The organism is Massilia sp. Bi118 (genome assembly GCF_918697865.1).
In the GTDB taxonomy this organism is placed as follows: domain Bacteria; phylum Pseudomonadota; class Gammaproteobacteria; order Burkholderiales; family Burkholderiaceae_D; genus Telluria.
In genome coordinates this window covers 1-56,484 of sequence record NZ_CAKKMV010000009.1, presented here as the reverse complement: position 1 = coordinate 56,484, position 56,484 = coordinate 1, and the positions used below count along the sequence as shown (strand labels likewise).

The following is a 56,484-nucleotide window of genomic DNA, read 5'->3' as shown; positions in this document are numbered from 1 at the left end:
GTGATGACCTCGATGACCGCCAGCGCCGAGCGCGAATGGGTGCGCGGCCTCGCCAACGTCGAGTTCCTCGAAAAGCCGCTCAGCCCGCGCCAGCTGGTGGCGCGCCTGGCCAGCCATTTCGCTGCCTTATCCACCCAGCAGGAGACCCCCGATGCAAGCGCAAGCTGATGCCCTGAACAGTCTGGATATGGCGCGTTATGCGCGCTGGCTGCGCCGCATCACCGGCGCCGAGCACGAGCTGGCGCTGTGCCAGCCGTCCGGCGCGGCGGTATGGGAAAGCGCGCCGGAACGCGGCCTCGGCGCCTGGGTAGCAGCGCTGTGCGCCGAGGGCTTCGACTGGCCCTGCATCGGCGACGGCCTGCAGCGCCACGACACCGGCAGCGACACCCTGCTCTACATGGCGGTCAAGAGCCGCGGCGTCGTTATCGCTTACCTGGCGGTGCGGGTGCCCTTCGCAGACCAGGTGCCGGCCGGCTGGGACGTGCTGGCCGAGACCTTCGAGGACATCGCCGCCGGCATCGCCGACGATCTCGCCTCGAAAGTGGAACTCGACAGCATGGCGCTGGAGCTGTCCGAGCGCTATGAAGAGCTGCACCTGGTGTACGCGATCGACAAGCAGGTGCAGCAGCTCGACCCGGGCGCCGACCTGTTCCAGAAGCTGCTGCAAAGCTGGGCCGAGCACATGGACGCCGACGTCGCCGCCTTCGTCAAGCCGGGCGAGGACCTGTGCGTGCACGCGACCAATTTGTCGGCGCCGATCCACAACCTGGACCTGGTGCTGGTCGAGATGCGCGGCGACCTGTACCGCTTCACGCATTCGGCGCGCGCCCCGCTGGTCATCAACGACAGGAACGACCCGCGCCGCGCCTACATCTTCACTGACCTGCCCTTCAAGCTGCTGTGCTGCCCGGTGATCCACGACCGCAGCGTGGTCGCGATCCTGGTGCTGGTGAACCACCTGGCCAAGCCCGATTTCTCGAACAGCGACCGCAAGCTGGGCGAACTGCTGGCGAACCAGTTATCGAGCCTGTCGCGCATGTACGGCATGCTGACCGAGACCCGCAAGTTCAACGAGCAGATGGCGAACGCCCTGATCGAGGCGGTCGAAGCCAAGGACCCCTACACCCGTGGTCACTCCGAGCGCGTGCATTACATCTCGATGGAGATCGGGCGCGCCATGAACCTCGGGGCGCGCGATTCGGAAGACCTGTTCTGGGGCTCGCTGCTGCACGACGTCGGCAAGATCGGCATCCCGGACGCGGTGCTGTGCAAACCGGGCCGCCTGACCCAGGACGAATACACCTTCATCATGGTGCACCCGGAGCGCAGCTACGAAATCCTGCGCCACATCGACCGCCTGAAGGGCGCGGTGCCGGGCGCGCGCCATCACCAGGAAAAGTTCGACGGCACCGGCTATCCGCACGGGCTGAAGGGCGCCGACATCCCGCTCAACGCACGCATCATCGCGGTGGCCGACACCTACGACTCGATCACCAGCTCGCGCGCCTATCGCGCCGGCCGCAGCCACGAGGTGGCGATGGCCGAGATCGCGCGCGTGGCCGGCGTCCAGCTCGATCCCGCCATCGTGCGCGTGTTCGAGGAAGTCTGCGCCCTCGAACCGGAGTGGATCGCGCGCTTCAACATCCAGCGCACCCCGGTAGCGGCATGACCGACAGCGTCACCCGCAGCCGCATCGGCTCGATGACCTACCTGGCGCCGGCGATGGCGCTGGTGGCGAGCGACGCCATTGCCGCGGTCGAGGCGGCGGTGGCGGAATGCATCGCGCACCACCAGGTCACCATCGTGCTCGACCTGGGCAAGGTGCCGCTCTTGTCCGGCCGCGCGCTGGAACTGATGACGCGCACCGCGGCCAGGCTGGCGGCGCTGGGCGGCTGGCTCAAGCTGGCCTATCCGAGCCCGCTGCTGATGGACGTGCTGAACGTGACCGGCGTGTCCGAGCAGGTGGCGCTGTACGACGCGGCGCCCAACGCCCAGCCGGCCCCACCGCGGCCCGCGCGCAGCGGCGGCCAGCCCAAGCTGGGCGACATCCTGGTCGAGCGGGGCCTGCTGAATGCCTCGCAGGTGGCCGAAGCGGCGCGCCTGCAGGAGCAGACCGGCAAGCGCATGGGCTTCATCATGGTGGAAAAGAAGTGGCTGTCGGAAGCCGCGCTGTTCCAGGCCCTGGCCGAGCAGCTCGACCTGCCCTTCGTGAGCCTGCGCACCGGCCTGTACGACCCGGCCGCGGTGTCGCTGCTGGAACGCGAAGTGGCGCGGCGCCTGAACGTGATTCCGCTGTTCCTGGTCGAGAACACGCTGACGGTCGCCACCGGCGAGCCGCAGGCCGTGCACAGCATCGACGAGATCCGCGCCCGCACCGGCTGCCGCGTGCGGGTGGCGATGGCGCCCCCGGCCGACATCAACCGCATGCGCGACGACGCCTACGGCGGCGCGCTGCCGGACTTCGTGCACAGCGAGGCCGACGACCTGGAACTGGTCGAGAACCGCATCCCGGACGACTACACGCAGATCGACGAAATGGCCGGCGCCAGCCCGGTGATCAACATGGTCAACGCGGTGATCCAGCGTGCGATCCACGACAACGCCAGCGACATCCACATCGAAATCTCGCGCAACAAGGCGCGCATCCGCCTGCGCATCGACGGCGTCCTGTACGAGGTCATGTCGCCGCGCGTGGAGCTGCATCCGTCGATCGTCTCGCGTTTGAAGGTGATGGCGCACCTCGACATCGCCGAACGCCGCCTGCCGCAGGACGGCCGCATCCAGGTGATGACCCAGGGCCGCACGGTCGACCTGCGCTTTTCCTCGCTGCCCGGCATCTACGGCGAAAAGGTGGTGCTGCGGGTGCTCGACAAGAACCAGTCGATCCTCGACGTCGACAAGCTCGGGATGAGCGACAACACGGTCGATTCCTTCAAGCGCCTGCTGGGCCGCAGCCATGGCCTGATCCTGGTGACCGGGCCGACCGGCAGCGGCAAGACCACCAGCCTGTACGCCGCGATCAACTACCTCAAGAGCATCGAGAAGAACATCGTCACGATCGAGGACCCGGTCGAGTACCAGCTGGACATCATCAACCAGAACCAGGTCAACGACGCCATCGGCCTGTCCTTCCCGAAGATCCTCAAGCACGTGCTGCGGCAGGACCCGGACATCATCATGATCGGCGAGATCCGCGACCGCCAGACCGCGGAAATTGCGGTGCAGGCCGCGCTCACCGGGCACCTGGTGCTGACGACCCTGCACACCAACGACACCCTGGGCGCGGTGGCGCGCCTGGTCGAGATGGGAGTCGAGCCCTACCTGCTGTCGTCGGCGCTGATCGGCGTGGTGGCGCAGCGCCTGGTGCGCCGCGTCTGCCCGTCCTGCAAGACCAGCTACCTGGTGCCGCCGCAGACCGCCGGCGCCTACGGCTGGCGCGGCGAGGGCAACCTGAAGCTGCTGCGCGGACGCGGCTGCCAGTCCTGCTACGACTCCGGCTACAAGGGCCGCCTGGGCATCTACGAGCTGCTCGAAGTCGGCGCCGACCTGCAGCGCATGATCGTGGCGGACGCCGGCAAGGACGACATGGCGCGCCACGTGGCTGGCATCGGCCACCGCGACCTGTACACCGACGGTATGGAGCGCGCCTTTGCCGGCGAGACCACGCCCGAGGAAATCGCGCGGGTCGTGCACTCGCTCTAGGATAGCAAGGGAAGCAGATGGCACTCGAATGGGATGATGTACCCGCGGCCGCGCCGGCCCCGAAAAAGCCGGGTGCGCGCACCGTTTCCTGGCTCACGCCGTCCGAAGGCAAGGTCGGCAGCGCCGACCGCATGCTGTTCACCGAGCGCCTGGCGCTGCTGTTAGAGACCGGCGTGGCCCTGCACGACGCCCTGCAGGTGCTGGAAGAACAGGCGGCCAAGCCGCGCTTGAGACGCATCATCGGCGAGATCGCGGCCGACATCGTCGGCGGCCAGCGCTTTTCCGAAGCCCTGTCCAAACACCCCGACCTGTTCCCGCCCACCTACATCAACCTGATCGGCGCCAGCGAGGCCGGCGGCTTCCTGCCGCAAGTGCTGGAGCAGCTGGTCGAGCTCGACGAAAAGCAGGAAAAGCTGCGCAGCACCATCGTCTCGGCGCTGTCCTATCCGGGCTTCCTGGTCGTGTTCTCGGTCCTGGTGGTGATCTTCATCCTGGTGGTGGTGTTCCCGAAATTCTCGGTGATGTTCGGCTCGATCTACGAGGAACTGCCCTTCACTACCAAATTCCTGATCGGCGCCAGCGAGCTGCTGGTCGGGCATGGCCTGGCGCTCAGCTGCGGCGTGCTGGCGCTGCTGGTGACGGCGGTCGCCGCGCTGCGCCGGCCCGACATGCGCGAACGCCTCGACCGCCTCAAGTTGCGCGTGCCGGGTGTGCGCGACATCTTCATCAAGATCTACCTGACCCGCCTGATGCGGGTGATGGGCATTTCGCTGGAGCGCGGCGTGACGATCCTAGCGACGCTGGACGCCTGCCGCAACGTGATTCCGAACGCCGAGTTCCGCCGCTTCATCGGGCAGCTGGAAATCCAGGTTACCGAAGGCAAGGGCATCGCCGCCGGTTTCAAAGACAGCACGTTGATCCCGACCAGCGTGCGGCAGATGATCGCCACCGGCGAGGAAACCGGCACGCTGGGACGGGTGATGGGGCGGGTCGCCGACTTTTACGAGCGTGACCTGACGCGCCAGTTGAACCAGCTGGCGAAGATGGCGGAACCGGTGATGCTGCTGGTGATGGGCGTACTGGTCGGAACTATTGTCACTTCGATCATCCTGCCTATTTTCAAAATGTCACGGGCTGTGCATTAAAAAAGACAAGTTGTAAAACTTAATGCGGCTGGGCAATTAAAGTAGTAGACGTTCATGTTACTCTTCGTTGCACTAGGTTAAGCATTTGCGCCTCTGGCGCTGAATCCATTTCATTACAAAAATCATGACGACCACCACCTTCCGCCGTCGCGCCGCCAAGGGCTTCACACTTATCGAACTTCTGATCGTCGTGATCATCATTGCGATCCTGGCGGCGATTGCGATTCCGCAGTTTTCGAATACCTCGGGCGATGCGCAGGAGTCGGCGGCCATTGCTAACTTGACGACCATGCGTTCTGCGGTCGAGTTGTACCGCATCCAGCATAACAATACTTATCCGAGCACTTTCGGCACCGGCACCGCACCGGCATGCACCGGCACTGCCGGCAAAGGCACTGCCGGCCAGGCAGCAACCTTCACGGAACAAATGACCCAGTTTACTGACGCCACCGGTCACGTTTGCAGCATTGCATCGCCTGGTTACAGCTATGGTCCGTACATGCGTGCAATCCCGGTCGAGCCGATCACGAATGCCGCCGACGTAACCATTGCGACTAGCGACACCGACCAAGCGGCTGACGATGCCACTACTAAAGGCTGGCGTTTCGTCAACGTGAACGGCAAGACCCAAATCAATACCACCAGGCTGGCCCGCGACGGCAAAACCAAGCTGTCGGATAAATAAAGCAACCTTCACCACCGTGCCACCTCGCCCTGCCCTTCGGCATGCCGGTGTCACGCTGGTAGAACTGCTGGCCGTCATCGCCATCATCGCCCTGGTGGCGGCCATCGCAATACCCCAGGCGACCTCGGTGTCGCCCGCCGTCGCCGACGCGGCCGCCGTCGAAATCGCCCACGCCATCCGCTTCGCCCAGCGCGAAGCGGCGCGCACCGGCAAGTACCACGTGGCCGAGATCGATCCGGTCAAGCAAACGGTCCGCGTCTACCGCCTCGCCGGCACGACGACCGTTGACGAAGATATCAATAACCCCGTCATGCACCCTGTCGACAAAGTCCCCTATCGCATCACGCTGGCCGGCAACGCCGCCACGCGCGCGGTCGTCGCCAGCTCGGTGTTCATCTACGGTAGCGACACCACCACCGACGTCACTTTCGGCGCCGACGGTAGCCCGGTCGACGTCAATTTCGTCAAGGGCAAGGTCAGCACGTCCGCGCTCAGCGCCGACGGCGTGGTGCGCCTGCAGCTTGGCGCCGTGCAGCGCACTGTCACGGTCGACAAGACGACCGGCAGGGTCACGCTGTGAAACGCGCCGCCGATCCCGCGACCGGGTTTGCCTATATCGAGGTGCTGGTCGCCGTCCTGCTGCTGGCGCTGTGCGCCCTGCCGGCAGCCAACGCCATCCAGAACGGACTGGCGGCGGCCAGTGCCGCACCGACCCGCGCGAAGGCATTGCGCTGCATGCGCGACAAGATGGAAGCGGTACTGGCCGAACCGTATGACAAGCTGCTGGCGGCGCAGAACGGCAACCAGAAGACCAGCTATTCCGAGAACGCGGACGGCGGCTGCGTCGAGCGCCGGGTCTATATCGACGTCTACAAACAGGACGGCTTTGGCGTGACTGCCAGCGCGACCGCACTGCTGCGCGTGGACGTGGTGTCGCCCGACACCAGCTATTCCTTCACCTCGCTGGTGGCGCCATGAAGCGTCAATCCGGCTTCAGCCTGATCGAACTGCTACTGGCGCTGGCCCTCACGGCGGCGATCATGGTGCCGCTGGTCGGGCTGGTGAGCACAACGGCGGCCGCCTCCAGCCACACCGGTCCGCGTTTCGAGCTGGAACGCCAGGCCGACTTCGCGGTGCAGCGCATTGCCGCCCAGTTGCGTGGCGGCGCGCCGACCACCAATTACACCGTCAGCGGCGGCAAGCTGATCGAGACGAACGGCACGGTGACGAGCACCCTGGCCGACTCGGTGACGGCCTTCAGCCAGACCATGCCGGTCAACGCCGTCGGCCAGCAGCTAGTGCAGGTCAGCCTGACCCTGACGCGCGGCGGCGCCAGCGCCACCGCCGTGGCCACGGTCCGCGCCGGAGGGCCGCGCTGATGATCCGGCGAACGGATGGTTTCCTGCTGCTGCCGGTGGCGCTGACCCTGGTGGCCGTTGGCGCCATGGCCTATGCGATGACGCGCGATGCCGGCATGAACGTCACCAATGTCGACGCCGAATACGACATCGAGGTCGCGCGTTACCTGGCCGAGTCGGCCGTCAACCTGGCGCGCTGGAACAACAACAAGACGAACTGCGACAGCCACGCCGCCACCTTCAACCCGACCTCGCTGTACCGCTACAACCTGGCCAAGGGCAGCGTCGGCACCACGGCGGCCGACCTGGTCGGCACCATGACCTTGAACGGCATTTCCGTCGTCGGCAACAACAGCAACAACGACAAGAACAGCATCACGGTCGACGTCAGCAGCGCCACCACCGCGACACCGGCAGGATCGCAGCGGATCGTGCGCACCGTGTACCGCTACAACCTCACCAACTTGCGGACGACCACGATCAGCGGCAACGGCGCCGGCGCCAATACCACCATCTCGACCACCAACACGACGCCGCAAGGCACGATGGCGTACATGGAGTTGACCGATAACGGTCTCGGCGACCAATCCTATGGCCTGCTGCGCTTCAACCTGACTGCCTTGCCGCGCAACGCGCTGGTCAGGGATGCCACTCTCAGACTCAAGCGCATCAGCGGCGAATTTACTCCGCTATCTACCCGCCAGCTCGACATCCAGCGTATTACCAGCGCCTGGGATCCAGAGACGGCGGTCTGGTCTCTGCCCTGGTCCAAACCTGGCGGCGATGTTGCGACCGTATCCATCGACAGCAGCCTGATTGGTCTCGACGGCTATTACTACTTCCCGCGCCTCGATGCCCTGGTTGCCGGTTGGATGGATGGAACCTTGCCGAACAACGGCGTACTGCTCAAACCGACCAACCTGAACAAGTCGCGCTTCGCCGCATTCACAAGCGGCGACTCCGACGGCCCCCAGCTGACCGTCAACTACTACGAGCGTTGCAACTGAAACGAGTGACGATCATGAAGATACCAGCAGCGACAATGATGAACGAACTGTCCAGCGCATGGTCATGCACGGCCTTCCGCGCGCCCGGCCTGCGCGAATACGCCGAGCCGGTGATCACCGAGGAGACGCGCCGCGGCGTGGCCCTGCTCAGCTTCGTGGCCCTGCTCTACCTGGGCCTGGCCACGACCATGTGCGCCGCCTTCAAGCTGGGCAGCTCCTACACCTACACCTATTCGCTGCTGTGCGCGCTCGCGCTGCACATCGGCCTGTCGAGCGGGAAGGTGAGCCACCTGCGCGAACTGTATCTGCTGGCGATGCTGCTGCTGGTCGCCTGCGGCTCCTCGCTGGTGCTGCTGGCGCAGCAGTCCGGCCAGCTGCACGCGATCCTGCTGCTGAGCGTGGCGGTGCTGATCATGCTGGTGCCGGTGGTGCCGTGGGGGCTGCGCGAAGCGGTGCTGACCATTGGCGCGATCTACCTGATGTTCACCGCCTCGACCTGGCTGAGCCGCGTGCGCTTTGCCACGCTCGACCTGTGGGTGCTGCAATGCCTGATGCTGATCGCGGCGCTGATCTCGCTGGCGCTGGTGGCGCGTGCGCTGGGCGTGCGCAAGCACGACCTGGCGCTGCGCTTCCGCCTCGAGCAGGCGCAGCGCGACCTGACCGAAATGCTCAACCGCGATCATCTCACCGGCGCCTGGAACCGCCGCCACATCGAGCGCGACTTCGAGCGCGCCGTCGCCCGCCATCACGCGGCCGGCGTGCAAAGCTATTTCGGCCTGTTCGATATCGACCGCTTCAAGGCCATCAACGACACCTTCGGCCACAGCCGCGGCGACGCCGTCCTGCGCGCGGTGCAAGCCGCCTTCTCTCACCTGTCGGGCGCCGACGAATACCTGGCCCGCCTCGGCGGCGACGAGTTCGCCCTGCTGATGTGCGGACCGGAGGTGCCGGCGCGGATCGGCGCGGCGCTGGCCTCGGTGACGGCCAAGATGGACAGCCCGCTGCCCGGCGCCGCGGCGCCGACCGTCAGCCTGGGCCTGATCGCCCTCCCGGTGCGCGATTGCCCGTCCTTCGACCAGGCCTACCGGCTGGCCGACGAACTGCTGTACCAGGCCAAGCGCGCGGGCGGCGACACGATCCTGTGCGGCCAGCCGAAGGGGGAATCCGCATGATGGCGAGTTTGCGCAGCCTGTTCGGGAAAGCGGCGGCGGGCAAGTCCGGTGCGCCGATCGGCGTCGACTTCGCGGCCCAGCGCCTGAACATGCTGCAGATCGAAGAAGACGGCGCGCAAGCCGGCGCGGCGCCGCTGGTGCGCGCCGCGGTCTCCCTGCCCTACCCGCTCGAACGCGCCCAGTTGCTGGCCGACCCGCGCGCCCTGAAAAACCTGGTGCGCGAGGCGCTGGCCGGCGGCGACTTTACAGGACGGCGCGTGGTGGCCGCGCTGCCGCCGTCCGAGGTGCGCATCCTGCCGCTGACGGTGCACGTCGCGGCCGGGCAGAGCGAACAGCAGGCGGTGGCGAAGGTCGTGCGCGACCAGCTCGGCGCCGCCGCGCTCGAATCGGTGGTCGACTATTACCAGGTGCGCAGCGCCGACGCATCCAGTTCGGAACGCCAGGTGCTGGCGGCCGTGGCTTCGAACACGCACGTCCACGCCTACCTCGATGCCCTGCGCGGCGCCGGCCTGGAGCCGGTGGCCCTGGATATCGGACCGGCCGCCATCGCGCGCCTGCTGGCGGCGATGCAGGAAGACTACGAGCAGTCGGTCCTGCTGGTCAACTTCGGCGCCAGCAAGAGCTTCCTCACCGTGATCTGGGGCCGCCGCCTGATGCTCGACCGCGAGGTCGACTTCGGCGAGGCCCAGCTGGTCGACAAGCTGGCGCGGGCGCTCGGCCTGAGCCCCGAGGTGGCGCTGACGCTGCTGCGCGAGCATGGCGTCGGCAGCGCCGAGCGCGTGCCGCAACCGGGCGCCGGGCCGCAGACCGACATCGGCCGCACGATCCGCGAAATCCTCTACCAGGAATTCGCCGCGCTGGCGGAAGAACTGGTGCGCACCCAGGTGTACGTCGCCTCGCGCACGCGCGGCAGCGCCCTGAGCCGGGTCTACCTGAACGGCAGCGTGGCGCGCTATCCGCACATCCGGCCACGCATGGAGGAGCTGGTGCGGCTGCCGGTCGAGATCCTCGACCCGTTCCGCGCCTTCCGCACGGCGCCCTCTTTCACACCAACCTTTACAGTCGCGCAGGGCATTGCATTGGCAGCCGGGCTGGCCCTGCGCGGGAGAAGCCATGGCTGATATCGACATGATCCCGCGCAGTTACCGCGATGCGCAGCGGGTACGGCGTACGCTGGCGGCCTACGGCGCCGCGCTGGCGGTGCTGGCCGTCGCCGGCGGCGGCGCCAGCATGCTGCTGCGCTGGCGCGTGGCCATGGAAACCCCGCAGCTCGACCGCATGCGCAGCGATTCGGCGCTGGCCGGGACGCTGCGCACCCAGTTGATCGGCGCGCAGCAGCGCAAGGATGCCCTGGCCGGCGACGTCGACGCGCTGGCGCTGCTGCGCGGCGCCGGCGACACGGCCAGCCTGGCGCGTGTGCTCGACGGCACCCTCAACGACAAGGTCTGGATCGAACAGCTGCGCTTCGTCCGCACGCGGGAAGCGCTGCGCGAACCGCTGCCCTCGCCCCTGCCGCCGGGGACCGTGCGCAGTAACCAGGCGCAGGGGCAGCCGCAGACCTGGCAGCTCGCCAGCCATTTCGAACTGTCCGGCCAGGCGCTCGACCATCGCGCGATGACCGACTTCCTGGGTGCGCTGGCGGCGCACCCGGGGCTGGGCCAGGTGCGCTTCCTGAACAGCAGCGAGGCGCCGGCTGAAGAAGGCGGCGCGGTGGCCTTCGGCGCCGCCGCGACACTGGTGAAACGCAAGGAGACGCCATGAAGCAGGACTGGCTCCGTAAGGCCGGCGCCATGCCGGCGCGCCAATTGCACCTGCTGGGCGGCGGTGTGCTCTTGATTGTCGCCGCCGCACTGTGGTTCTACGCGCTGCGCGCCCCGCTGGCGACCCTGCGCTCGGTGCGCGCCGAACAGGCGACCCTGGAAACGGCGGCCGGCGATCCGCGCCTGCTGGCCGCGCAGCTGGCCGCCCTCGACACCGACACGCGCGCACTCGTGCAGCGCGCCGGCGGCGTTCCCGGACGCAGCGCCACGCAGCAGACGGTGAGCGTGCTCGGCGAGATCGGCGCCCTGGCCCAGGCCCACGGCCTGCGCCTGCACAGTGCACAGCCGGCACCGGAACAGCAGGTCCTGTCCTTCACCGAAGCCGGCTTCGACATCGATGCCAGCGGCAGCTATGCGAATCTGCTGGCGTGGATGCAGGCCATCGAAAAATCGCCGGCCGGTCTGTCGATCGCCAGCTTCGACATGCATGCTGCGCAGGCGCCCGGCCAGGTCGACATGAAAATCCGCATCGCCGCATTCCGGCCGCAGGAGAAGAAGCCATGAAGTACCTGATCCTCGCCGCCCTGGCGATACTGGCCGCCGCGCCGGCGCAGGCCGGGCGCGATCCGTTTGCCCGCCCCGCCCTGCCCGCACGCATCCCCACGGACGCGCAAGCCCAGGCGCCGGCCGAACCGGCTGTGCGGCCGCAGCTGCGCGCGATCATGGTGGCGCCAGGCCAGTCGCTGGCCAACATCAGCGGCCACATCCTGGCGGAAGGCGAATGGTTCGGCGACTACCGGGTCGTCAAGATACGCGAACGCAGCGTCACGCTGGCCACCAGGGGTGGCGCGAAAAGCGAACTGGCGCTGGAGCGGATGGAATACAAATGAAGAAGACGAGCATGAAACGACTATTCCTGGCGACGGCTGCGGCCTGCGCCTTCGGCAGCGCGCACGCCGCCACCGGCCAGGCGCCGCTCAGCCCACCGGCCACGCCCGGCGCCAACGGCGCGCCCGCTGCCGCCACCGGCGGCGCCAGCTCCTTCGTGTTCCGCGACACCCCGATCGCCGAGCTGTTCGAAATGATCTCGCGGCACGAGCGCATCAACATCGTGCTCGGCAAGGGCGTGGGTGGCAACGTCGCCGTCAGCCTGTACGACATGACGCCGCACCAGGCCATCTACGCGATCGCCGAAGCCGGCGGCTACCAGGTGATCGCGCGCGACAAGGGCTACATGATCGTCACGCCGACCCAGGGGGCGCTTGAAGGTCCGGCGCCGGCGCAGATGGAAGTGAAAGCGCTGAAGGTGCTGTACTCGGAGCCGCAGCTGGTGGCCGACATCCTCGCCAAGCACGTCGGCCGCGGCGGCAAGGTGACGGTGATGCCGGGGCGTCGCATGGTGGTGGTCGAGGATACGCCGGAAGGCATGAAGCGCATCGTGGCGCTGCTGCGCGAGATCGACTCGCAGCCGCAGCAGATCATGATCGAAGCGAAGATCCTCGAGATCACGCTGGACGACACCGAGACCTTCGGCATCGACTGGAGCAAGATCCTGAGCGCCGACGGCACCAACCGCATCGGCATCGGCGGCCTGACGAATCCGACCAATCCCGGGCTGTTCTTCAACTACGTGAACAAGAACGTCGAGGTCTACCTGAATGCCCTCAGCAACAAGGGCCGCGTGCGCACCCTGGCCACGCCCAAGCTGCTGACGCTGGAAAATCAGGAAGCCTCGACCAATATCGGCGACAAGCTCGGCTACCGCCTGACCACGACCATCAACAACGTCACCAGCGAATCGATCCAGTTTCTGGAAACCGGCGTGATCCTGCGCGTGATCCCGACCGTCGACGCCGACGGCAGGATCACCCTGCGCGTGCGCCCGGAAGTGAGTTCGGGCTCGGTGCTGGGCGGGATCCCGTCCAAGAAGACGACCGAAGTCAGCACCCAGCTGGTGGCCGAGAACGGCCAGTCGATCCTGATCGCGGGCCTGATCAAGGCCAGCGCCGGCAAGCGCCGCAACGGCGTGCCCCTGCTCGGCGACATCCCGGGCGTGGGCAACCTGTTCGCCAACAAGGAAGAGATCAACAGCTCGACCGAGACCATCGTCCTGATCACGCCGCGCATCGTGAGCACCCATCCGGACGAGGCGGATGCGCGGACGATCGAGCGGATCGAGCAAACGGGTAGGGAAATCGAGAAGGAAATGGAAGCGCCGCAGAAGCTGCGCTAGAAACACGCGGTTCCCACGCTTACCACGTCGTTCCCGCGAAAGCGGGAACCCATACTGAGCCACTAGTCACGCGGCGTATGGGTCCCCGCTTTCGCGAGGACGACGTTAATGAAAATCAGGCCGCCACACCCGCCTCATGCGCCTGCTGGTCCGCATGGTACGAAGAACGCACCATCGCACCCACGGCGGCGTGCACGAAGCCCATCTCATAGGCCTTCTCTTCGAACATCTTGAAGGTGTCCGGATGCACGTAGCGGCGCACCGGCAGGTGCGAGTTCGACGGCGCCAGGTACTGGCCGATGGTCAGCATATCGATGTCGTGGGCGCGCATGTCGCGCATGACTTCGAGGATCTCCTCGTCGGTCTCGCCCAGGCCCACCATCAGGCCGGATTTCGTCACGGCGCTTGGATACTTGGCCTTGAACTGCTTCAGCAGCTCGAGCGAGTGCTGGTAGTCGGCGCCCGGGCGCGCTTCCTTGTACAGGCGCGGCACGGTTTCCAGGTTGTGGTTCATGACGTCCGGCAGGCCATCGGCGAAGATGTTCAGGGCCTTTTCCAGGCGGCCGCGGAAGTCCGGCACCAGCACTTCGATCTTGGTGTTCGGGGACAGGGCGCGGGTCTTGGTGATGCACTCGACGAAGTGGCCGGCGCCGCCGTCGCGCAGGTCGTCGCGGTCGACCGAGGTGATCACCACGTAGGACAGGCGCAGGTCGGCGATGGTCTTGGCCAGGTTGCCCGGCTCGTTGACGTCCAGCGGATCCGGACGGCCGTGGCCGACGTCGCAGAACGGGCAGCGGCGGGTGCACTTGTCGCCCATGATCATGAAGGTGGCGGTGCCCTTGCCGAAGCATTCGCCGATGTTCGGGCAGCTGGCTTCTTCGCAGACGGTGACGAGGTTATTCGCGCGCAGGATGTCCTTGATCTCGTAGAAGCGCGAGGAGGCGGTGGCGGCCTTCACGCGGATCCAGTCCGGCTTTTTCAGGCGCTCGTGCTGCTCGATCGGCACGATCTTGATCGGGATGCGCGAGGTCTTGTCCGCGCCCTTCTGCTTGGCGCTGGCGTTGTAGGCAGCTTCTGCGGCGTTGCCGGTATCGATTTCGGAAGTCATGTGCTCTTTACCCCGCTAGGGTCTCGGTTGGTTTGTTCGTTGCGGACAGATGGCTGGCCAGGGCCTGCGCCAATGCCTGCTGGACGTCGGCCAGCGGCGCTTCCACACCCATGCTGCGCATGTCCACCGTGGCCAGCCCGGAATAGCCGCACGGGTTGATCCAGGTGAAGGGGGACAGGTCCATCGCCACGTTCAGCGATACGCCGTGGTAGGTGCAGCCGTTGCCGCGCACTTTCAGGCCGAGGGCGGCGATCTTGGCGCCGCGGCAACGGCCTTCGGCAATGTAGATGCCGGGCGCGCCTTCGACGCGTTCACCCGCCAGATTATACGCCGCCAGCACATCGATGACCGCCTGCTCGATCTTGTTCACGAACTGGCGCGCATACAGTTTGCCGCCCGGTTTGTTGCGGCGCAGGTCCATCAGCAGGTAGATCACGACCTGGCCGGGGCCGTGGTAGGTCACTTCGCCGCCTCGGTCGGTCTGCACCACGGGGATGGCGTGCGCATTCAGGACGTGGCCGGGGTCGGCGCCGAGGCCGAGCGTGTACACCGGCGGATGCTCGACGATCCAGAGTTCGTCGGGGGTGTCGGGCGTGCGCGCGTCCGTGAAGGCACGCATGGCGGCGAAGACGGTGTCGTAATCGGCGCGGCCGAGCTCACGAATCAGCGGGCTGGTGGTGAGCGGGCCGGCAGGGCGGGTCGCTTGCATGGAAACTGTGGGGACAGGAATGGGATGCCTCGACATTATAAGCCAGGCTCATTTCCTGCGCCCGCAGGGCCGCTATTACTGTCGATTACTGTTGCTTAGAGGACGATTTTGACCATCGGATGGGAGGACAGCTCGGTATACAGCTTGTCCAGCATCTCGCGGCTGGTGGCGACGACGACCACGGTCAGGCCGGTATAGTTGCCCTTGCCCGAGGGGCGCGCTTCCATCTTGCCCATATGGAAAGACGGGTCGTGCGCGAGCACCACGTCGTGAATGGTCGAAGCGAAATCATCGTGCGTCGGCCCCATCACCTTGATCGGGAACTCGCTGGGGTATTCGATGAGGGATTCTTTCGGGTCCATGGCCACTCCTGTAAAACCCGCATTGTAGCTAAAGTCCTGTGATCGCGCGTATCACCGCGTGGGCAGCGCCGATGGCGCCGGCTGCCCACGCTTCAGGTCCAGGCGCTTATTTGCTGTCGTGGTCGCGCTTGCGTTCCTCGACGCGCGGGTTGGACGCGCGTGGCGGCGCGCTGGCCTGGACCGGCGGCGGCGCAGGACGCGCCACCGGGGCCGGGGCGGGCGCCGCTGCCGGGGCGGGCGGCGGCGGCGCCATGCGTTGCGGCGCTTCGCGGACACGCTCGCTGTCGCCGCGCTGCGGACGCTCGAAGCGCGCTTCGGGCATCGGACGCGGCGCCGGCTGGGGCGCCACCATCACAGGCGCCTGCTGGACCGGTGCGGCCGGCGCCATCGACACCGGGGCCGGCGCCGGGCGGTGCTCTTGGCGGTCCCCCTCGTCACGACGTTCGCGGCGCGGTACGTCGTTGGCGCGGCCATCGCGGCCATCGCGCCGGTCGCGGTTGCCCTCGTTCCAGCCGCCGCGTTCCTGGCGCTGCCAGCCGCCCTGGTTGGTCGGCGTCTGGATCACCGGGCTGTTGGTGGTCAGCGGCTGCGGCGTGCCCGAGACGTGCGGGGTCGGGCTCACCACCGGCTGGGCCGCCGGCGGGATGTGCGGCGTCGGGCTGACCACAGGCTGGGCCTGGACCTGCACCGCCGGCGGCACCGTGCCCGGCGCCTGCTGCACGACGCCCGGCTGCGGATGCGGACGCACAAAACCATCGCGCTCGACGCGGGCGGTTTCGATCCGGTCCGGCACGCCGTTGCCGTTGCGGTCCGCACGGTTGCCGTCGATCCGGTCCGGACGCCCATCGCCATTACGGTCGGCACGATTGCCGTCGAAGCGGTCCGGGCGGCCATCGCCGTTGCGGTCGATGCGCGGCAGCTGCGGACGGTCCGGGCGGCCGTCGCCATTGCGGTCGGCCACGTTGGCGCGGTGCGGACGCTCGGGCGGCGCCGGCGGCGCGCTGGCGGTCGGGATGTCCATGTTCTTGCCGTTATGCGACATGGCCGGCGGCACGGTGGCGATCGGCGCCTTCGGCACGTTGACCCGGCCGCCGGGGCCGAAGCGGTCCTGCGGCACCACGGTCAGTCCGTGCGGACGGTAATCGCGCGGACGGCGCGGGTCGGGCCGCACGTGGTGGTTCAGCCAGCGCAGGCGGTCTTCGGACACGTGGTAGGACGGCACGTAGCGGTCGTGCGGCGTCAGCGGGTACCAGCCGAAGCCCGGACGGCGGCTGCGGTCGCGGAAGGTGATGTTCCAGTCGACGCCGCCGACCCAGCCGACCAGCGCCGGCGCCCAAACGAGTCGTTCGGCGCGGCCGCCGGGCGCCCAGGCCCAGTGGCGGTTGACGTAGACCCAGCGTCCGTAGTGGAAGGGCGCATAGCCCCAGGGCGCGTTGTCGACCCAGGTCCAGCCCCAGGGATCGATCCAGGTCCAGCTGCCGTCGCGGTAGGGCACCCAGTCGGCGGCCACGGCCGGGGTCCACAACGGGCCGTACTCGCTGTCGGACTGCCAGCGGCCGTAGCGGTCGAGGTCTTCGTAGCCGGTCATCTCCGAAGTCACGTAGCGGCTTGACGCGGCGTTGTCCTCGGCGCGGTCGCGCGAAAAGGACCAGCTGTCGAAGGCATCCTGCACGGCGCTGGCGGTGCGCATGTCGTCGTCCGTGACTTCGGCGCGCTTGCCGGCGCGGACCGTCAGCTGGGAGCCGCCGGATTCGATCAGGGCCACGCCGTCGAACACGCTGATGGCGCTGGTGTCGCGCACGCGCTCGGCGTCGATGCGCACCCGGCCCGGCTGCTGCAGGCGCACGCGCGCCTGCGGGGTGACCAGTTCGAAACCGCGCAGCACGTCCGCATTCAGCACGCGTACGCTGGCGCTACCGTAGTGCAGGCGCAGGCGGATGCTGTCGTCGTCCAGTTCGATGACTTCGAGCGAGGAATCGCCGTCCACGCGGATCGAGGTCGAGCCGACCCGCAGCTCGGTGCGGGCGCCGGGCGCCGTGGTGACCAGGTTGCCGGAGGTGACCGGCCAGTTGACCTGGGCCGGGTTCATCTCGGCGCCGACATCGCCGCCGATGCTGACCGCGCCCTGGGTCAGGGCAATGCGGCCGACGCGGCCCGGCGGTTCATCCGCGGCCACGGCCAGTGCGGAGAAGGTGGTAAAGGCCAGCACTACGGCCGTCTTCAGGATCGAATTGGACATCGCGGTCTCCAGCGTGGATGGTTTTATTAGGGTTATACCCGCATACAACGCGCCGGGAAACGGACGAGAGGACCCGAGTTACAAATCGTTGCGAAACAGTTATTGACGATACAAAACTCAGCCGTGGCCGCGCTTCACCAAAAAGAGCAGGCAGCCCATCACCATCAGCACCGCGCCGAAAAAGCGGTTCTGCATCTTGACCGCATGCGCGTCGCGGAAGAAGCGCTGCATGGACGAGGCCAGGAAGGCGTAGCCGTGCATCACGGTGGTGTCGATGGTCACCATGGTCACGCCCAGGATCGCCAGCTGCAGCAGCATCGAGCCGTCCTTCGAGATGAACTGGGGCAGCACCGCGACCATGAAGATGATGCCTTTCGGGTTGGTCGCATTGGTGAGGAAGCCGGTCAGCACGCGCTGGCCGAAGGAGGGGTGGGCCGCCAGGCCGGCCGCCGAGACCTCGGTCGGGTGCGCCTTCGAGCGCCACTGGCCGATGCCCAGCCAGATCAGGTAGAGCGCGCCGGCGATCTTGACGGCGGTGAACACGGAATCCGACGCCAGCACCAGCGAGCCGACGCCGGCGCCGGCGATGACCAGCACCAGGATCAGGCCCAGCTGCAGTCCCAGGACGGTGGCGCTGGCCTTTTTCAGTCCGTAGGCCAGGCCGTGCGACATCGACAGCACAGCGCCCGAACCGGGAGAAATGGCGATCAGGACGCCGGCGATAACGAAAGCGATCCAGGTGGAGAGCTGCATGCTGGGATGGGAAAGGAATAGGGGGATGAAACGGCAACGGCGAAACGGGCATGGCGCGCAGCAACCGGCATGATGCCGGGCTGCGGCCCGCCGCGAGGGTACGGCTTACTTCTTCTTCGGGTTGACGGCGCCCTTCAGGGTCGCGCCGGCAGCGAAGCGCGGGGTCTTCGATGCTGCGATCTTGATGACTTCGCCAGTTGCCGGGTTGCGGCCTTTGCGGGCAGCGCGCTTGGTGACCGAGAAAGTGCCGAAGCCGGTGATACCGACCGTATCGCCCTTTTTCAGGCGCTCGGTGATGATGTCGATGATGGTGTTCACTGCTTCGTTGGCAGCGGCACCCGACATTTCGGTACGCTTCGCAAATTCCGCGATCAGTTCGCCTTTTTTCATAAATCCTCCGGGTTGAAAGAGCCGGAAGATTAGCATAATTAATTGCCCAGTGTAATGTCCAAACAAGGCGTACCTTGGCCGTACGCCCTGTGTTGGCGGGCTTCCTGCGTTTTTGGCAGGTTCAGGCGGGGGCGAGCGGTGCCTCCTGCACAGCCAGACGGGTGCGCAGGGCGGCGTTGATCAGGGTCTGGTAGCCGGTGCCGGTACTTTCGGCGCGCGAACGGAACGCGTCCAGCACCTCGTCGTCGAGGTAGATCGTGATGCGGGTCTTGCGCTTCGGCGGACGGGCGCGGCGGCGCGGCGCGATCGGCAGGTCGAGGGCTGCGAAATTGGCGAGGTTCGTGGTCATGGCATCTCCTTCGTCGGCAAGGCTGCTGTACCGCAGCCAATGTTGTCACTATACGTAGGGTGCCGCGGCTGTTCTGCCGGAAAGCGACGAGATGCAGATTTCCGGGGATGAAATGCAAAAATCGCGTCTGAACCGTGTGAAGAAGTCGTGAAGCGTCGGGTAAGATGTGGCCATCTTGATATTGGAGGTGGAACAATGGCTGCAGGCAGTTTGCTGGCGTTAATCGACGACATCGCGAGCGTGCTCGACGACGTTGCCCTGATGAGCAAGGTGGCAGCCAAGAAGACGGCCGGGGTGCTGGGCGACGACCTGGCCCTGAACGCCCAGCAGGTGACCGGCGTGAACGCCGACCGCGAGCTGCCGGTGGTGTGGGCGGTCGGGGTGGGCTCGCTGAAGAACAAGGCGATCCTGGTGCCGGCCGCGCTGGCGATCTCCGCTTTCATCCCGCAGGCGATCACGCCGCTGCTGATGGTGGGCGGCGCCTACCTCTGCTTCGAGGGCTTCGAGAAGCTGGCCCACAAATTCCTGCACAGCGCCGCCGAGGATGCCTCCCACGAGGAAGAACTCGCGACCGCGCTGGCGTCGAATGCCGACATGTGCGAAGTCGAAAAGGACAAGATCAAGGGCGCGATCCGCACCGACTTCATCCTGTCGGCGGAAATCATCGTGATCGCGCTGGGCGTGGTCAACGAGCAGGGCGCCTCCTTCGGCGCCCAGGTGGCGGCCCTGATCGCGGTGTCGATCGCGATGACGGTCGGGGTCTACGGCATCGTCGCCGGCATCGTCAAGATCGACGACCTCGGTCTTTATTTGAGCCGCAAGAGCGGCAGCGCCACGCGCGCCATCGGCAACATGCTGCTGAAAGGCGCGCCGATGCTGATGAAATCGCTGTCGGTGATCGGCACCGTCGCCATGTTCATGGTCGGCGGCGGCATCATCGGCCATGCCTTCGAACCGCTGCACCACCTGGCGGAAGGCGCGGCCCACGCCGTGGCCGGGACGCCGGTGATCGGCGGCCTGCTGGCGGCGGTGACGCCAACCTTGATCGATGCGGTGGCCGGGGTGGTGGTCGGCGCCGTGGTGCTGCTGGTGGTGACTGTTATCCAGCGCCTGCGCGGCAAGCACTGAGGTCATTCCCGCGAAAGCGGGAATAGTGCCCCCGGCACTATTCCCTCCATACGTCGCGTGCTCAGTAATTCAGCATGGGTTCCCGCCTTCGCGGGAACGACGTACTTGGTTACTTACAGTTTCCTGACGTGCGCCGAGTGTTGCGTAATTACATCTAAGCAATTGGGCGAATTGACAAGGATAAACACGCGGAACAGTATCGTTTTCATCCCAACAAGAAGGAACAAGAGATGAAACAACGATTTGCACCGGAAAAGACCGTACTCGCCTTATCGATTGCCTCGCTGTTCGCCGCCGCCCCCGTGCAGGCCCAGGAAACCGGAGATACCGCCAGCGCCAGCAACCCGGCCACCGTGGTCGTTACCGGCACCCGGGTTGCCAACCGCACTGCCCTGGACACCGCCTCGCCGGTCGACATCATCTCCGCCGACACCCTCAAGACCAGCGGCTCCACGGAACTGAACCAGGCGCTGTCGGTGGCCCTGCCTTCCCTGAACTTCCCGCGTCCCTCGCTGACCGATGGTACCGACACCATCCGCCCGGCCACCCTGCGCGGCATGGCGCCGGACCAGTCGCTGGTGCTGGTCAACTCGAAGCGCCGCCATGCGTCCTCGCTGGTCAACCTGAACGGCAGCATCGGCCGCGGTTCGGCCTCGGTCGACCTGAACACCATCCCATCCGCCATGGTGAAGACCATCGAGGTGCTGCGTGACGGCGCCGCCGCCCAGTACGGCTCGGATGCGATTTCCGGCGTGGTCAACGTCCGCCTGCGCACCGACCGCAGCGGCGGCGAGGGCACCGTCGTCTACGGCGTGCACAAGACCGAATACGATCTGCTGAACGACGCCGCCCCGGCCGGCGCCACCTGGACCGCGCCCAACTCGCGCAAGCGCACCGACGGCCAGACCACCACCGTCAGCGCCTGGAAGGGTTTACCGTGGGGCGAAAGCGGCTACATCACCCTGGCCGCCGAGTACAAGAACCAGGAGCACACCGAGCGCGCCGGCTACGACATGCGCCAGCTGTATGCGAAAGTCGGCACCGCCTTCGACCCGCGCGAGCTGACCATCAACCGCTTCGACGCCTGGTACGGCGAGCCGGAAGTCAAGCAGTCGACCCTGTTCGTCAACGCCGGCAATAACCTGAGCGGCGACGTCAAGATCTACGGCTGGGCAAGCTACCAGAACCGCGACGCCCGTTCGGCCGGCTACTTCCGCACCCCGCAGGATGCGCGCAACATCCAGTCGATCTATCCGGACGGCTTCCTGCCGATCATCGCGCCGACCGTCAACGACTACAGCGCCGCCGGCGGCGTGACCTGGACCCTCGGCGCCTGGGACATGGACGCGTCCATCGTCTACGGCAAGAACGAGATGGATTACGAAATCCAGAACACCCTGAACCGTTCGATTGGCCCATCCAGCAAGACCGTGTTCGACGCCGGCGGCTTCGGCTACGACCAGACGGTGCTGAACCTGACCGGCGTGCGCAAGATCGATACCGCCGGCCTGGCCTCGCCGCTGAACGTGGCGGTCGGCATCGAGGCGCGCCGCGAAGGCTACCAGCTGAACGCCGGCGAACCGGATTCCTACCGCTACGGCGGCGTGGTGCTGGCCAACGGCACCCCGGCCGCACCGGGCGCCCAGGTGTTCCCGGGCTTCCGTCCGGCCAACGCGACCGACGCCCACCGCAATGCGATCGGCGCCTTCGTCGACCTGGAAGCGAACGTCACCGACCAGCTGCTGCTGTCGGCTGCCGTGCGCGGCGAGCATTACTCGGACTTCGGCAGCAACCTCTCCGGCAAGCTGTCGGCGCGCTTCGATTTCAATAAAACCTTCGCCCTGCGCGGCGCGCTGCAGAACGGCTTCCGCGCGCCTTCGCTGCAACAGCAGAACTTCACCTCGACCTCGACCAACTTCATCAATGGCGTGCCGTTCGAGATCACCACCTTCAAGCCGACCGACCCGGTGGCGGTGGCGCTCGGCGCCCAGCCGCTGAAGGCCGAGAAGTCGACCAACGTCTCGCTGGGCGCTGTGATGCGCTTCGACCCGCTGACCGTGACCGTGGATGCCTACCGCATCGAGGTGACCGACCGCATCATCCTGTCCGAGAACCTGACCTCGGCCGCGGTGCGCGACTACATCGTCTCGCGCGGCTTCACCGGCGTGGGCGGCGGCCGCTTCTTCATCAACGGCGTCGGCACCACGACCAAGGGCGTCGACATCGTCGCCAACTACCCGCTGAACCTCGGTTCGAACGGCCGCTTCGACTTCACCCTGGCCGGCAACTTCAACAAGACCGAAGTCACCAAGGTGCCGACCACGGCGCAGCTGGCGGCGCTGAACCCGGCGCCGATCCTGTTCGACCGCCTGAACGTGCTGACGCTGGAGAAGGGCCAGCCGAAGAGCAAGATCACGGCGAGCGCGAACTGGAAGCTGGCGCAATGGGGTGCGACCCTGCGCGCAACCCGCTACGGCGAGGTGCTGTCGCCGGGCACGACGGCCGCCTTCGACTTCAACCTGGGCGCGAAGACCATCGTCGACCTGGAAGGCCGCTATGCGCTGACGAAGCAGGTGAACCTGGCCGTGGGTGTGGATAACGTGTTCGACCAGTATTCGGAGACCTTGCCTCCGTCGCTGAACACGACCAGCAATACGCCGTTTGCCAACTACACGCCGTTTGGTACGGGTGGGCGGTATATCTACGCTCGGGCGAACTACAGCTTCTGAACTAATCGTTAGCTGCAAAACCGTCGTTCCCGCGCAGGCGGGAACCCAAGTTTGTTTGCTGTACGCTAGCTCAACTTGGATTCCCGCCTGCGCGGGAATGACGGCTTAGGCGCGCCGACTCAGCATCGCCCCAATCGCCAACCCCACCCCAAACACCCCATACACCACCGCCAGCGCCGGCCGCGACAAATGCTTTTCATAGCCCGGCTTCAGCCGGTCCGGCGTAAGCTGGTAGTCGACGAAGCAGGCCACTGCCGCCGCCGCCGTCCCCACGCCCAGCGTGAGCGCGCTATTCCTGCGGTCGAACAGATCGCCGCATACGCGCTCGACCAGCACCGACCAGAACATCGCGCTGCCATGGTGAATCAGGTAACCGGGCAGGGTATATCGCGCCGAGGCTTCATAATGGGAAGCCGCCTTGTCACCGTACAGCCAATGGCTGACGGCATTGGTCGGCGCATAGGGGCTGCCCGCTTCGCGTTGGCCGAGCGCAGCCAGGGCCGCGGTCGACAACAGGCTGGACGTGGCGCCGCCGACCAGGCCGCGCTGCATTGCTGTTTTCCATGGTTCCATATCGTCCTCTTGATCAGAAAGGAAGTGCATGCGGATCTTGCTGACGGGCGCAAGCGGATTTATCGGGCAGCACCTGCTGCAGGCGCTGCTGGCGGAAGGCCATGAGCTCGTCTGCGCGGTGCGCCGCCCAAGGCAGAGCACCGACCCGCGCCTGTCCTTCATCCAGGCCGACTTCACCAACGATACCGACAAATCCGTCTGGCTGGCGCGCCTGTCCGGCATCGAGGCCGTGATCAACACGGTCGGCATCTTCCGCGAAAGTGGCCGGCAGACCTTCGACAAGCTGCACGTGCAGACCCCGCGCGCACTGTTCGCGGCCTGCGCCGAATCGCACGAGGTGCACATGGTCGTGCAGCTCTCGGCGCTGGGCGCCGACGACCAGGCCGACACGGCTTACCACCTGTCGAAGAAAGCGGCCGACGACTACCTGGCTTCGCTGCCGCTGCGCGCTGCCATCGTCCAGCCCTCGCTGGTGTACGGCAGCGACGGTAGCAGCGCGCGCATGTTCAAGGCGCTGGCCTCCATGCCGTTCGCACTGCGCTTCGGCGACGCACCCCAGCTGGTGCAGCCCATCCACATCGACGACGTGGCCGCCGCCATCGTCGCCCTGCTGCAGCGGCGCCTGTACCTCGACCAGGACGGCGCCGCATCGACCGGCACGGCGCAACGCATTCCGCTGGTGGGCCCGGACGCGCTGTCCTTCACCGATTACCTGGCGGCCCTGCGCCATGCGATGGGCATGAAGCGCCTGCGCGTGCTGCGCCTGCCGGGCGCCGTCGCGCGCGGCCTGGCGCGTCTTGGCCGCTGGCTGCCGGGCGGTCTGCTCGATCCGGAGGCACTGCGCATGCTCGATCGCGGCAACACCGGCGACCCCGGTCCGGCCTTGCGTCTGCTGGGACGGCCGGCGCGGGCGATCGCCTCCTTCGTCACCGATCCGCGCGCCGAGCGTGCGCGTGCAAAGCTGGACTGGCTGCTGCCTGTCCTGCGCCTCAGTATCGCGCTGGTGTGGATCGCCACCGCCATCGTCTCCGCCTTCGTGTATCCGGTGGCCGGCAGTTACGAGATGCTGGCGCGCACTGGCATTCCGGCCGAGCTGCAGCCCTTGATGCTGTACGGCGCCGCCGCCTTCGACATGCTGATGGGCCTGGGCATCCTGTTCCTCGAGCGCCGGCGCTGGCTATGGCTGGCGCAACTGGGGCTGATCGGTTTTTATACGGTGACGATCGCGTGGAAGCTGCCCGAATTCCTGGTTCATCCCTACGGGCCGCTCACCAAGAACCTGCCGATGCTGGCCTCCATCTGGCTTCTGTACCAACTGGAAGATGAGGAGACGTAATGGACTACATCGTCGTGAAATGGCTGCACATCCTGTCCGCGACCTTTTTGTTCGGCACCGGCATCGGCTCCGCCTGGTACATGCTGTTCGCGAACGTCAGCCGCGATGTGCGCGCGATCGCCGTGGTCAGCAAGTACGTCGTGATCGCCGACTGGCTGTTCACGGCCACCACCGCGATCGCCCAGCCGGCGACCGGCTTCTACATGATGCACCTGGCCGGCTATCCGCTGCATAGCAAATGGATCATGTGGTCGCTCACGCTCTACGTGCTGGCCGGCGCCTGCTGGCTGCCGGTCGTGTGGCTGCAGATCCGCCTGCGCGACATCGCGGCGGAGGCAGCGCGCAGCGGCGCCGAAACGCTGCCGCCGCTGTACTGGAAATACTTCAGGACCTGGGTTGCGCTGGGCATCCCGGCTTTCATCGCCTTCGTCTTCATTTTCTGGTTCATGGTCAGCAAGCCGGTCTAGAATGCGGGGTCTCCCTTTCCAAGGATTGCCATGTCCCGCTTCAAGCTCGGTCTCGCCCTCGTTCTCGCATCCGGCAGCGCGTTTGCCACTCCGCCAGCCTGGGTCGCGCGCAGCGACGCCTACACCCAGCCCGTCCTGAAGGACACCGGCAAGTACCACCCCGAGGATTCGACCCAGCTGGGCGACGAGAGCTTCGACACCATGGTCGCCGACTTCAAGCCGCGCGACTACGAGCGCGAACTGGCCGACACCGAAAAACGCCTGCAGGCGCTGCGCCGCCAGCGCACGCTCGAGAAGGATCCGAAGGTGCGCCAGGACCTCGACATCCTGATCGACTCGCGCGAAAAGCAGGTCACCAGCATGAAGCTGGAGCGCCAGTACCTGCTCGACTACACCAATGTCGGTGAGCTGGTCTACGGCGGCCTGCGCGCCCTGCTCGACCCGCGCAACAAGCCGGAGCGCCAGAAGCTGGCCCTGGTGCGCCTGAAGCGCTACGCCGGCAAGGAAGCGGGTTATGCGCCGATCGCCAGCCTGGTGCGCGCGCGCACCGAAGAGCGCCTGGCGAATCAGGCGCTGATCGGCCCCTACATCGAAGAGGTCCAGGAAGGCCTGAACAACAACGCCACCTACCTGGACGGCATCGAAGACCTATTCAAGAAAGCCAAGCTGAGCGGCTGGGAAGCCGACATGGCGGCCCTGCGCCAGCAGGTCAAGGACTACGACGCCTTCGTCCGGAACCGCATCCTGCCGCGCGCGCGCAAGGAAGTGCGCCTGCCGGAAGCGATCTACGTGAACCGCCTGAAGAACGTCGGCGTCGACATCGCGCCCGAGCAGATGATCGAACGCGCCAGCTTCGATTTCCAGGAGGTGCGCGACCAGATGCAGGTGGTGGCCAACACCATTGCGGCCCAGCGCGGATTCAAGTCGAGCGACTACCGCGAGGTGATGCGCGAGCTGAAGAAGACATCCATCCCGTCCGACCAGCTGCTGCCCTTTTACCGCGATCGCCTGAAGGATATCGAAGCCATCATCCGCCAGCACGAGCTGGTGACCCTGCCTGCGCGCGAAGCCAACATCCGCACCGCGACCCCGGCCGAAGCGGCGCGCTCGCCGGCGCCCTTCATGAACCCGCCGCGCATGATCGGCAACACCGGCGAGTACGGCGAATTCGTGATCCCGCTGGCCAACCCGAACGCGAAGTCGAAGGAAAAGATGAACGACTTCGACTTCGCCGCGATGTCCTGGACCCTGGCCGCGCACGAGGCGCGTCCTGGCCACGAGCTGCAGTTCGCATCCATGGTGGAGCAGGGCATGTCGGTGGCGCGCGCCCGCTTCGCCTTCAACAGCACCAACGTCGAAGGCTGGGGCCTGTATTCGGAAGCGCTGGTGCTGCCCTACATGCCGCCGGAGGGACAATTGGTGTCGCTGCATGCGCGCCTGCTGCGCATGGCGCGCGCCATGCTCGACCCGCAGATCAACCTGGGCCGCATGACGCCGGAAGCGGCGAAAAGCTTCCTCATGAAAGAGGTGGTGCTATCCGAACCCTTCGCGCAATCGGAAGTGGACCGCTATTCCTACCGCAGCCCCGGCCAGGCCACCGCCTACTACTACGGCTACGTGAAACTGCGCGCTCTGAAGACCCTGGCCGAGATCGAGCTGGGCGAGCGCTTTCATTTGAAAGCTTTCAACGACTTCGTCATCGCCCAGGGCATCCTGCCGCCGAAGCTGATGCGCGAGGCGGTGCTCAGCGATTTCATCCCGTCACAGAAGCGCTAGCCTATCTCGCGCCGCGGCTCCGGGTTTTTTCGGTAAGCTTGTCTCCAACCCTTTCATTATCTACAGGACGGAGATAATCATGCGCAAGATGATCATGATGGCCATTGCCGGCTTTCTGCTGAAAAAAGTGCAAGCGAAGTTCATGAAACAGACCTACCACGGTAATCCGGTGCGCCGCGTCTGACCCAAGCCACCCCAAGGCACAAGCCCGTTCCTGCTGCAGGGCGGGCTTTTTTAACGGAGGGCAACGATGCGGGCTTACCAGATTCTCCCCGGCGATGGCATCGACGGGCTGCGGTGCGTGGATTTCCCCGAGCGTGAACTGGGCATCGGCGAGGTGCGCGTGCGCGTGCACGCGGTGTCGCTGAACTACCGCGACCTGATGGTGGCAAGCGGCAACTACCTGGTCACCGTCGACGATCCGATCATTCCCTGCTCGGACGGCGCCGGCGAAGTACTGGCGGTGGGCGCGGGCGTGAGCCGGGTGCAGGTGGGCGACCGCGTGGCCGCCTCCTTTTTCCCTTACTGGCAGGACGGGCCGACGGGCCCGGACAAGATCCGCCACGCGCTGGGCGGCGACATCGACGGCATGCTGGCCGAGGAAGTCGTGCTGCCGGAAGATGCGCTGGTGAAGATCCCGCCGGGGATGAGCTTCGTCGACGCCTCCACCATGCCCTGCGCCGGCGTGACCGCCTGGAACGCGATCTTCGAATCGAGCAACGGCATCCGTCCCGGCGATACCGTGCTGCTGCTGGGTACCGGCGGCGTCTCGGTGCTCGGCATGCAGCTGGCCATCGCCGCGGGCCTGAAGACCGTCATCACCTCGTCCAGCGACGAGAAGCTGCAGCGCGCCCGGGAGCTGGGCGCGCACCAGACGATCAACTACCGCAGCTTCCCGGAATGGCAGGAGGAAGTGCTGCGCCTGACCCACGGCGTGGGCGCGCACGTGGTGCTGGAAGTGGGCGGGCAGGGCACGGTGAACCGCTCGGTGGCATCGAGCGCGATGGGCGGCAGCGTCGCCATCATCGGCGGCGTCAGCGGCTTCGGCGGCGAGGTCAATCCCGCCACCCTGCTGGCCGGCGCCAAGCGCATGGTCGGCATTTTCGTCGGCAGCCGGACCATGCTGGAGAAGCTGATGCGCTTTGCCGACACCAGCGGCCTGCAGCCCGTGGTCGACCGCGTATTTACTTTCGACCAGGCGAAGGAAGCGTACCGCCACATGGAGTCGGGCTCGCACTTCGGCAAGGTAGTGATTGCCGTCACGTAGGGTGGGGTCATTGAGGCCGGGGGCCTCAATGACGCGCCCACGCGTGCATTAACGCCTGATCTGCACCAGCTCGATCTCATACAGCTTCGGCCACAGCTTCCCGGTCACGTACAGCTTGCGGTGCTTGCCATCCCAGGCGATGCCGTTCAGGACCGCGTCGACCGAGCTGGTGCCGCGCTGCGCCGGCGGCAGCAGGCCGGTGAGGTCGATCCAGCCGACCACGTTGCCGCTGGCCGGGTCGATGCGCGCGATCACGTCGGTGCCCCAGACGTTGGCATACAGCTCGCCGTCGACGATTTCCAGTTCGTTCAGCTGGGCGATAGGCTTGCCCTCGGCCGTCACGCGGATGCGGCGCCGCTCTTCCAGGGTCTTCGGGTCGAGGATGCGGATCTCGGCGCTGCCGTCGCTCATGTAGACGTTCTTCGCATCGCTGGCCAGGCCCCAGCCTTCGCCCTTGTAGTTGAAGCGGCCCTTCAGCGCAAAGGTCTTCGCATCGTAGATGAAGCCGACGTTCGACTGCCAGGTCAGGCCGACGATGGTGTCGCCGACCGGGGCCGAGCCTTCGCCGAAGTATTCGTCCGCCAGGTCTTTCTTCTGCAGCACCTTGCCTGTCTTGAGCTCGACGCGGCGCAATGTGGACTGGCCTTTCTGGCCGGTGGTTTCGTACAGCTGGCCATCCTTGATGAACAGGCCCTGCGTAAACGCCTGCGGATCGTGCGGGTAGGTGTTCTTGACCACGAAGCCGTAGACCGGAATGGCGGCCTGGGCGAAGTTCGCGGCTGCCAGCAAGGCGGCGGCGAGCGCGATCGATACGGATTTCTTCAAGATGGCTCCTGTAGCGGTGACGGCATTAGTATGCCAGCAACGCGCCATCCGCTCCGCGGTTGACCTCATTCCGGGGCAGGAGAAACGCCGCGCTTGCCCGCCGCAGCATTGCGCACCATGCCGGCGATGCCGTCGTATTCACGCGAGGGGATCGCCAGCTGCACATCCTGGCCGCGCTCCGCCAGCACCTGCTCGGCCGCCGTGAAGCCGGATTTGACTGCGCCTTCCATGGTGCATGCCACGTGGGTGCGGGTCCAGTCGCCGGCCAGCATCAGGCCGGGAACCGACGTGCGCGCGGCCGGGCGCTTGCGCTCGAAACCGACCGTGGGGCAGGGGATCGCCATGGTGATGCGGTGGATGTCGGCGTGCACCACCTTCGCCTGCGCCGCCAGCGGCGCGAACTCGGAGATCTCGCCGATGGTCTCGCGCACGATATCCTCATCGCTCATACCCTGCGCGCGGTGGCTGTAGATGATGTTGCTGGCGATGACCGTCGGCCGGCCCTGCCAGCCATGGCGGATCTGGCACAGGTCGTAGAAATCGTAGTTCAGGCGCCGCGGCGACCACAAATGGGAGAAGAAGCGCTCTGTCTTCAGCTCGCGGTCGAACCACAGGTAGCAGCTGATGTAGGGACTGGGCTCGAAACTGTCGCACAGCGCGAACGGCGCCTGCGCGGCCAGGCTGGGCGGCAGCATCTCGAACAGCTGCTGCGGCGGCACGGCGCTGACCACGGTCTCGGCGAAGATCTTCGTGCCGTCTTCCAGCAGGACGCCGTCGACGCCGCGGTCGAGCAGCAGCGACGCCACCTTCGTCCCGGTCAGCACGCGGCCGCCGGCGTCTTCGATGATTTTCGTCGCCTGGTCGGTGTACAACTCGCCCAGGCCCACGGCGCCGAAGCCGAAGTGCAGTTCCCTGTAGCCGGACAGCTGGGCGTGGATGCGCAGCAGCGAGGCCGCAGAACAGCGCTCCAGCGGCACATTGGTCACGACCATGGCGGCAAAGCGCCACCACCAGTCGATCAGGTCTTCGCTCACGCCCTTGCGGCGCAGGAAATCGAGGGCGGATTCCGCATCGAGCTTGTCGACTTCTTCCTCGCCGAATTCCATGCCGCGCATGGCGACCTTCGCCATCGACAGGTAGTCCTCGAGATGCAGGCCTGGCGCCTTGAGGATGCTGGGCATCAGGCTCAAGGGCGGCGGCAGCGGCGCGTGCTTCAGCGGCAGGGCGTCCGGCTTGCTGGCGATGGTCAGCACCTTGCGCGGCTGCCAGGTGATCAGGCGGCTGGTGCCCATGCGCTCCAGGAAGGCCGTCATGTTGTGGTATTCGGAGTGGAAGATGTGCGGGCCGATGTCGACCACGTCGCCGGTGTTTGCCTCCGCCCAGCTGGACGCCCTGCCGCCCAGGCCCGGCGCCGCTTCCAGCACGGTCACCTTCAAACCCTGGTCGGCCAGCGCCACCGCGCAGGACAGGCCCGCCAGGCCACCCCCGATCACCACCACCTGTTCCTGGTTCATGCGCTTGTCCCTTCCGTTTGGCCGTACGGCCATGTTCGGCCAAGCGGGCTGGGGCATCGGTTAGGGCGCGCACATAGGGGCGCCGCCGATGTTAAGCTTGCGCCATCATGCAAAAGAAGATCCTGACTTACCTGCAGCTGCCGCCCGGCGGCGAGCCGCCTGCCCTCGACCATTTATCGCCCTTCCTCGCCATCGTGCTGGCCGAGGAAGAGGTCACGGAACTGTGGCAGGCCGAGATCAGCCGCTGGCTGGTGGCGTCCGGCTGCCGCTACCTGCTGGCCTGGGGCAAGGACTGCGAGGCCTGGCACGACATGGTCGAGGATGCGGCGCTGGAGGCCTTCGACTACGAAGACGTCCCCGAAGAGCACGCGGTGATCGCCACCTGGCACGAGGACGAGGAGCGCGAAGAGGTCTTCTGGTTCGCCAAGCACCGCGCCGCCCACCCCAGCCACAACTTCAAGGCCACCGTCATCCTCGATATTTCTGCAGTCGGCCGTAAAGACGACATCGAGCAGGCCTACGCGGATGCCTGAGAGCAGCCGTCCGGAGCGGCTTGCGGATTTGCGTTAGCATGCGGTCTGCAATCTGCTGCTGAATAAGGAACCGGAATGGACAGTATCGACCTCGAAGTGCTGCACGCCTGCGCGCAATGGATCCAGGACGGGTTCCAGTGCGAGTACGTGACCGTGGTGCGCACCTGGGGCTCGAGCCCGCGGCCGGAAGGCGCGACCATGGCGATCCGCGCCGACGGCCTGGTGGTCGGTTCCGTCTCCGGCGGCTGCATCGAGGACGACCTGATCGCCGCGGTGCGCGAGAAGGGCATCACCCGCACCCGTCCCGAAGTCGTCACCTACGGCATCTCGGCCGACGAGGCGCACCGCTTCGGCCTGCCCTGCGGCGGCACGATTCAATTGGTGGTTGAGCCGCTCGGCGCGCACAGCCGCATGGATGAATTGCTGGCGCTGGCCCAGCGCCGCGTGCTGACCCGCCGCACGCTGCAGCTGGAGACCGGCGCGGTCGCGCTGTCCACGGCGGCGCCCGAGGACCAGCTGCGCATGGCGGACGGCAGCCTCGTCACCGTGCACGGCCCGCGCCTGCGCATGCTGATCATCGGCGCCGGCCAGCTGTCGCAATTCCTGGCGCAGATCGCGGTGGGGCTGGAATACCAGGTGACGGTGTGCGACCCGCGCGAGGAATACCGCGGCAGCTGGACCTTGCCGGGCGTGGACGTGGTGCACGCAATGCCGGACGACGTCGTGCTCGAGATGAAGCTCGACAGCCGCAGCGCCGTGATCGCGCTGACCCACGATCCCAAGCTCGACGACCTGGCCCTGATGGAAGCGCTCAAGACCGACGCCTTCTACATCGGCGCGATCGGCTCGCGCGTCAACAATGCGCGCCGGCGCGAACGCCTGCGCGAATTCGACCTGACCGAAGCGCAGATCGCGAAGCTGCACGGGCCGATCGGCATCTACATCGGCAGCAAGACGCCTTACGAAATCGCCGTGTCCATCCTGGCCGAGCTGACCGCCGTGAAAAACGGGGTCGCGCTGCCGGTGCAGATGTCGGTGGAGGGCGGCAAGGCGCTGGCCGCCTGAGTTCCCGCTCTATCCGGCATCCTTCAGCAGCAGCACCGCCAGCACCAGCATCGTCGTCCCCGTAAAACCTTCGATGGCGCGCCATACCATCGGCCGGCCCAGCACGAAGGCGCAACGGCGCGCGCCCAGGCCGAGCAGGGAAAACCACAGCAGCGAGGCCGTCATCGCACCCGCAGCGAAGGCGCCGCGGTGCCCGGCCGCCAGGCTGCCGCCGACCGCGCCCAGCAGCACCACGGTATCGAGGTAGACGTGGGGATTCAGCAGCGACATCGCCATCACCGTGACGAATGCGCGGCGCGCGGTAGGCGGCTGCTGCCCGGCGGCCACCGGTCCCGCAGCGCCGCCACCCAGCGCGCCTTTCCAGCAGCGCAGTCCATACCACAGCAGGAACAGGGCGCCGCCGTAGCGCGCCGCCGCCAGCAGCCAGCTCGAGGACTCGACCAGCTTGCCGAGTCCCGCCATGCCGAGCGCGATCAGGGTCACGTCGACGACGATGCAGGCCGCCACCGTCAGCCCCACGTGCCGGCCGCTGACCCCGGTGCGGATCACGTGCGCGTTCTGGGCGCCGATCGGCATGATCAGGCTGGCGCCCATGCCCAGCCCCTGTAGAAATACCTGCTGCGAAAACATCGTGCTCTCCTGTGCGTAAGAGCGACAGGATCCATGTCCGCCCATGAATCTTCAATTACATTAACGAAATCTAAGCTATCGTAAATTTCGCTAACCCATGAAGATCGATCCGCGCCGCAGCGAGGCCTTCCTCGCCGCCGTCGACAGCGGCAGCCTGGAAGCGGCCGCCAGCCGCCTGAAGCTCACGCCCTCGGCCGTGTCCCAGCGCATTTCCGCGCTCGAACAGGACCTCGGCACGCCGCTGCTGATCCGCACCCGTCCCTGCCGCCCGACCGCGCCCGGCATGCGCCTGCTGCAGTTTTTACGCCGGCGCGAACTGCTGGAAGCCGAGTTCCTGGCCGAGACCGAGGACGCCACCGTGCCCGTACGTGTGCCGCTGGCCGTCAACAACGACACCCTCGCGACCTGGCTGCTGCCGGTGCTGGCGCCGGTGCTGGCGGCAGAAGGGCTGCTGGTCGAATTCGTGCTGGACGACCAGTGGCACACTTTTACGCTGCTCGAACAGGGGCGCGCCCTGGCCTGCATCTCCGGCGAGCCGGAACCGATGCGCGGCTGCACCGTCACGCCGCTGGGCATCATGCGCTACCGGCTGGTGGCGTCGAAGGATTTCGCGCAGCGCTGGTTCCCCGGCGGTATTACGCGCGAGGCGGCGCGGAAGGCGCCGGTGGTGGTGTTCGACCGCAAGGATTCGCTGCAGGCAGCCTTCCTGCTCCAGCACTTCGGGCTGCCCGAGGGTTCGTATCCCTTTCACTACGTGCCGGCCAGCGATCCCTTCGCCCAGGCGATCCGGCTCGGTCTCGGCTACGGCATGCTGCCGCTGGAGCAGTGCGCGGCGATGCTGCAGGCCGGCCAGCTGGTCGACCTGACCCCGCAGCTGCACATGGACGTGTCGCTGCACTGGCATGCATGGCGGATTCAGCCGCCGAGGCTGGAACGCATGGGCGCGGCACTCGTGAAAGGCGCGCGGGCGGTGCTGCTGCCATCTTGAGCGGCGGGCGCGGCGACCGGCAGCCATTGCACCACGCCCCAGGCGAATTCCGGCAGCACGAACAGCCACAGCAGGGGTGCGCCGGTCATGGCCAGGGTCCAGCCCATCCAGGACGCGAACAGGAAGCGGGTGACACCGTCGTAGCGCCCGAGTACCGCCTCGGTCCGGCGCAGGCGCAGCACGCTCCAGGTCAGCACCACGCTGCCCATCAGGCAGGCGAAGAAGATGTGAAACGGAGAAAAGGCCGGCAGGGCGCCGCCGCCCAGCGCCTGGTTGATGGCGGACAGCTGGGCGTGCATGAGGGCGAAGGTCCAGGGCGTGGCGAACGGCGCGGTGAGCAGCAGGTCGTACCAGGCGCTGGCGCGCACGATCTTCAGGTAAGTGGGCAGCTTCATGATGGCTCCGTCGATGTGGAATCCCTATCCTCAAGGCTGGAGTACACTCCAGGGTCAAGCGTTCTTTACGAATCCATATGAAAATCGGAGAACTGGCATCCGCCACCGGCCTGAGCCGGGACACCCTGCGCTTCTATGAAAAGCGCGGCCTGCTGCTGCCCCGCCGCCGCGACAACGGCTACCGCGACTATCCGCCGGAAGCGGTGCAATGGCTGTGCTACCTGCGCAGCGCCCAGCAGCTCGGCTTCACGCTGGCCGAGATCGAGGCTGGCATGCCGCTGCTGGAATCGCCGGACGCCTCCGCCGCCGAGCTGCGCGAAGCCTTGCGCCGCAAACTGGCCGACATCGACGCCCGCATCGCCGCCCTGGGAACGCTGCGGGCCGAACTGGCGCGCGAACTCGAGGCGCCGGGCGCCTGCCCGCTACGGCAGTAGGAATTTGTTACAAGGACATGTCCGCGTGCTACTCTCCTGCCGCGTTAGAGTCATATGCGCCGGTGATGGGCGCGCTTAGAACAATTCGAGGAGAGATCACATGAAACGCCTGTTAGCCGCCGCCACCGTGCTGGCCACCCTTGCCCAAGCCGCCGCCGCCGGCGAGATCACGCTGTTCACCGACAGTAACTTCCGCGGCCCGCGCCTGACGGTCGACCGGGATGCCTACAACCTGGCCGACATGGGTTTCAACGATCGCGCCTCCAGCCTTGTGGTGCGCTCGGGCGTCTGGCAGGTGTGCGAGAACAAGGATTTCGGCGGCTACTGCGCCGAGTTCGGCCCCGGCGAATACCGCGAGCTGCCGCGCTTCAACGACCGCGTGTCCTCGGTACGCGAGATCTCGCGCGGCCGCGGCGGCTATGACCGCGATGACCGCCGTGGCGGCCCGGGCTGGCGTGGCGACCGCGACGACCGCCGTGATGACCGCCGCGACGACCGTGGCGGCCGCGGCGATGCCGTCCAGCTGTTCTCCGGCCAGCGCTTCGAGGGCCCCGCCGTCAGCCTGTCCGGCGACATCCGCGAACTGAACGACGTCGGCTTCAACGACCGCGCCGGCTCCATCGTCATCCATGAAGGCCGCTGGGAATTCTGCGAGCACGGCGACTTCCGCGGCCAGTGCGTCGTGTTCGGCCCGGGCCGTTATCCCTTCCTGGAGGGGATGAACAACCGCATTTCGTCGATGCGCCGGGTGCGTTAAAACTCAAGCAAAAATGCCGCTGCGGGGCGCCGCTTCGCCTTCTAAAAGGGCGCGTAGCGTAAAACGCAGCGGATAGATGCCGGCGGGCGGCTTTCCGAGCTCGCTGGCAGTGCTGGTCTTGTAGCGTAGCGGCGTCTTTTCGCCGTGCGCCGCGTAGATGTAGGCGCCGTTGCTGAGCAGCCCGGCGCCGCCGAACTCGATTTCCTCATCGGTCGAGAGGGCGACGACGCCGACGAAGGGCGTGCCGTCGGCCGTGGTGAAATCGGCGGCCACCGAGAGCGACACCGCATCGCGCGGGATCGTGTTGCGTTCCAGCGGACGAATCTCGCTCTCGTCCTGCTCCCAGATCGAAAAGGTGTCCAGGTCTGCGAGTGTGAGAGCCTCGACTGTTTTACGGGTTTGCAGGGTGATGTCCATGGCCATGCCTCCTTCGTGGGTATCACAGCAGTGTAGTTCGCAAGTTGCATTGATGCAATGTTTGTTGGATAGGCCATTGTTTTAGTTGTTGCGGGCTGTCAATGGTCGAGCAGGGGATCTGGCATCAAATGCTGTGGTTGCCGCCAGGGACTTGCCCATGCCCGAACAAACCCCCTCCCTCTTTTCCGACTTCACCCAGGCCACCCGGCTGCTGCGCCTGCACACGCCGCTCGGCCCGGACCGGCTGCTGGCCGAATGTGTCCGTGGCGAGGAAGCCATCACCGACACCTATGCGTTCACGATCAGCGCGCTGTCGCTGGATGCCGGTATCGGCTTGCGCAGCTTGGTGGGCCAACCGGCGCTGCTCGAACTGCTGACGTCCGGCGACGGCAGGCTGCGCGCCTTCCACGGCTTGCTGACGGCGGTGGAGCTGAACGGCGCCAATGGCGGCATGGCGCGCTACACGCTGACCCTGCGCCCCTGGAGCGCCTTCCTGGCCCATACGCGCGACAGCTGCATCTTCCAGGACTTGAGCGTCCCCGACATCATCGACGCCGTTTTCAAAACCTGGCAGGGGCGCGGACGGCTGGCGCCGGACTGGCGCTTCGACCTGGCCGATCCGGGCAGCTACCCGAAGCGCAGCCTGGCCACGCAATACCAGGAAAGCGATCTGGCTTTCGTCGAGCGCCTGATGCGCGAAGAAGGGCTGTTTTACTACTTCGAGCACGAGGGCGATGCCGAAAGTCCGGACCTCGGCAGCCACCGCATGGTCATCGCCGACCACAACGGCGCCTTCCAGCCCGGGACGCAGGCAAGCGTGCGCTACACCCAGCCTGGCGCCGTCATGAAAGAAGACAGCATGGACCGCTGGCGCTGCGAGCTGAAGCTGCAAACCAATGCCATTTCTCTGTCCAGCTGGGATTACCGGACGCTGGACCGGCGCCCGGTATCATCGGCCTCCGTGCACGGGGCGGGACCGGAGATGGCGATCCGCGACCTGCCGCGCCCCTACGCCTACCCGAGCCGCAGCCATGGCCAGCGCCTGGCGGACCGCCAGCTGGAATCCCTCGAAGCGCGCCGCGAAGTGTTTACGGGCGCCGGCACCGTGCGCACCCTGGCGCCGGGAACCACGTTCACGCTGTCGGATCACGCGGTGCACGACAGGGAAGACGAGGATGCGCGCAGCTTTGTCGTCATCCGTGCGTGCCACCTCATGCACAACAACCTGAGTGCGGAGATGAAGGCGCGCATCGCCTCGGGTCTTGGTGCGCCTCCCATGGCAGCCGACATGGAGATCCCTAGCCGGCCAGGCGAGCGTCCGCTGTACCGCAACCGCATCGACGCCATCCGTCACAACATCCCGTATCGCGCCGATTGCACCCTCCATCCGCGGCCCACCATCCGCGGCCAGCAGACCGCCATCGTGGTCGGGCCGGCAGGATCGGTGGTGCACACCGACCGCGACCACCGCATCAAAGTGCAGTTCCACTGGCAGAGCGGCATCGACAGCCACAGCCGCCTGTCTCACCCGAGCCCCGACGGGCACTCAGGCGCGCCGGGCGACGACAGCGCCGGCACCTGGGTCCGCGTCGCCACGCCGCTGGCGTCCATCGCCGGCGCCAACTGGGGCAGCCACGCGCTGCCGCGGGTTGGCCAGGAGGTGCTGGTCGACTTCCTGGAGGGCGACATCGACCGTCCCGTCATCATCGGGGCGCTCTACAACGGCGCCGGCGCCCGCGACGCCCAGCACAACACCCGCCACCACGGCGCCGGACCGGCGACCGGCAATGCGCCGGCATGGTTCCCGGGCGAAGCCGGCGCGCACGGGCATGCCGCCGTGCTGTCCGGCCTGAAAAGCCAGGCAATGCAGGCCAGCCAACTGGGTACCGGCGCCTACAGCCAGCTGGTGTTCGACGACAGTCCCGGCCAGGCGCGCGTGGCCCTGCAGCGGCACGCCGGCGCCCACCAGGGCACGGCGGAACTGAACCTCGGCCACCTGCGGCATCAGGTAGACAACCAGCGCATGCAGGCGGTCGGCTTTGGCGCGGAACTGAAAACAGCGCATGCGCTGGCCATGCGCGCCGGACAGGGCATGCTGCTGTCGACGGACCGCGCGGCCGGCGGCGCGCACATGGCGGCGCGCGAGGCGTTGGCGCAGATCGACGCCGCGCGCCAGCTGCAAGAGAGCCTGGCCGCGACGGCGCAGAAGCACAATGCGGTGCTTGCAGGGGAATCGAAGGCCATCGCCGGGATGCAGGACAGTGCTGATGCGATCAGCGGCACCACTGCCTGGCCGGCGCCGCAGCTGCAACTGTCCAGCCCTCTCGGCATCGTCGCCGTGACGCCGGCGGATGCGGTGCTGGCGGCCGGCGCCACCACGGCGATCTGCGCCGGGCAGGACATCAATTTTGCCGCCCAGGGCAACAGCTATCGCGCGGCGGTGGCGGGGATCGGCCTGTTCACGTATGGGAAAGCGAGTGCAAAGGACAAGCCGAATCAGGAGACCGGCATCCGCATGCACGCGGCTAGCGGGAAGCTCAGTAGCCAGAGCCAGGCAGGGGAAACGCGCCTGACCGCCGACAAGGGCATCGCCGTGGCCAGCGTCGCCGCCGGCGTGCGGGTGGTGGGCAAGCAGCATGTGCTGCTGACGGCGCAGGGCGCCTGCCTGAAGCTGCAGGGTGGGGACATCATGCTGCATGCGCCGGGGAAGGTGGAATTCAAGGCGGGCATGAGGGAGTTGGCGGGGCCGAAGGATGGGAGTGCGAGTTAGGCCCGCATCACCATGACGCAGCGCGCGAATGCATCCTCGTTGCCGATACAGAGCACCTTCGTATCGCGCTCGAGAACGTAATGCCGCCCCAATGCGAGCGAAGTGACGAAGGGTACGGCGCCGCAAGTACCGCAGGCAGCACCCACGCGCAGCACGTCTTCCTTGCCGTCCAGGTGGGACATGGTGGCCGTTACCTGCCCCATCAACTCCTGTACGCGGTTCGAGCGCAGGCCAGTGTCGGCGATGACCATATCAACCTTTACGGAGCTCATGTCCGCGCGCTTGAGAGACGCTTCCACGAGATTTCCCAGCAAGCTTGCATCGATGCGGCGGCTTTCGTCGACCGCGTTGTCGTGGCGGCCCTCCTCGATTGCCTCCAGTTTTGCAAACGCCGCGCCTTCGATCGACTGGGCAAACTGCGAGTCCGTTACCAGCACGCCTGCAGCGCCTTCACCGGGAATCTGGCCGCGTGGTTGGGAGGAGGTAAACAATGCATTACCCGCGAGCCATCGCGACACGGTTTCATCGCCAATCGTCGACGCACACGCCACGACCATCGTCATCGTCGGTGTGTTACTTACCCCGGCCATGTTTGCCAGGGCAGTGAAAATTGCCGACGGCGTCAGCGCGCCTGAATCGGCCAGATCCTTCGGCACGATAATCTGGTTTGCCGGCCAGCCGCATTGGGCGGCAAGTTGCTTGAGCCATGCGGTGGCTGCGTGGCGATGCGCGGCATTCCATTCGACAGGCAGTACCGGCACCAACTCCAGCACGAGTGGACTTTTAGCCTGAGGCAGTAAAAAGCCCGCAGCCTGCGACGCAAGCTCGCCAGTTACCGCACTGGCCAGGGTCAGGGCACGCCATTGCTCATCGCTGAACCACACCTCGGCCATTCCATTGAGGGCCAGCCAGTCGGTAATCTCTTCCCGCAAGACCTCATCCTGCGCCTCGCTGCTACGGACACTCAGGATGGGGAAACCATCATCGTCGACCAACTCTTTATCGAGATCGGCCCTCGCCTTGTCATTCGCAATGGCCGTGGCCAGCTCCTCGGGCGACGTCCCGTGCGGAAGACGCAGAGACGCGGCCATGATCGCCAATGAGGAAACTCGGGATAAGTCTGGATTTGCCTTTGCGCTGGTGGGTGCTGTCGCGCGCGCTTCAGCGGCTTTGCGCTGGGTAATCAATTTGTAGCCGACGAAGAACATGAGCACCAAAGCCGATGGCAAACCGAGCAGATATAAGGTCAGATCGCCCGCTGTCGGATTATGGCCGGGCGCTCGCCAATAGGAGATCGCGCCACCCCAGCAGGTGAAAAAGACGAACGCAGCAACGAAGCCAAACTTGAGCCAGTTGGGCATCCAGCGATCATTGATCATCAGGGCAGAGTCTGTCGGCATGGAAGCATTTACACCTTATCGATGGTTGTTTGCTGTCCCGCGATCAGCACAGCGCCGCAGGATGTCTTGTCACCGTCACGCGCGGCGGGTTTGCCGTCGACGATCAGGGTGGCGTCACCGCTGACGATTGTCACGGTGCCGTGTTTCGAGCAGCTGGCCTTGTCGCCGATGCGGGCAATGCCGACGCCATCGATATCGTTGTGCGGCGAGGCTTCGATGACGCTGCCGCCGTGCGATAGTTTGTCGCCGAGCCTTATTAATGATCCTGCCATGAAAACTCCATACATAGATAACAAAAGCTGCTCTCCAAGTTTGAATATTTAATAGTGACTTGGCGTAACTGATATGACTTGGCGCAAATTTCTCCTTTCATGGCGCGGTATCGTGACGCTTCGCCACTTGCGGCAACGTTCGAAAGGAGCTTATGCATGAACAATCTAAAGTTGCTGGTTCTTCTTGCCTTACTCAGTTCTCTGATGGGTTGCAGTAAATCCGTCCCAAAAGAGAAATCCGCTTATGTAGGCGAATGGCAGGACAAGAAAATGTACTTGTTGATTGCTCAAGACGGCTCTGTCAAGTACAAGCGCGTGAAGGATGGCGGGACGACTTCGATTAACGCTCCTCTTCAAGGTTTTGTTGGCGACAACTTTGAGGTTGGGGTTGGGCCGATGAAAACGACCTTTGTGGTCAGCAAGCCGCCGCATCGTGAGGGTGATGCGTGGAAGATGAATGTTGATGGTGTTGAGTTGACGAAGACCGATTGAAAAGTTATCAATGAATTAGCGTGACGGCTGGCGGACGCTGCCAGCCGACTATTCGCAGATAACTTGGGCCCGCCTTCATTGTTGTTGCATATCCCACTGCCAAATCGTCGCCCCGTATTGCGTATCGAAACTCGGCGCCGTATCGCCTCTCGAAAAATATCGACGTGAATCTAGTCTGGATGGTGCGAAGTAGAATCCGGGTTCAGTACATTTCTCGCCACCAGCAATCCTTGGCCCGTTCTCGACAGTTTCCACAATGTCGAGATCAGCCAATTTCTCGAACTCGCCCTCGATGGGCTCGACCAGATACCACTCAGAGGGCCGCTTTGTAAAAGCCTGGCGGGCAACGGCTGATGGTGCGAGATCAGGATGAGAGCCGTTCTCCCATATCACGTCATCATGCAGCAGCTTTGCATACTTCGATGTCGTAGCGAAATCGAACATTTTTTGTTCGTTAAACCAAAGGTCTTTCCTGCCAACGGCTGCCAATGCATCAAGTCCGAGTTCGTTGAAAGTATTAGCTTCACGTAGTTTGCGTCCCTCTTTTCCTGCCCATGCAAACTGCAGAGCGGCATGCGGGTCATCTTTCGATACATATATGCCAGTTTTTTCTGGAATAACATCGGTCGAAACAATAATGTCAGTATTAACATGAAATTTTGAAATAGTATCGAATTGAGTAACGTAATCAGGATAGCGATATGCAAACCCAAAATCATTCCAGCTAGATGACATGAAATCAGCCATAGTTTTATCTAAGGGTGTCGCCCAGTAGCTAATATTTTGAGTTGCAGTATTTAAAATTTCCTCTTCCGCAGGAGTCATCCAGTCTAATGAAAACTGCTGCAATGCGTATAAATATTCGCTTACTGCGGTCATACCGTAGACACCAGCTTCTCGTTCCGCAATGTTTTTCGCCAACGAAATTTGAAGATCTTTCAGATATGGCCATGCATAGTTCGACCAGTTTTTTGAAGTGTTTCTGACGCCCCAGCGTTTATCTACCAATAGTTTATCGCGCCTCTGAATTTGCGCTCTCTCCAAAATCGCCTCGACATCACCATTGATAAGATCAGTGACAAGCTTATGCAGCGTAATCAAATATTCCAACGATGAGTAATACAACAGCATCGCTGCTTGTTTTTTTCGCCAGGACGTCAGTTCTACGCTGAATATCATATTCCACCTTTGAGTGCTGTAGTTTGACCCGGAAGATTTGGCAAACCAATTTTTAAAGGAAGTCCTTCTCCATCGAATTCTGTATATCCCCAACCAGTGTCGAACGGCCCACTAATATTAGGGTGATTTATCTTTTCTCGAATGCAGAGATGGGTCGAGTCAAAATCTCTTACCTGCTCAGACGTCATCTTTTCCTTAAGGGCGTTAACTTGTTCCTGCGTGATCGGGTCGCCAAGAGCACCCGATTTTCCTGATTCTATTTCGTAATATAAAACCTTGTCATTGCGCACATCTTTTCTTTCCACATTAAATACGATCTGCTCTTCGCCACCTCTGAGAAAATGTCCAGTAAGCGAATTCTTTTTTTGACTCGCAGCTTTCCCTCGCCACACATTTAACGTCTCACCTGGCTTAATGTCGTAAACCACAAACTGGCCATCCAGATTCCAGTCCGGCCAGACCGCCAGATATTTCCTCCACGCCGCTTTTGGATCTTGGGCACTTTGGAGTTTTTTTAAATACCTCTTCGGTAACCCAGCACTCGCTCATAGCTCGACTATTTGGAGCAATAATTCTGTATAAACGAGCAGGGCCTTTTATTTTTTGTTTTACCAGCGTATTGAATGAACGAATGCTTTGGTCAGATAAAAAGGGGAACCTATCCTCATGGGGAATCCGACGTCCGGCAGAGTCGACCTTTGCACTTGCTCTTTTGACTTCGTTACGAATTTCGTCATCATCGAGGCCGCTGAAGAACTCCTCGCCTTCCTTACTCAGCCAGCTTGGTTTGTGCTTCCGCATCAACGCCACCGCCGCCGCCTCCGGCAAAACCCCGCGGTAGTGAATGTTCGAAACATTTACGATACCTTTTTGCTTCGCTAATACTTGCAGCTCTAGTCTTGCGATGACGATATCCAGCAAATCCTGCACTGGCTTGACTGCCTCCCCCAGCTTCCGGTCCGCCATCATTCGAATTTCTTTCACCTGCTTGAGCATGCCGACCGCTTTGCCGCTGATGACGGGCACATATTCGACCTTGCTGACGAGTCCTTGAATGACATCGATGCCTCTATCAAAGGCACGGATAAGCTCTCCGACATTGACCCTGGCGCGTACCGTCCTGATTTCATTCGCCAACCACTTGAACACTTCATCGACTTTGTGCAGGCTGAGATAACGTTGCACCTCTCTCTTTCGGAGGAACGTCACCACCCACGTCATGGCACTGTCCACAGCCTTGACCGCAGCCTCTCCGCCTTTGTGCCGGATAAAGGCGAAAAAGATCTTGAGAACGCCTTTGACCAGTGAGCCAAGGGTCGGAAACAAGCCGATGAGGGTCAACACCAAGGCGACCCAGTTCCACACATCCTTGGCGTCATGAACGAGCTTTTTGATATTCGCAATCAGGTCGCGCACGTCACACAACTGATCCACCAGCGGAATCATCGAGACCGCCGCGTCAAACATGATCTGTGCAGTGGATCGTTCATCGTTGAAGTCCCCTTCGAGGGCTTCCCAAAGCCATACGAAAGGGTTCGAGCTCGGTTCCTTTGCCTTGCTGGTGTCGTTGGTTGCCCACGCCAGCGCATCCACCATGGGCGTCGTTGCGATATCGGTCATGTCAAAGTTATCCTTTGAGGATGTCTTCGAGCTTGGGAGTTGTTTGGGGACGGATGGGCTGGCGCGCCTTGTACAGAACCTTCTTCACGGGCTTGTTCAGCACGTTCTCGTGGCGCGCTTTACCGTTCTTGTCCAAAGTTCCAGTCAGCACTGGTCCACCTGCAAAATGAATCTCGTACTCGGCTTCCGCAATACCTTCATTCGTCTCAGGATCGAGGTAGTGCAGGGCGATCCAGTGTTTTGCTTCCTCACTAAGATCGCCGGGCAAATTCATCAGGTTTGCAGCTTTGTTGCTCCCACCTTCAAACAAATGCTGCCCACCCTTCACACTAAAATTCCCCGGACAGGCAAACGTAATATCCCCACCCTGCAAAGTGACCGCCGCCTGCCCCGCCTGCAGCACGATCTTCTCCTTGGCCTTGATCTCGATGCTGTCGTTGACCGAAATGACCGTCACCGCCCCGTCCGCCAGAATCTCCAGTTGGTCCGTATGCGCCTGCAGCGACACCGGTCCATTCCCGGCAATGGCCTGGATCCCGCCGCCATGCGCGAAGAAGCCTGCGGCACCACCGGCAACGGACGACACCGTATGCGCCGCCGTCATGTGCAGGTCCGACTGCGTGGTCCAGTGCAGCTGCCGGCCGGCGTAGATCACGGTCGATGCCGGCGTCGCCCAGTTGATGCTGGCGGCCGAATCCATCAGCACGAGCGCCGATCCGAACTTTTCCACAGGCTGCGCGGCGTCCGGCTCACGCCCAGCTCCGACAGGTTTCAAAGCCACCTGGCCGCCTACCGCACCCGAATACCGGCCCTGAACCTGCGGGTCGATCTGTTCAATCAACCCGGCCTGCGCCTTCGCCGCCGCAGCACTGAACAAAGCCTGCTGCTGCGAAGCCGCCCCCGCCATCGCATCGTTCAGCGCCCGCGCGCCCTTGAACATCGACAGCGCCTCGGCCACATCCATCTGCGTCGATACCGCCGCGGCCCGCGCACTGGTCGACAGCAGCACGCCCTCGCCGCCGCGCAGCACCGCCCAGGCGTCGGTGCGCAGCTCGAAGCCGCTGCCGCGATAAAGCCCGCGCTGCGCCGACCCAGGCGGCTGGTCGACCAGGTAGCCAAGGTTCAGCTGTGTGGCCGCGCTACTGGTGGCGAGGCGCATGCGCAGCTGGCCCTGGGTGTCGTCGATCTGCCACTGGTTCCAGCCGCCGCGGTCGAAGCTATGCGTGTGGATGCCGGACAGCACGCCCGCGTGATCGACCCCGGCGTCGACGCCGGCCGCGAAGGGCGGCGGGTCCACTCCCGTGTAGAGCTGGGCGACGATGACCGGGCGGTCGATGTCGCCCTCGATGAAGTCGACCAGCACCTCGGTGCCGATGCGCGGCGTGAACTGCGTGCCCCAGTTCGGGCCCGCCAGCGCTTCGGCCACGCGCACCCAGGTACCGGACCGGTCGTCGCCCGGCGCGCCGCCTTCGCCGTCGCTGTTGTGGGCGATGCCGCCGGGGTTCGGGTTGCGCCCGCGCTGCCAGGGAAACTGGATCCTTACCTGATGGTCGCGCGTGGTGGTCGCCACCGCATCGGGCAGGCCGACCACCAATGCCGTCTGCGGTCCGGGCGCGGTGCAGGGCTGGGGCGCCGCGATTCCGGTGGGGACGATGGGAACGGTGTCGCGTACGCAGGCGAAGCTATTCCGATAGATGTCGTCTGCAAGACCAGAAGCACCGGCAATCCCCGCCGCCTGCAGGTTATTCCGCCCTTCATGCCGCACCCACAACACAACAAAACCGTTCTCGCCCTCGGGATAGCGCTCGTGCTGGACCAGCGTGAACACGTGGCCCGCCGCCAGCCGGCGCACCGCGCCCGCGCCTTCGAAGCGTTTGTTGTCGAGTTCCAGCGCCTGCAGCATCAGCTGGCTGTGGAGGTTGGCGGCCTCGCTGCTTGATGCGATACGCTCCCCGCTGCCGTCATGGATCGCCAATGCCGGCAGCTCGCCCGCATCCAGCTGCGATTGCTGCTCCGCGCCGGGCGCCATCAGCTGCGCCGGCTCCCAGCTGCTGATGCTGACGCCATTCGCAGCGATGTGGCGACGGGCGCCAAACATATCGATCGCATCGTCGGATTCGGTGGCGCGTACGCCGTGATAACGGATCGTGGCGCAGCCCGGCGTCGCCGGCGCCACTGCGCGACCGTCGAAGATGAGCAAACGATGACCATCGTCCCCATGCTCGAAGCGCCAGCTCAGCCCTTCGGACGCCAGCACGCGCATGAAGAAGGCCAGGTCGCTCTCGCGATACTGCGTGCAGATGGGACGCGCCGGCAAGGGCAGGCTCACATCGAAGTCGAAGCGAAGCTGCGGATAATCCATCAGCAGCTCGGTGACGATGTCGCGCGCGTTCTTGTCCTGGAAGATGTAGCTGTCGCGGCGCAGCGCCAGCAGAGATAAAGCCGGCTCCAGCAGCAGGCGGTAGCGCGCCACGCCGCCATCCGCGCCCAGCCAGGACGCCTGGGTGCACAGGCCATGCCAGGCGCGCCGGCTGCCGTCCGGCTGCAGCAGGCCGATGCCCAGTTCCTCGCCGATGAAGATAGACAGGTCGAGATCCGTCGACACGCTCAGCGCATCGATCTCGAAGCGGAACAACGCATTGACGCCCTCGAAGCCCGTGAAGCGCTCCACCACCAGCGCCTCGGGCAGCGCGCTGTCCTGGGCGCTCGTCAAGGTGATGAGCCGCGCGTGCTGGCTCAGTCCTTCGCCGAAGATGTTCCCCATCTCAGGCCGCCACCGCCAGCAGTTCGAGCTTGAGCTCCTTCATCCCCGACGGCACGTAGATCGCCACCGACTGCGCCTGCAGCATGCGCTCGTACATCTGCCCCTTCGCGTCGAGCACGAAGTAGCAGGTGTCGGGCCGCACCGGCACCGCGGCGGGCAGCTGCGGCGCGTACTGCAGGCGCACGCCGGGCAGGGCGGACAGCACGCACTTCTCGACGTCGTCCGGGGCGCCGACCTTGAAGCGCAGCGGCACCGTGTCGACCAGCTCCAGCGCCGGGATGTCGGCCGATACCGCGATGTAGAAGGTGGTCTTGTCGTCGATTTTTCCCGAGTCGAGCATGCCGTGGTGGTAGCTGGGCCGCACCTCGTTCAGCACGATGGCGAAGTACTTCGACGAGATCACGGTGTCGAGCAGCTCGCGGATGATCTGGTGGACTTTCAAAAAGGCCGGCCCCGGGTCGCTGTGCTGGTAGGGCGGCAGGTCCGCCAGGGTCCAGCTTTTCGAGAAGGTCATCAGGGCGCCGGCGGTGGCGAGCAGCTGTTCGTACAGGCGCTCCGGATGCAGATCGGGGTGGTGCAGGTAGTGCGTCAGCGCCGCACAGGCGCTGCTGGCCGTGTGCAGCAGCCAGAACGAGGACATGTCGCCGGAGCGGAACTCGATCACGTTGCGGCTCGGCTCGCGGTGGTGGCCGTACAGGGCGCTGACCTTGGCCTGCAACGCGTCCAGCAGGCGGCGCAGCTGCAAAAACAGCAGCGGCGCCGATCCCACCGACAGGCTGGGCGGCACGAAAACCGGATCGAGCTCGAAGCCGCCGGTGGCGGCGCGGCGCAGGCGCAGCAGCGGGAAGCAGGTATAGGCGTCGCGCGGTTCGGATTCGGCCACCAGGCGCACGGTCTTCTTCAGGTAGGCCAGGTGCGCCGGCGAGGCCTGGGTATAGAGGTCGGGCGTCTCCTGGTTGGCCTGCACGAAGCGCGCCGTGTTGCTGTCCTGGCCGGGCTGGGCGAAGTTGCCGCTGAACGGCTTCAATCCGGGCAGGGCGGCATAATACGTCACGCTCTGCTGCGGCGGTTGCAGTTGGCCCAGGTCGACCGTGGGCGGCAGCTCGTCCGGTCCGGGAGCGTCGACCAGTTCGCCGTCCTGGAAGCGCAGCGACAGCGCGAGGATGCGCAGCACGTTGCTGGATAGGGCGTCGCGGTCGATCTCCAGGCGCTCCACGCCCCATGCATACGGATGCACCGCGGCTATGCTCTTGTGCAGGCGGTGCTCGTGGTATTGGTCCTGGCGCTGGAAGTGCTGCGGACGCAGCAGCAGGCCCTCGCCCCAAAGTACCTTGCTGTTCATGTCGCCCTCCCTCCTGTCGAGTCCTCCACCATAGCTTTTTCGTGGCGTTCTTTTTATCGGAACCCCGATGGATCTTGCTCCCGGTCAATGTTTTGGTAGCGCAGGACCAACTGAACTATTTTTTCGCTGCCGTCTATGTAAGACTTTCCGCTCGATCACGGGAGGGATGCCGATGAAAGGGTTCACGCCTGGTTTATTCGACCGCCTGCTCGGCATACCGGCGCGTCACGCCGCCGGCGGCGCCACCGTCTCGCGGATCTCGGCCGACGACCTGAAGGACGCGGTGGCGCGCGACCTCGAGGCCCTGCTGAATACCCGCGCCGTGATCGACGAGGAGCTGCTCAAGGACTACCCGGAATGCAGCCGCTCGATCCTGAACTATGGCCTCAGCGACTTCGCCGACCGCTCGCTGTCCAGCCCCGCCGACCGCGCCCACATCTGCGCCTGCCTGGAAAAGGTGATCGGGCGCCATGAGCCGCGCCTGCGCAATGTGAAGGCCTCGCTCGAGATCCGGGAGGGCGCCGTGAACCGCCTGAATTTCTCGATCACGGCGCTGCTGGTGGCCAGCAGCTCGCAGGAGCCGGTCAACTTCGACGCCGTCTTGCAGCGCTCGACCCTCCAGTACAGCATCAGCAAGGCGGGACGCGCGGCAGCGGCACCGGCGGGTGCCTGAGGTGGAGCAGCTGCTGCCCTACTACGAACGCGAGCTGGGCTACCTGCGCCGCAACCTGCGCGACTTCGCCGAGCGCTATCCGAAGATCGCCGGCCGCCTCCTGATCAGCGGCGAGGTATGCGAAGACCCGCACATCGAGCGCATGATCGAGTCTTTCGCGCTGCTGAATTCGCGCATCGCCAAGCGCCTCGACGATGACTATCCCGAGTTCACCGAGGCGCTGTTCGAGGTGCTGTATCCGCACTACCTGCGGCCCTTCCCCTCGTGCTCGATCGCGCACATGGACGTGGCCAGCGCCGCCAAGCAACAGAGCGGCGCCAGCACCATCCCGCGCGGCACCCAGCTGAACACGCGGCCGGTGCGCGGCGCGGCCTGTACCTTCCGCACCGTGTACCCGGTCAGCGTGGCGCCGCTGGCGCTCACCGAGGCGTCCTTTTCCGCCATCATCCGCTGCCCGGAAGCGGTGCGCCTGCCGGGCGGCGCCGGCGCCGGCCTGAAGCTCACGATCGCCGCCACCGGCGAGCAGGCGCCCGGCCAGCTGCAGCTGCCGCGGCTGCGCATGTTCATCGACGGCGAACCCTCGTTCTGCGCGGCCCTGCGCGATGCGCTGTTCATGCGTACCGCCGCCGCCTGGGTCGAGGGCGAGCGCAGCGGGCGCTGGGTGCCGCTGGATGCGGTCCCGCTGCACACCGCCGGCTTCGACGACGAAGATGCGCTGATCGATTTCCCGGCCCGTTCGCATCCGGCCTACCGGTTGCTGACCGAGTACTTCTGCTTCCCCGAAAAATTCAATTTCTTCGACATCGACCTCCCCCTGCTTGCCGCCAGCCTGCCGCCGGGGACCAGGTCGCTGACCCTGCACCTGGCCCTGAGCGGCCTGCGCGCGGACTCGAACACGGCGCGCATGCTGGAGACGCTGTCGACGAACAACCTGCTGCTCGGCTGTACGCCGGTCGTGAACCTGTTCCGCACCAGGGGCGATCCGATCCGCCTGACCCATACCAGCGCCAGCTATCCGGTGCTGGCCGATGCGCGCCGTGCCTTCGCCTACGAGGTGCAGGCGATCGATTCGGTCTCGCTGGTGCGCCAGACGCCGCAGGGCGAAACCATCATCGCCTATCAGCCCTTCTATTCGCTCAAACATGCGCAGGCGCCGGAGAGCAGCGGCCATTACTGGGCCATGCGGCGCGACGAGACCCTGATCGACAAGAGCCCCGGTTTCGAAACCCAGATCACGATCGTCGACGTCGACTTCGATCCGGCCGCGGTGGAGACGGACACGCTGAACCTCGAGCTCACCTGCACCAACCGCGACCTGCCGTCCCAGCTCGCCTACGGCCAGAGTGGCGGCGACCTGTTCCTCGAAGGCGGCTCCAGCGTGAAAACGGTCAGCTTCCTGCGCAAGCCGACGCCTTCCTGGCGCTTCGAGCATGGGCGCGGCACCCACTGGCGTTTGATTTCGCACCTGTCGCTGAACCACCTGTCCCTGACGGCGGACGGCATCGACGCCTTCCGCGAAATGCTGGCTTTATATGACCTGCCGCGTTCGGCCTCCTCGCAGCGCCAGATCGCCGGCATTGTCGGCATCGAACAGAAAGCTGCCAGCGCCTGGCTGCCGGGGAATCCCTTCACCTGCCTGGTGCGCGGGGTCGAGGTGCGCTTGACCATCGACGAGGAAGCCTTCATCGGCAGCGGCATCCACGCCTTTGCCCACCTGGTCGAACGCTTCCTGGCCCTCTACGTGCATGCCAACAGTTTTACCAAGCTGACCATCGTCTCGCACAAGACCGGAGAGGAGCTACTCGCATGTTCGCCAAGAAGCGGCGATTCGAGCCTGCTGTAATCGAGCGCCTGTTCAAGGAACCCTGGCGCTTCGAATACTTCCAGGCGGTGCGCCTGCTCGAGCTCTGGCTCCGGCGCCACGGCCCGTCGCGGCTGGAGCCGGCGGCCGGCGATCCGGTGGTCAATGTGCTGCGCTTCCGGAATTCGATCTCGCACCGATTCCCGGCCAGCCAGCTCGAAGCCATCGCCAGCGAAACCCGCGACGACGAAGGCCTGCGCTACGTGCACGTCACGCCCGCCTTCATGGGCCTGCTGGGCTGCAGCGGCGTGCTGCCGGCCCACTACAACGAACGCATCGCCGAGCACGAGGTGCGCCACAAGGACGAAGGCCCGCGCGCCTTCCTCGACACCTTTTCGAACCGCTCGCTGGCCCTGTTCTACGAGGCCTGGCGCAAGTACCGCCTGCCCTTCAAATACCAGCTCGAGGGCAAGGACAGCTTCCTGCCGCTGCTGCTCGGCCTGGCCGGCTTCGGCAATGCGGGACTGCGCCGGCGCCTCGCGCAAGGGAAGAACGGCGAGGTGCTGGACGAATCGATCGGCTACTTCGCCGCCGCGATCCGGCACCGGCCGGCATCCAGCGCCCAGATCGCGCGCGTGCTGAGTGAATACTTCGGCCAGCCGGTGGCGGCCGAGCAGTTCGTCGGCCAGTGGTACGACGTGCCGCCGGCGCAGCAGACCACCCTCGGCGAAGCCAGCGCCATCCTCGGCGCGGGCGCGATGACGGGCGTGCGCGTGTGGCAGCGCGACCTGCGCCTGCGCCTCGTGATCGGCCCGCTGGACCGCGCCAGCTTCGACGCCTTTCTGCCCGGCGGCCTGGCGGCGCGCGCACTGCATGCGCTCCTGACCCTGTTCACCGGCGTGACGCTCGAATACGAAGTGGAACTGGTGCTGCGCGCGGCCGACGTGCGCGCGGTGACCATGAAAGAGGGCTGCAATATTGGCCGCCTCGGTTGGGACGCCTACCTGGTCGAGGGCACGCAGGCGCAGGACCGGCGCGACGTGCGCTACGAGCTGCACGCGCTCTAGGCGGCGCCGGCCTTGTCGTCGAACAGGCCGCTGCCGTCCCAGGTTTGCAGACCTGCTGCCGCCTGGCTCGAGACCGCCGTGCCTGCATGGCCCAGGCTTTTGACCAGGCGCGGGAAGGCGCGGCAATAGGTCGACTGCACCCCGGCCAGGCGCGCCAGCTGGGCATAAGTGAGAACCATCCCGTCCGGCAGCGCGCACAAGACCTGCGCAACCCGCTCTCGCCAGTCATCTGACCAGGCGGGCAGCTGCCGGCCCAGGTCGCGGATGCGGTCGCCGGGGTGGATGACGCCGCCGGCCAGCACGCGCGCCAGCACGCCGCGGCGCCTGCCGATCCGCGCCGCCACGCCGGCCTTGTACGCATCGAGGTAGCCGCAGGCTTCGCACTGGAACATCAGGCGCAGGCGGACCGCGTCGCCGATCTCCAGCACCGTGCCGGAGCTTAGCGACGAGGTATCGAGATCGAGCAGCAGGTTCTCGGCCAGCGCGTGCGCCGGCAGGGTCAGGTCGGTGTAGATGGCGGCGCTGGCCAGCAGCACCTGGCGCGGCGACAGCGGATCGGCGTGGCGGTCTCCAGCTACGCCTGTACCGTCCAGCGCTTGCATGGCATCGACCGCGATCGACCTGTCCGTCCGGGGGGGCCGGATCCCCAGCGCCTCTACATATCCAATATCCATGAGAGAAGTCTACCCGCGATGAGTTCGCTTGCGCCATGCCAGCGACAGCAGAAACAGACGAGCTAGTCTGAATGGGTATGCCCGATGGGTCTGCATCTTTCCTGGATGCACGCCGAGCATATCTCATTCGGAGAGCACGCCATGATTCGACAAGCACACCATGCGTTCAGTCCGTCCCGCCGCACCATCCTCAAAACCGCAGGTCTTACCCTCGGCGCCGGCATGCTGCCGCTCGCCTCCTCGTTCGGGCAAACCACGGCGAAACCGGCGCGCTACCGCCGCTACAATGCCTCCGGCTCGAAGATGGGCGCGCGCATGCTGGAAAGCTATGCCCGCGCCGTGCGCGCCATGCTGGCGCTGCCGCCCGAGGATCCACGCAACTGGTATCGCCATGCCATCGTGCATACGCTCGACTGCCCGCACGGGAACTGGTGGCTGCTGCCCTGGCACCGCGGCTACCTGGGCTGGTTCGAGCAGATCTGCCGCGAGCTGAGCGGCGATCCGCAGTTCGCGCTGCCCTACTGGGACTGGACCGCGGAGCAGAAGGTCCCCAGCGGCATGTTCAACGACGTGCTCGATCCGAACCACCCTGCCTACATACCGAATGCCCAGGAATTCGAAAACCGCCTCAAGACCGCGCTCGTGAACTCGGATTACTGGAGCTCGCCGGACGGTGTATTCAACCGCAATTCCCGCTACGGGCAGCTCCTGATCCGCAAATTCCGCTTTGCCGACGACATCATGTTCGACATCGTCGGCGATCCCTCCGGCCCGCTGTTCTACGAGCAGTCGCGCGCACGCGGGATCCGGCGCGAACAGCCGGCCTTATCAAGCGCCACCATCGACGCGGTGTCGAAAGCGACGATCGACGCCGCCCTGGCCGCGCCCGACTTCCAGACCTTCGGCAGCCTCAAAAGCGCGAACCACCACACCATGTCCGGCTTCAGCATCATCGAGGGCCGGCCGCACAATTCGATCCACCGCTGCGTCGGTTCGCGCGACTGCAATTTCATGGATGCCCAGGGCTTCATGACCAACTTCCTGTCGCCGGTCGACCCGATCTTCTTCCTGCACCATGCGAACCTGGACCGCCTGTGGGACGTCTGGACCCGCAAACAGCAGCTGCTCGGCCTGCCGGCGCTGCCCGGCGGCGCGGAGCTGCGCACCGACCTGCCGGACGACCAGAAATCGGCGGAAGAGAAGAACACCGATTACTACCGCTGGGCGCGCGAACCGATCCTGTTCTTCGTCGACGCCCAGGGCAGGCCGGTCAGCAAGACCCGCGCCGAGGATTACATCTGGACCGACGCTTTCGGCTACGACTACGAGCCCGGCACCGGCGAGGACGTGGTGCGGCGCGCCGGCAGCCAGCCGCGCCCCAGGCTGGCGGCGCGGCGCGTCTATACCGGCAAGGTGCAGAGCCGCCAGGTGCTCGGCACCCGGCCGGCCAGTGCGACGGTCCAGCTGCCATCCAGTGTCATCGGACAGGCCGCGGCGGCGGGAACCACGCTGGTGGCCAACATCACGCTGAACTTCGCGGAGATGGTCCACGACGCCTTTGTGGTGATCCTCAACGGCCCGGAGGATCCGTCGCAGGTCGAGCCGGGCAGTCCCTTCTACCTGGCGACCATCACCATGATCGGCGGCCACGGCGCCTGCGGGGCGCTGTCGTATGCGCTGCCGCTTGGCGACAAGCTGGGCCAGGCAGGCGCGGCCCAGGCCCTCGCCGCGGACGGTGCGCTGCGCCTGCGCGTGCTGCCGATGCACGCCATGATGGGGCACCATGGGATGGGGATGGACAATCCGGTGGAGCTGCTGGCGGTGAGTGTGGAGACTTACTGAGGCCGGATAAAAAACGTCGTCCCCGCGAAGGCGGGGACCCAAGTTCTGTTTGCGCTATCGAAACGCTTGCAAACTTGGATCCCCGCCTGCGCGGGGACGACGGTTTTAACGCTAGTGGCTTATGCCAGCGAAGCCAGCGCCTGATTGAAGGTCGCGCTCGGACGCATCACGGCTTTCACCTTGGCGTTGTCCGGCTGGTAGTAACCACCGATGTCGACAGCCTTGCCCTGGATTTCCAGCAGTTCCGAAACGATCTTCTGCTCGTTCTCGGCCAGGTTCTTGGCCAGCGGCGCGAAGTAGGCTGCCAGTTCGGCGTCCTCGGTTTGCGCGGCCAGTTCCTGGGCCCAGAACAGCGACAGGTAGAACTGGCTGCCGCGGTTGTCGAGTTCACCGGTCTTCGGCGACGGCGACTTGCGGTTGTCCAGCAGCTTGCCGGTGGCGGCGTCCAGGGTCTGGGCCAGGATCTTGGCCTTGGCCGAACCGGTCTTCAGGCCCAGGTCTTCCAGGCTGACGGCCAGCGCCAGGAACTCGCCCAGCGAATCCCAGCGCAGGTGGTTCTCTTCGACCAGCTGCTGCACGTGCTTCGGCGCCGAGCCGCCGGCGCCGGTTTCGTACATGCCGCCGCCCGCCATCAGCGGAACGATCGACAGCATCTTGGCGCTGGTGCCCAGTTCCAGGATCGGGAACAGGTCGGTCAGGTAGTCGCGCAGGATGTTGCCGGTCACCGAAATGGTGTCCAGGCCGCGGGCCACGCGCTCCAGGGTGTAGCGCATCGCGCGCACCTGCGACATGATCTGGATGTCCAGGCCGGTGGTGTCGTGATCCTTCAGGTAGGTCTTGACCTTCTTGATCACTTCATTCTCGTGCGGACGGTACGGGTCCAGCCAGAACACGGCCGGCATGCCCGAGTTGCGGGCGCGGGTGACGGCCAGCTTGACCCAGTCGCGGATCGGCGCATCCTTCACCTGGCACATGCGCCAGATGTCGCCCTTCTCGACGTTCTGGCTCATCAGCACTTCGCCGGTGGCGAGGTCGGTGATGTTGGCGATGCCGTCTTCCGGGATCTCGAAGGTCTTGTCGTGCGAACCGTATTCCTCGGCCTGCTGGGCCATCAGGCCCACGTTCGGGACGGTGCCCATGGTCTTCGGATCGAAGGCGCCGTGCCATTTGCAGAAGTTGATGATCTCCTGGTAGATACGGGCGAAGGTCGATTCCGGAATGACGGCCTTGACTTCCTTCAGGCGGCCATCGGCGCCGTACATCTTGCCGCCGGCGCGGATCATGGCCGGCATCGACGCGTCGACGATCACGTCGTTCGGCGAGTGGAAGTTGGTGATGCCCTTGGCCGAGTCGACCATGGCCAGCGCCGGACGGTGTTCCTGGCAGGCGTGGATGTCGCGGACGATTTCTTCGCGTTGCGAATCCGGCAGGGTGGCGATCTTGTTGTACAGGTCGGCCATGCCGTTGTTGACGTTCACGCCCAGGCTGTCGAACAGCGCGCCGTGCTTCTCGAAGGCGTCCTTGTAGAAGGTGCGCACCGCGTGGCCGAACACGATCGGGTGCGAGACCTTCATCATGGTCGCCTTGACGTGCAGCGAGAACATCACGCCGGTCTTGTGCGCGTCTTCGATCTGCTTCTCGTAGAAATCCAGCAGGGCCTTGCGGCTCATGAACATCGAGTCGATGATCTCGCCGTCCTGCAGCGCCACCTTCTGCTTCAGCACCAGGGTCTGGCCGCTCTTGGTCAGCAGTTCCATCTTGACGTCGCGCGCCTTGTCCAGGGTCATCGACTTTTCGCCGTGGTAGAAGTCGCCACCGGTCATGTGCGACACGTGGGTGCGCGAGGCCGGCGACCATTCGCCCATCGAGTGCGGGTTCTTGCGTGCGTATTCCTTGACGGCCTTGGGTGCGCGGCGGTCGGAGTTACCTTCGCGCAGGACCGGATTCACGGACGAGCCGATGCACTTGCCGTAGCGTGCCTTGATTTCTTTTTCTTCGTCGGTCTTGGGATCGGCCGGGTAGTCGGGCAGGTTGTAGCCCTTGCCCTGCAGTTCCTTGATGGCGTTGACCAGCTGGCCCACCGAAGCGCTGATGTTCGGCAGCTTGATGATGTTGGCGTCCGCTTCGAGGGTTTTCTTGCCCAGCTCGCTCAGGGTGTCAGGCACACGCTGCTCGGCCGTCAGGCGCTCGGGAAACTGGGCCAGGATACGGGCGGCGACCGAAATGTCGCTTTCCTGGATACGGATACCAGCAGGTTTGGTGAACGTGCTGACGACGGGCAGGAAGGCGTGGGTAGCCAGCAGGGGCGCCTCGTCGGTTAGGGTATAGATGATGGTCGGATCGCTGCTCATACGCTTTTTCCTCGGTGTTCGCGAAGGTAAGGGAAACTAATACTAAAATGACATCGACTGTCCTGGCTCGCGGGTCTGTGCCCACTGTTCAAGCGGTGATCCTAACCGATCTAACCCGAAGCTTGGCGCTTTTCGCCGCACCCTGAAACTTGTCGCGCGGCCAAGTCTTATATAAGACAGAAGACAAGCGCCATATTATGCACCGCTTTTCGGGCGGACACCACTTTTTCGCGCCGCGAGCCAATCGCGCGCCACAGCCCGCGCACCCGGCGCATCCTGCGACAACACGAGTCTGGCAACCAATCCGGAGGGTCACATGCGGTCCTGGCGCAGGCGTTTGCCCTTGTCGTTTTTGCTATCCGGCGTGCTCGGCGCCCTGTTCGCTGCCTGCGGCGGCGGTGGGGGCGGCGGTGCAGGCATGTCACCCCCGC

The 56,484-nt window shown here is 65.2% G+C and carries 54 protein-coding genes (1 of these 54 only partly in view); 32 read left to right on the top strand and 22 right to left on the bottom strand.

The annotated features are described in order from the left end of the window. From LQV39_RS14675 to LQV39_RS14605, 15 genes are all read left to right on the top strand, one after another. Positions 1-168, top strand: the end of a protein-coding gene (locus tag LQV39_RS14675; RefSeq protein WP_230026873.1) for a response regulator. It extends 243 nt beyond the left edge of the window; only the last 168 of its 411 coding nucleotides appear in the window; its start codon lies beyond the left edge, outside the window; it ends in the stop codon at positions 166-168. Continuing rightward, entirely contained in the window at positions 152-1,669 is a 1,518-nt protein-coding gene (locus LQV39_RS14670) for an HD domain-containing phosphohydrolase (protein ID WP_230026872.1), read from the top strand. The genes LQV39_RS14675 and LQV39_RS14670 overlap by 17 nt, the downstream gene beginning before the upstream one ends. Then, positions 1,666-3,702 carry a type II/IV secretion system protein gene (locus tag LQV39_RS14665; RefSeq protein ID WP_230026871.1) on the top strand — a complete coding sequence of 679 codons (2,037 nt, stop codon included), beginning with the start codon at positions 1,666-1,668 and terminating at the stop codon, positions 3,700-3,702. Before LQV39_RS14670 ends, LQV39_RS14665 begins: the two co-directional genes overlap by 4 nt. 17 nt (positions 3,703-3,719) lie before the next feature. Beyond that, complete coding sequence (locus LQV39_RS14660; RefSeq protein WP_230026870.1) at positions 3,720-4,847, top strand: type II secretion system F family protein; 1,128 nt, start codon at positions 3,720-3,722, stop codon at positions 4,845-4,847. 124 nt (positions 4,848-4,971) lie between these two features. Next, the gene (locus LQV39_RS26410) at positions 4,972-5,532 is read left to right on the top strand and encodes a prepilin-type N-terminal cleavage/methylation domain-containing protein (protein WP_290368590.1); all 561 of its coding nucleotides are present in this window, start codon (positions 4,972-4,974) and stop codon (positions 5,530-5,532) included. Positions 5,533-5,548: 16 nt separating this feature from the next. Next, the gene (locus tag LQV39_RS14650) at positions 5,549-6,112 is read left to right on the top strand and encodes a prepilin-type N-terminal cleavage/methylation domain-containing protein (RefSeq protein WP_230026869.1); all 564 of its coding nucleotides are present in this window, start codon (positions 5,549-5,551) and stop codon (positions 6,110-6,112) included. Continuing rightward, on the top strand, positions 6,109-6,510 hold the full coding sequence (locus LQV39_RS14645) for a hypothetical protein (protein WP_230026868.1): 402 nt from the start codon (positions 6,109-6,111) through the stop codon (positions 6,508-6,510). The genes LQV39_RS14650 and LQV39_RS14645 overlap by 4 nt, the downstream gene beginning before the upstream one ends. Then, on the top strand, positions 6,507-6,911 hold the full coding sequence (locus tag LQV39_RS14640; RefSeq protein ID WP_230026867.1) for a prepilin-type N-terminal cleavage/methylation domain-containing protein: 405 nt from the start codon (positions 6,507-6,509) through the stop codon (positions 6,909-6,911). Before LQV39_RS14645 ends, LQV39_RS14640 begins: the two co-directional genes overlap by 4 nt. Next, positions 6,911-7,897 carry a DNRLRE domain-containing protein gene (locus LQV39_RS14635; protein WP_230026866.1) on the top strand — a complete coding sequence of 329 codons (987 nt, stop codon included), beginning with the start codon at positions 6,911-6,913 and terminating at the stop codon, positions 7,895-7,897. Before LQV39_RS14640 ends, LQV39_RS14635 begins: the two co-directional genes overlap by 1 nt. A 14-nt stretch (positions 7,898-7,911) precedes the next feature. After that, positions 7,912-9,069, top strand: a complete 1,158-nt coding sequence (locus LQV39_RS14630) for a GGDEF domain-containing protein (RefSeq protein ID WP_230026865.1) — start codon at positions 7,912-7,914, stop codon at positions 9,067-9,069. After that, positions 9,066-10,190, top strand: coding sequence for a pilus assembly protein PilM (gene pilM, locus LQV39_RS14625; RefSeq protein WP_230026864.1), 1,125 nt, complete (start codon positions 9,066-9,068; stop codon positions 10,188-10,190). The genes LQV39_RS14630 and pilM overlap by 4 nt, the downstream gene beginning before the upstream one ends. Next, the gene (locus LQV39_RS14620) at positions 10,183-10,830 is read left to right on the top strand and encodes a hypothetical protein (RefSeq protein ID WP_230026863.1); all 648 of its coding nucleotides are present in this window, start codon (positions 10,183-10,185) and stop codon (positions 10,828-10,830) included. The genes pilM and LQV39_RS14620 overlap by 8 nt, the downstream gene beginning before the upstream one ends. Next, positions 10,827-11,393 (top strand): type 4a pilus biogenesis protein PilO, encoded by a 567-nt coding sequence (pilO, locus tag LQV39_RS14615; protein WP_230026862.1) that lies wholly within the window; start codon positions 10,827-10,829, stop codon positions 11,391-11,393. The genes LQV39_RS14620 and pilO overlap by 4 nt, the downstream gene beginning before the upstream one ends. Continuing rightward, on the top strand, positions 11,390-11,719 hold the full coding sequence (locus LQV39_RS14610; protein ID WP_230026861.1) for a hypothetical protein: 330 nt from the start codon (positions 11,390-11,392) through the stop codon (positions 11,717-11,719). Before pilO ends, LQV39_RS14610 begins: the two co-directional genes overlap by 4 nt. Positions 11,720-11,730: 11 nt before the next feature. After that, positions 11,731-13,062, top strand: a complete 1,332-nt coding sequence (locus LQV39_RS14605) for a type II secretion system protein GspD (RefSeq protein WP_230026860.1) — start codon at positions 11,731-11,733, stop codon at positions 13,060-13,062. A gap of 115 nt (positions 13,063-13,177) precedes the next feature. Here the strand turns inward: LQV39_RS14605 and lipA are convergent, their stop codons facing one another. From lipA to LQV39_RS14570, 7 genes are all read right to left on the bottom strand, one after another. Further along, positions 13,178-14,170 (bottom strand): lipoyl synthase, encoded by a 993-nt coding sequence (lipA, locus tag LQV39_RS14600; protein WP_230026859.1) that lies wholly within the window; start codon positions 14,168-14,170, stop codon positions 13,178-13,180. A gap of 7 nt (positions 14,171-14,177) precedes the next feature. Further along, on the bottom strand, positions 14,178-14,915 hold the full coding sequence (gene lipB / locus LQV39_RS14595; RefSeq protein WP_374199432.1) for a lipoyl(octanoyl) transferase LipB: 738 nt from the start codon (positions 14,913-14,915) through the stop codon (positions 14,178-14,180). 59 nt (positions 14,916-14,974) lie between these two features. After that, positions 14,975-15,247 carry a DUF493 family protein gene (locus LQV39_RS14590; protein WP_290368589.1) on the bottom strand — a complete coding sequence of 91 codons (273 nt, stop codon included), beginning with the start codon at positions 15,245-15,247 and terminating at the stop codon, positions 14,975-14,977. 100 nt (positions 15,248-15,347) lie between these two features. Continuing rightward, on the bottom strand, positions 15,348-17,480 hold the full coding sequence (locus LQV39_RS14585) for a DUF6600 domain-containing protein (RefSeq protein ID WP_230026856.1): 2,133 nt from the start codon (positions 17,478-17,480) through the stop codon (positions 15,348-15,350). Between the two features lie 117 nt (positions 17,481-17,597). Beyond that, entirely contained in the window at positions 17,598-18,233 is a 636-nt protein-coding gene (locus LQV39_RS14580) for a LysE family transporter (protein ID WP_230026855.1), read from the bottom strand. A gap of 105 nt (positions 18,234-18,338) precedes the next feature. After that, positions 18,339-18,623 (bottom strand): HU family DNA-binding protein, encoded by a 285-nt coding sequence (locus tag LQV39_RS14575; protein ID WP_230026854.1) that lies wholly within the window; start codon positions 18,621-18,623, stop codon positions 18,339-18,341. A gap of 121 nt (positions 18,624-18,744) precedes the next feature. Then, positions 18,745-18,972 (bottom strand): BrnA antitoxin family protein, encoded by a 228-nt coding sequence (locus LQV39_RS14570; protein ID WP_230026853.1) that lies wholly within the window; start codon positions 18,970-18,972, stop codon positions 18,745-18,747. Positions 18,973-19,167: 195 nt separating this feature from the next. Here LQV39_RS14570 and LQV39_RS14565 point away from each other — a divergent pair, with 195 nt between their 5' ends. Then, the gene (locus LQV39_RS14565; protein WP_230026852.1) at positions 19,168-20,100 is read left to right on the top strand and encodes a DUF808 domain-containing protein; all 933 of its coding nucleotides are present in this window, start codon (positions 19,168-19,170) and stop codon (positions 20,098-20,100) included. 230 nt (positions 20,101-20,330) lie between these two features. Next, positions 20,331-22,829: a TonB-dependent siderophore receptor gene (locus LQV39_RS14560; protein WP_230026851.1), complete on the top strand. Its 2,499-nt coding sequence runs from the start codon at positions 20,331-20,333 to the stop codon at positions 22,827-22,829. 105 nt (positions 22,830-22,934) lie between these two features. On the opposite strand, the gene LQV39_RS14555 is transcribed toward LQV39_RS14560, so the two are convergent. Further along, positions 22,935-23,402 (bottom strand): hypothetical protein, encoded by a 468-nt coding sequence (locus LQV39_RS14555; protein WP_230026850.1) that lies wholly within the window; start codon positions 23,400-23,402, stop codon positions 22,935-22,937. A gap of 28 nt (positions 23,403-23,430) precedes the next feature. Between LQV39_RS14555 and LQV39_RS14550 the strand changes: the two genes are divergently transcribed. The 4 genes from LQV39_RS14550 (at position 23,431) to LQV39_RS14535 (ending at position 28,248) form a co-directional block, all read left to right on the top strand. Continuing rightward, complete coding sequence (locus LQV39_RS14550; protein WP_230026849.1) at positions 23,431-24,738, top strand: SDR family oxidoreductase; 1,308 nt, start codon at positions 23,431-23,433, stop codon at positions 24,736-24,738. Then, positions 24,738-25,205, top strand: coding sequence for a DUF2269 domain-containing protein (locus LQV39_RS14545; RefSeq protein ID WP_230026848.1), 468 nt, complete (start codon positions 24,738-24,740; stop codon positions 25,203-25,205). The genes LQV39_RS14550 and LQV39_RS14545 overlap by 1 nt, the downstream gene beginning before the upstream one ends. Before the next feature lie 30 nt (positions 25,206-25,235). Beyond that, positions 25,236-26,981 carry a DUF885 domain-containing protein gene (locus tag LQV39_RS14540; protein WP_230026847.1) on the top strand — a complete coding sequence of 582 codons (1,746 nt, stop codon included), beginning with the start codon at positions 25,236-25,238 and terminating at the stop codon, positions 26,979-26,981. Positions 26,982-27,231: 250 nt separating this feature from the next. Continuing rightward, complete coding sequence (locus LQV39_RS14535) at positions 27,232-28,248, top strand: NAD(P)-dependent alcohol dehydrogenase (RefSeq protein ID WP_230026846.1); 1,017 nt, start codon at positions 27,232-27,234, stop codon at positions 28,246-28,248. 48 nt (positions 28,249-28,296) lie between these two features. On the opposite strand, the gene LQV39_RS14530 is transcribed toward LQV39_RS14535, so the two are convergent. After that, positions 28,297-29,073 (bottom strand): glutaminyl-peptide cyclotransferase, encoded by a 777-nt coding sequence (locus LQV39_RS14530; RefSeq protein ID WP_230026845.1) that lies wholly within the window; start codon positions 29,071-29,073, stop codon positions 28,297-28,299. 65 nt (positions 29,074-29,138) lie between these two features. Then, positions 29,139-30,587: an FAD-dependent oxidoreductase gene (locus tag LQV39_RS14525; protein ID WP_230026844.1), complete on the bottom strand. Its 1,449-nt coding sequence runs from the start codon at positions 30,585-30,587 to the stop codon at positions 29,139-29,141. Between the two features lie 107 nt (positions 30,588-30,694). On the opposite strand from LQV39_RS14525, the gene LQV39_RS14520 reads away from it, so the two are divergent. Together LQV39_RS14520 and LQV39_RS14515 are read left to right on the top strand one after the other, a co-directional pair. Continuing rightward, positions 30,695-31,120, top strand: coding sequence for a hypothetical protein (locus LQV39_RS14520; protein ID WP_230026843.1), 426 nt, complete (start codon positions 30,695-30,697; stop codon positions 31,118-31,120). Positions 31,121-31,195: 75 nt separating this feature from the next. Further along, positions 31,196-32,185, top strand: a complete 990-nt coding sequence (locus LQV39_RS14515) for an XdhC family protein (protein ID WP_230026842.1) — start codon at positions 31,196-31,198, stop codon at positions 32,183-32,185. Positions 32,186-32,194: 9 nt separating this feature from the next. Here LQV39_RS14515 and LQV39_RS14510 read toward each other — a convergent pair whose 3' ends face one another. Continuing rightward, the gene (locus LQV39_RS14510) at positions 32,195-32,815 is read right to left on the bottom strand and encodes a LysE/ArgO family amino acid transporter (RefSeq protein ID WP_230026841.1); all 621 of its coding nucleotides are present in this window, start codon (positions 32,813-32,815) and stop codon (positions 32,195-32,197) included. A 97-nt stretch (positions 32,816-32,912) separates the two neighbouring features. Here LQV39_RS14510 and LQV39_RS14505 point away from each other — a divergent pair, with 97 nt between their 5' ends. Next, complete coding sequence (locus tag LQV39_RS14505; RefSeq protein WP_230026840.1) at positions 32,913-33,803, top strand: LysR family transcriptional regulator ArgP; 891 nt, start codon at positions 32,913-32,915, stop codon at positions 33,801-33,803. Here LQV39_RS14505 and LQV39_RS14500 read toward each other — a convergent pair. Further along, complete coding sequence (locus LQV39_RS14500) at positions 33,731-34,198, bottom strand: hypothetical protein (protein WP_230026839.1); 468 nt, start codon at positions 34,196-34,198, stop codon at positions 33,731-33,733. The genes LQV39_RS14505 and LQV39_RS14500 overlap by 73 nt on opposite strands. Before the next feature lie 77 nt (positions 34,199-34,275). On the opposite strand from LQV39_RS14500, the gene LQV39_RS14495 reads away from it, so the two are divergent. Further along, complete coding sequence (locus LQV39_RS14495) at positions 34,276-34,632, top strand: MerR family transcriptional regulator (protein ID WP_230026838.1); 357 nt, start codon at positions 34,276-34,278, stop codon at positions 34,630-34,632. Between the two features lie 100 nt (positions 34,633-34,732). Beyond that, positions 34,733-35,389 (top strand): beta/gamma crystallin-related protein, encoded by a 657-nt coding sequence (locus LQV39_RS14490; protein ID WP_230026837.1) that lies wholly within the window; start codon positions 34,733-34,735, stop codon positions 35,387-35,389. 3 nt (positions 35,390-35,392) lie between these two features. On the opposite strand, the gene LQV39_RS14485 is transcribed toward LQV39_RS14490, so the two are convergent. Then, positions 35,393-35,806 (bottom strand): hypothetical protein, encoded by a 414-nt coding sequence (locus tag LQV39_RS14485; RefSeq protein ID WP_230026836.1) that lies wholly within the window; start codon positions 35,804-35,806, stop codon positions 35,393-35,395. Positions 35,807-35,963: 157 nt separating this feature from the next. Here LQV39_RS14485 and LQV39_RS14480 point away from each other — a divergent pair, with 157 nt between their 5' ends. After that, positions 35,964-38,576: a type VI secretion system Vgr family protein gene (locus LQV39_RS14480; protein ID WP_230026835.1), complete on the top strand. Its 2,613-nt coding sequence runs from the start codon at positions 35,964-35,966 to the stop codon at positions 38,574-38,576. On the opposite strand, the gene LQV39_RS14475 is transcribed toward LQV39_RS14480, so the two are convergent. Together LQV39_RS14475 and LQV39_RS14470 are read right to left on the bottom strand one after the other, a co-directional pair. Further along, positions 38,573-39,955: a hypothetical protein gene (locus LQV39_RS14475; RefSeq protein ID WP_230026834.1), complete on the bottom strand. Its 1,383-nt coding sequence runs from the start codon at positions 39,953-39,955 to the stop codon at positions 38,573-38,575. The genes LQV39_RS14480 and LQV39_RS14475 overlap by 4 nt on opposite strands. A gap of 29 nt (positions 39,956-39,984) precedes the next feature. Then, positions 39,985-40,248: a PAAR domain-containing protein gene (locus tag LQV39_RS14470; protein WP_230026833.1), complete on the bottom strand. Its 264-nt coding sequence runs from the start codon at positions 40,246-40,248 to the stop codon at positions 39,985-39,987. Between the two features lie 156 nt (positions 40,249-40,404). Here LQV39_RS14470 and LQV39_RS14465 point away from each other — a divergent pair, with 156 nt between their 5' ends. Continuing rightward, on the top strand, positions 40,405-40,740 hold the full coding sequence (locus LQV39_RS14465) for a hypothetical protein (RefSeq protein ID WP_230026832.1): 336 nt from the start codon (positions 40,405-40,407) through the stop codon (positions 40,738-40,740). A gap of 75 nt (positions 40,741-40,815) precedes the next feature. Here LQV39_RS14465 and LQV39_RS14460 read toward each other — a convergent pair whose 3' ends face one another. Genes LQV39_RS14460 through tssK form a run of 5 tightly spaced genes read right to left on the bottom strand, consistent with a single transcriptional unit; the run spans position 40,816 to position 47,645 of the window. Then, entirely contained in the window at positions 40,816-41,919 is a 1,104-nt protein-coding gene (locus LQV39_RS14460) for a hypothetical protein (protein ID WP_230026831.1), read from the bottom strand. Next, positions 41,916-42,347: a hypothetical protein gene (locus tag LQV39_RS14455; RefSeq protein WP_230026830.1), complete on the bottom strand. Its 432-nt coding sequence runs from the start codon at positions 42,345-42,347 to the stop codon at positions 41,916-41,918. The genes LQV39_RS14460 and LQV39_RS14455 overlap by 4 nt, the downstream gene beginning before the upstream one ends. Next, positions 42,331-43,539 (bottom strand): hypothetical protein, encoded by a 1,209-nt coding sequence (locus LQV39_RS14450; protein ID WP_230026829.1) that lies wholly within the window; start codon positions 43,537-43,539, stop codon positions 42,331-42,333. Before LQV39_RS14450 ends, LQV39_RS14455 begins: the two co-directional genes overlap by 17 nt. Before the next feature lie 7 nt (positions 43,540-43,546). Beyond that, entirely contained in the window at positions 43,547-46,303 is a 2,757-nt protein-coding gene (locus LQV39_RS14445) for a type VI secretion system Vgr family protein (protein WP_230026828.1), read from the bottom strand. A gap of 1 nt (position 46,304) precedes the next feature. Continuing rightward, the gene (tssK, locus tag LQV39_RS14440) at positions 46,305-47,645 is read right to left on the bottom strand and encodes a type VI secretion system baseplate subunit TssK (RefSeq protein ID WP_230026827.1); all 1,341 of its coding nucleotides are present in this window, start codon (positions 47,643-47,645) and stop codon (positions 46,305-46,307) included. A 172-nt stretch (positions 47,646-47,817) separates the two neighbouring features. On the opposite strand from tssK, the gene tssE reads away from it, so the two are divergent. From tssE to tssG, 3 genes are read left to right on the top strand one after another with little or no spacing between them, the layout of a single operon-like run. Further along, complete coding sequence (tssE, locus tag LQV39_RS14435; protein ID WP_230026826.1) at positions 47,818-48,318, top strand: type VI secretion system baseplate subunit TssE; 501 nt, start codon at positions 47,818-47,820, stop codon at positions 48,316-48,318. Between the two features lies 1 nt (position 48,319). Then, positions 48,320-50,161, top strand: coding sequence for a type VI secretion system baseplate subunit TssF (gene tssF / locus LQV39_RS14430; protein WP_230027067.1), 1,842 nt, complete (start codon positions 48,320-48,322; stop codon positions 50,159-50,161). Next, positions 50,125-51,186 (top strand): type VI secretion system baseplate subunit TssG, encoded by a 1,062-nt coding sequence (tssG, locus tag LQV39_RS14425; RefSeq protein ID WP_230026825.1) that lies wholly within the window; start codon positions 50,125-50,127, stop codon positions 51,184-51,186. The genes tssF and tssG overlap by 37 nt, the downstream gene beginning before the upstream one ends. On the opposite strand, the gene LQV39_RS14420 is transcribed toward tssG, so the two are convergent. Further along, the gene (locus tag LQV39_RS14420) at positions 51,183-51,788 is read right to left on the bottom strand and encodes an MOSC domain-containing protein (RefSeq protein WP_230026824.1); all 606 of its coding nucleotides are present in this window, start codon (positions 51,786-51,788) and stop codon (positions 51,183-51,185) included. The genes tssG and LQV39_RS14420 overlap by 4 nt on opposite strands. Before the next feature lie 213 nt (positions 51,789-52,001). Between LQV39_RS14420 and LQV39_RS14415 the strand changes: the two genes are divergently transcribed. After that, positions 52,002-53,702 (top strand): tyrosinase family protein, encoded by a 1,701-nt coding sequence (locus tag LQV39_RS14415; RefSeq protein WP_230026823.1) that lies wholly within the window; start codon positions 52,002-52,004, stop codon positions 53,700-53,702. A 119-nt stretch (positions 53,703-53,821) separates the two neighbouring features. On the opposite strand, the gene LQV39_RS14410 is transcribed toward LQV39_RS14415, so the two are convergent. Continuing rightward, positions 53,822-56,053 carry an NADP-dependent isocitrate dehydrogenase gene (locus tag LQV39_RS14410; RefSeq protein ID WP_230026822.1) on the bottom strand — a complete coding sequence of 744 codons (2,232 nt, stop codon included), beginning with the start codon at positions 56,051-56,053 and terminating at the stop codon, positions 53,822-53,824. Between the last annotated feature and the right edge of the window lie 431 nt (positions 56,054-56,484).

Bases quoted from the DNA above. Each gene is read 5' to 3' on its own strand.
- LQV39_RS14670 (WP_230026872.1), top strand. From the start codon at position 152: ATGCAAGCGCAAGCTGATGCCCTGAACAGTCTGGATATGGCGCGTTAT.
- LQV39_RS14665 (WP_230026871.1), top strand. From the start codon at position 1,666: ATGACCGACAGCGTCACCCGCAGCCGCATCGGCTCGATGACCTACCTG.
- LQV39_RS14660 (WP_230026870.1), top strand. From the start codon at position 3,720: ATGGCACTCGAATGGGATGATGTACCCGCGGCCGCGCCGGCCCCGAAA.
- LQV39_RS26410 (WP_290368590.1), top strand. From the start codon at position 4,972: ATGACGACCACCACCTTCCGCCGTCGCGCCGCCAAGGGCTTCACACTT.
- LQV39_RS14640 (WP_230026867.1), top strand. From the start codon at position 6,507: ATGAAGCGTCAATCCGGCTTCAGCCTGATCGAACTGCTACTGGCGCTG.
- LQV39_RS14635 (WP_230026866.1), top strand. From the start codon at position 6,911: ATGATCCGGCGAACGGATGGTTTCCTGCTGCTGCCGGTGGCGCTGACC.
- LQV39_RS14630 (WP_230026865.1), top strand. From the start codon at position 7,912: ATGAAGATACCAGCAGCGACAATGATGAACGAACTGTCCAGCGCATGG.
- pilM (WP_230026864.1), top strand. From the start codon at position 9,066: ATGATGGCGAGTTTGCGCAGCCTGTTCGGGAAAGCGGCGGCGGGCAAG.
- LQV39_RS14620 (WP_230026863.1), top strand. From the start codon at position 10,183: ATGGCTGATATCGACATGATCCCGCGCAGTTACCGCGATGCGCAGCGG.
- pilO (WP_230026862.1), top strand. From the start codon at position 10,827: ATGAAGCAGGACTGGCTCCGTAAGGCCGGCGCCATGCCGGCGCGCCAA.
- LQV39_RS14610 (WP_230026861.1), top strand. From the start codon at position 11,390: ATGAAGTACCTGATCCTCGCCGCCCTGGCGATACTGGCCGCCGCGCCG.
- LQV39_RS14605 (WP_230026860.1), top strand. From the start codon at position 11,731: ATGAAACGACTATTCCTGGCGACGGCTGCGGCCTGCGCCTTCGGCAGC.
- lipA (WP_230026859.1), bottom strand. From the start codon at position 14,170: ATGACTTCCGAAATCGATACCGGCAACGCCGCAGAAGCTGCCTACAAC.
- lipB (WP_374199432.1), bottom strand. From the start codon at position 14,915: ATGTCGAGGCATCCCATTCCTGTCCCCACAGTTTCCATGCAAGCGACC.
- LQV39_RS14585 (WP_230026856.1), bottom strand. From the start codon at position 17,480: ATGTCCAATTCGATCCTGAAGACGGCCGTAGTGCTGGCCTTTACCACC.
- LQV39_RS14580 (WP_230026855.1), bottom strand. From the start codon at position 18,233: ATGCAGCTCTCCACCTGGATCGCTTTCGTTATCGCCGGCGTCCTGATC.
- LQV39_RS14575 (WP_230026854.1), bottom strand. From the start codon at position 18,623: ATGAAAAAAGGCGAACTGATCGCGGAATTTGCGAAGCGTACCGAAATG.
- LQV39_RS14570 (WP_230026853.1), bottom strand. From the start codon at position 18,972: ATGACCACGAACCTCGCCAATTTCGCAGCCCTCGACCTGCCGATCGCG.
- LQV39_RS14565 (WP_230026852.1), top strand. From the start codon at position 19,168: ATGGCTGCAGGCAGTTTGCTGGCGTTAATCGACGACATCGCGAGCGTG.
- LQV39_RS14560 (WP_230026851.1), top strand. From the start codon at position 20,331: ATGAAACAACGATTTGCACCGGAAAAGACCGTACTCGCCTTATCGATT.
- LQV39_RS14555 (WP_230026850.1), bottom strand. From the start codon at position 23,402: ATGGAACCATGGAAAACAGCAATGCAGCGCGGCCTGGTCGGCGGCGCC.
- LQV39_RS14550 (WP_230026849.1), top strand. From the start codon at position 23,431: ATGCGGATCTTGCTGACGGGCGCAAGCGGATTTATCGGGCAGCACCTG.
- LQV39_RS14545 (WP_230026848.1), top strand. From the start codon at position 24,738: ATGGACTACATCGTCGTGAAATGGCTGCACATCCTGTCCGCGACCTTT.
- LQV39_RS14540 (WP_230026847.1), top strand. From the start codon at position 25,236: ATGTCCCGCTTCAAGCTCGGTCTCGCCCTCGTTCTCGCATCCGGCAGC.
- LQV39_RS14535 (WP_230026846.1), top strand. From the start codon at position 27,232: ATGCGGGCTTACCAGATTCTCCCCGGCGATGGCATCGACGGGCTGCGG.
- LQV39_RS14525 (WP_230026844.1), bottom strand. From the start codon at position 30,587: ATGAACCAGGAACAGGTGGTGGTGATCGGGGGTGGCCTGGCGGGCCTG.
- LQV39_RS14520 (WP_230026843.1), top strand. From the start codon at position 30,695: ATGCAAAAGAAGATCCTGACTTACCTGCAGCTGCCGCCCGGCGGCGAG.
- LQV39_RS14515 (WP_230026842.1), top strand. From the start codon at position 31,196: ATGGACAGTATCGACCTCGAAGTGCTGCACGCCTGCGCGCAATGGATC.
- LQV39_RS14510 (WP_230026841.1), bottom strand. From the start codon at position 32,815: ATGTTTTCGCAGCAGGTATTTCTACAGGGGCTGGGCATGGGCGCCAGC.
- LQV39_RS14505 (WP_230026840.1), top strand. From the start codon at position 32,913: ATGAAGATCGATCCGCGCCGCAGCGAGGCCTTCCTCGCCGCCGTCGAC.
- LQV39_RS14500 (WP_230026839.1), bottom strand. From the start codon at position 34,198: ATGAAGCTGCCCACTTACCTGAAGATCGTGCGCGCCAGCGCCTGGTAC.
- LQV39_RS14495 (WP_230026838.1), top strand. From the start codon at position 34,276: ATGAAAATCGGAGAACTGGCATCCGCCACCGGCCTGAGCCGGGACACC.
- LQV39_RS14490 (WP_230026837.1), top strand. From the start codon at position 34,733: ATGAAACGCCTGTTAGCCGCCGCCACCGTGCTGGCCACCCTTGCCCAA.
- LQV39_RS14485 (WP_230026836.1), bottom strand. From the start codon at position 35,806: ATGGACATCACCCTGCAAACCCGTAAAACAGTCGAGGCTCTCACACTC.
- LQV39_RS14480 (WP_230026835.1), top strand. From the start codon at position 35,964: ATGCCCGAACAAACCCCCTCCCTCTTTTCCGACTTCACCCAGGCCACC.
- LQV39_RS14475 (WP_230026834.1), bottom strand. From the start codon at position 39,955: ATGATCAATGATCGCTGGATGCCCAACTGGCTCAAGTTTGGCTTCGTT.
- LQV39_RS14470 (WP_230026833.1), bottom strand. From the start codon at position 40,248: ATGGCAGGATCATTAATAAGGCTCGGCGACAAACTATCGCACGGCGGC.
- LQV39_RS14465 (WP_230026832.1), top strand. From the start codon at position 40,405: ATGAACAATCTAAAGTTGCTGGTTCTTCTTGCCTTACTCAGTTCTCTG.
- LQV39_RS14460 (WP_230026831.1), bottom strand. From the start codon at position 41,919: ATGATATTCAGCGTAGAACTGACGTCCTGGCGAAAAAAACAAGCAGCG.
- LQV39_RS14450 (WP_230026829.1), bottom strand. From the start codon at position 43,539: ATGACCGATATCGCAACGACGCCCATGGTGGATGCGCTGGCGTGGGCA.
- LQV39_RS14445 (WP_230026828.1), bottom strand. From the start codon at position 46,303: ATGGGGAACATCTTCGGCGAAGGACTGAGCCAGCACGCGCGGCTCATC.
- tssK (WP_230026827.1), bottom strand. From the start codon at position 47,645: ATGAACAGCAAGGTACTTTGGGGCGAGGGCCTGCTGCTGCGTCCGCAG.
- tssE (WP_230026826.1), top strand. From the start codon at position 47,818: ATGAAAGGGTTCACGCCTGGTTTATTCGACCGCCTGCTCGGCATACCG.
- tssG (WP_230026825.1), top strand. From the start codon at position 50,125: ATGTTCGCCAAGAAGCGGCGATTCGAGCCTGCTGTAATCGAGCGCCTG.
- LQV39_RS14420 (WP_230026824.1), bottom strand. From the start codon at position 51,788: ATGCAAGCGCTGGACGGTACAGGCGTAGCTGGAGACCGCCACGCCGAT.
- LQV39_RS14415 (WP_230026823.1), top strand. From the start codon at position 52,002: ATGATTCGACAAGCACACCATGCGTTCAGTCCGTCCCGCCGCACCATC.
- LQV39_RS14410 (WP_230026822.1), bottom strand. From the start codon at position 56,053: ATGAGCAGCGATCCGACCATCATCTATACCCTAACCGACGAGGCGCCC.